We start from the raw sequence: 48,162 nt of genomic DNA, 5'->3' as shown, positions 1-48,162 counted from the left end.
GCTCATCCGCCGTCAACTCCACCTGACCATTTTATCTCACCTACCCGAGTAAATTGAACAGAATCACGCGACACTAGCGGGTAGGTCCGAGAGGGCGCATCGATGCAGGTCGGCCGGTATCTGACACCCACCCAAGCAGGCCAGGAATCATGCCGCAATTGGCATCCTATCTAACCGTGGGAGCTGGCAGAAGCGGTCGACGGAACGCGCCCTGTTGGCGGTAGAGGATAGTCCGGTTAGCTTTTATTTGCCGCATTTCCGCCGCCGGTTCTGTGAGGTGCCGTGGTCGATCCGTCCCGCGTCCGTCCGTCCCGCGTCCGCCGTCCTGCACCCGCCGATTCGTGCGACGATCGACCGCAAACAGAGGACAGGCCACCGCAGGCCGCCGCGGAGGACACGGGTGGGAACGGCGCCACAGTGGTGCCGGACGCCGACGGACCGAAGGCCCGCCCGGCCGGGGCGCAGAACGCCCACAATGCCGAATCAGACGCCGACGCGGTGGCGCGCTGGCTGGCCGAGACGCTTGCCGAGGCCCCGCCCGTCCCGCCAGCGGTCGCCACCCTCATCGCAGGCGTGCCCGGCGCCCGCCCGCCGCCTAACCTCCCAAGCAGGACCACCGTCGTTACGCGCCCAGCACACCGATATGTGCGCCCACCGTTGCTCACGGCAGTTCCGGCACGCGAACACCACTTGCCATGTGCAACCAAGGGATGGTACCGATCGTGCTCACCCATGCCCGGGCCCTGCTGACCGGGACCCGCCAGGGCCGCACCGCCTACCTCGATGTCGACCTGCGCGACACCGACCGCATCCTCGCCGCTCCCGAGCTGCACGAGACGCTCGACCTGTCCCGGCCGGTCGCCCTGTCCGTCATCGCGATCTTCCACTTCATCCCGGACAGCGACCGGCCCCACGACATCCTGGCGCAGCTCGTCGATCTGTTGCCGTCGGGAAGCTACGTGTCACTGACGCATCTGACCGCGGACTTCGACCCCGACATGCGCCACGTCGAGAGCACCTATCTCTCCCGCGGGATGCCGATGCACCTGCGCACCCGGGCCGAGGTCGAGCGCTTCCTCGACGGCCTGGAGATCGTCGAGCCGGGCCTGCAGGTCGTCCACCGCTGGCGTCCCGATCTCGCCGAGCAGTCGACGTCGGCGCCGTCCGCCGTCACGTTCGGTGAGGAGAACTCCGCCGCCCGGACGTCGGCCATCCCCCTGGCCGAGCTGACCGACGCCCAGGTCAGCATCTACGGAGCGGTCGCCCGCAAGCGCTGACCGGGCCGATGTCACCGCAGGGGCACGGACGGGCCGTCCACCAAGTCACAAAACGGGTTAGAACCTCTCTTGACGGTCATAACGGACGGCGTCCGATGAGCCTCAGGGTCGAGGAGATGGTCTGGTGGGCGTGCGCAGGGTGCGCGAGGTCAGGGTGCGCACGGTCGTTGATCGTGGCCGGGGGGTCGTCGCACCGTCGGTCCGGGTGATCCGGCCGGGGCTCGCGGGCTTCCGGAAGTTCCTGATGCGCGGGAACGTCATCGACCTCGCCGTTGCGGTGATCATCGGAACGGCGTTCACCGCGGTGGTCAAGGCGATGGTCGACGACCTGCTCACGCCGCTGATCGCCGCGGTCGGCGGGAAGCCGGACTTCGCCAACCTGTCGTTCACGATCCATCACAGCAGGTTCCGCTACGGACTGTTTCTCAACAGCCTCGTGACGTTCCTGTTCGTGGCGGCGACCGTGTACTTCATCGTCGTCCTCCCGATGACCAAGGCCGCCAAGCTACGCACACGCGGCAAGCCGGAACCCGCGGCGGCCCCGGTGATCAGCGACGAGGCGCGCCTGCTCACCGAGATCCGGGACCTGCTCACCACCGGTCACCCAGCCCGACCGGACGGGCCCGAGCGGGCCGGACGGCCCAGGGAGGCGACGACGATCGACCCCTGACCGGCCACCCGGCCCCGGCCTACGGTCGAACCGGACGTCGTCGAACGGCCTCACCACCCCGCCATTCTGGCGCAGGGCGATGCGGCGCAGTGCGGTTGCCGTGCGGTGCCGTGCGGCGCGATGTAGTGCGGTGCGGCGGTGCGGATGCCCATCCAGCGGACAAGGGGAACACGCGATGACATCGGCGAACGTGGGCGGACGCGGGACCACGACGAGCAACGGCGAGATCATCACGAGCGGCCGGGACGCCACGGCCGTCACCCTGGACCATGCTGGCGGCGGGGTGCTACCCGCGGCAACCTGCCTGTGGCTGCTGTCCGGTGAGCAGGTGGGACGGGTGGCGTTCCGCGCGAACGGCGAGATCCTGGTCCTGCCGGTCAACTACGTGCTGGACGGCGAGGCCATCGCCTTCCGCACCGCGGCCGGGTCGAAGCTCGCTGCGGCCCTGGACGAGGACGCGGTCGGGTTCGAGGTGGACGGACACGATGCGGCGGTCCGCGCCGGCTGGAGTGTGCTGATCAACGGACGCGCGGTGGAGGTCAAGGACACCCAGACGCTGGCCCGGCTCGAAGCCACCGGACTCGCCCCCTGGGCAGACCGGATCGACCATCCGCACTGGGTCCGTATCCAGCCCGAGACGATGACCGGACGCGTCGTCGCCCACTCCCAACCGACCGCATAAACCCAGAAAAACCGACAATAATGGGCAGTTTCCGCCGTTAGCCAGAACACGGTCATAAATCACCCTTACCCGCCAGATCACAGCGAACCAGTCGCCACTGAACGGCCAGATTCGTCCACCGCGGATTCCGTTGCCGAGCCACTCCCCCTCGCCATCGGACGGCCACGCGCACCGGCCCGAGCGAGCCGGACCGGGCCCAACCCGGCCCGGCATCGAGGATGCGTCCCAGCACCTGGCGTCCAGGACCAGGTCCTGCGTACAGAGCCGGCCCGCACCACACGCAACCCACTACGCACCACGCATGACCAACCACGCATGGCCCATCAGGCACCACGCATCCGCACATCGCCCGGCGCAGCCCCACGGATCACCTATGCAGGCCGCTCAGACCTCCATCGGTGGCGTCGGGCCTCCGGGCGCCGGGTGGGAGGACGCGTTCCAGCCCGGTCCGGGCGGGCAGCCCGGCCGGTGCTTCCAGGCAGGCCTACGGCCGAGTGAAAGCTACGCGAACATATCCGCGAAAAGCAGTTCTTCCGACCTGACAGCCCAGCCTTCCCGTATCGACAGATGACTTCAGACCGCCGGTATATCTGCCTTCATCGACCGATCCGAAGGCCCACCGAAAAATCTTGTTCGACGGTCCACGATAATGTCCGAACGATGCCGGCGGAACCTTCCCGCGAGACTCGCCGATACCTTCGGGTCCGTCGCACCAGGTCGGCGCCGACTATTCTGGCGGTCCGCCAACAGGAACTTCCCACCGTCGGCGGCAGGCCGTCCATGAGCAACCGGCTTCGCCGGAACACGGCAACCTGATACGGCAGGCAGAGCACGTGTATCCAGGCGTGCCGGCATCCTCCACCGCGACCGGGTAATACGGCCGGAGCCCTGCGCCGACTGCACCGTGCCAGCCCCACCCCGTGCCAGCCGGGTCGGAACGAGCTGCGTCGAGCCGGACTGCGTCGAGCCGGACCGCGGCCGACCGGGCCGCGTCGAGCCAGCCAGGTGGCCCAGGAGTGCCGCAGCGTGCCCGTTCAGGCCTGACGCGGTGTCCCTCTGGCCATGCCTGGCCGGCATTCTGGCACGTCCGGGATGCACAGTCAGCCCGGGCCCGGGAGCTCGGCCAGGAGCCCGCACCAGAGATGCGGGTGCGACGCCTCGGATCCCGGCCCGGAAGCCGGGGACCCGGACCAGGGGTGCGGCGTCAGGGCCCGGCGGACAGGACGCAGCAGGCGGTGGACGGAAGGCGGGGAGCGGGGGCAAAGGCTCCGACCGGGGCCGGACGCCCGTGCAGATGACCGGGCGTCTGCCGGCACCCAAATGAATGCGCATCTGCCGTCCGCCGATTCTCTCGCGCAGCGGATTACAATCCAGTTCCGCACCGCAGACAATCGCTCGTCCGATGGTGGCACCGTCCGGCCTGCACATCTGGGCGGCCGCTCGGGAGTCGCCGCTGGGGCCAGGATCCCACGGTTCATCGACAGTCGGCGTCTGTTTTCGCACATCGACGTACCGGCCATTGACGAAACGGCCACAGCGCGGGATAACCTTTTCGATGTAGCCGACCGCGGTGGACCGGCGAGCATGCACAACCGGAAGGAGCGGGAGTGGCGGCACGCCCACTTCTCCGGCGGGCCGGACCAGCCGCGGTCACCCACAAAGGTGGTGTACGGCTGATCTTAAGTCCGGTCCTCGGACGAATCTGCCGGCAGGGCTACGACGGTCTGCCGACGGCAGGAGGCCGAAGGGGCCGGGCACTCCGGAGTGGACAGGGAGAGGAGCACGATGGCCCCAGTGGTATCGGATCCGGCAACGATGCACGCCCGCCCACCGCGGGCGATGAGCGCCGCCGGCTTCGACCGAGCGTCGGGTCCCCTTACCGCCGACGACCTGCCAACCGACGCGCGGACCCAGAAGGAGCGGGTCCGGCTGGCCCAGATCGAGCTGCTCGAGCTCAGCGCCCAGCTCACCACCCCGCACCTGCGGCGCCGGATCCTGCGCATCTACTCGCTGCTGCGCAGCGAACCGACCGCACCGACTCCCGCCAAGCCCCCGCCCTTCCGACTCACCCTGCGGGAGATGGAAGTGCTCACGCTGGTGGCGACGGGCTGTTCCAACGGCGAGGCCGCCGAGCAACTCACCATCCAGGCCGAGACCGTGAAGACCTACATGCGCAGCATCATGCGCAAGATGGGCGTGCGGAACCGGACCGCGGCGGTGCACACTGCCCGTCAGATCGGACTGCTCGACTGAGCATCACCTGAAGACGCACGTTCCGGCACTCCCTCCAGGCCGGAACGGCCGTCCTTGCCCGACCACCGGACCCTGCCGGACCTCCGGCCTCACGCCCTGCTAGTCGAGGGGCGTGAGGCCGAGGTGGTCACGCAGCGTCGTGCCGGCGTACTCGGCGCGGAAGACCCCCCACTCCTGCAGCAGCGGCACGACCGTGTCCGCGAACTCGTCCAGGCCGCCGGGGGTGATGTGCGGGACGAGGATGAAGCCGTCACTGGCGTCGGACTGGACGAAGTGGTTGATCGTCTCCGCGATCGTGCGCGCCGACCCGATGAACTGCTGGCGACCGCTGACCTCGATCACCACCTCGCGCAGCGACAGCTTCTTGGCCTCGGCCAGCTCCCGCCACGCCCGCACGGTTGCGATCCGGTCGTCGAACATCCGCACGCTCGCCCGCCCGCGGGAGACGGTGTTCTCCCCGGGCAGCGGGTCGACATCCGGCACGGGGCCGTCCGGATCGAAGCTGGTCAGGTCGCGGTTCCAGAGCTGCTCGGCGAACTGGATCGCGGTGGCGCCGCTGACCTGCTGGCGGCGGATGAGCACGGCCAGCTCCCGGGCCTCGGCGTCGGTGTCGGCCAGGACGAAGGTCGCCGCCGGCAGCACGACCAGCTCGTGCGGCGCACGCCCGTACTTGGCCAACCGGCCCTTGATGTCGGCGTAGAACGCCTGGCCCGCGTCGAAGGCGCTGTGTCGGCTGAAGATCGCATCGGCGCTCGCGGCGGCGAACTCACGCCCGGCCTCGGAGTCGCCCGCCTGGAAGATCACCGGCCGGCCCTGGGGGCTGCGCGGAACGTTGAAGTGCCCCTCGATGTCGAAGAACTGGTCGTGGTGGACGAAGGTGCCCGGACCGGGCTCACGCAGGAACCGGCCCGCGGCGGCGTCGGCGAGCACCTCGTCGCGCCGCCACGAGTCGAACAGCTCGAGCGCGGTGGTCAGGAAGCTGCGGGCCCGTTCGTACCGGTCGGACTCCGCCAGGTAGCCGCCCCGGCGGAAGTTCTCACCGGTGAAGGCGTCCCAGGACGTGACGACGTTCCACGCCGCCCGACCGGCGGACAGATGGTCGAGGCTGGCGAACTGGCGGGCGACCTCGTACGGCTCGTTGAACGTCGAGTTGATGGTGCCGGCGAGCCCGAGCCGCTCGGTGACGGCGGCGAGCGCGGCGAGCACGGTGAACGTGTCCGGCCGGCCGACGACGTCCAGATCGTGGATGCGCCCGTTCTGCTCGCGCAGCCGCAGGCCCTCGGCGAGGAAGAAGAAGTCGAAGCGGGCCCGCTCGGCGGTACGGGCCAGGTGCACGAACGAGTCGAACTCGATGTGACTGCCGGCAGCGGGATCGCTCCACACCGTCGTGTTGTTCACCCCGGGGAAGTGCGCCGCCAGGTGGATCTGCTTGGTCGGTCGGCTCATGAGGTCCTCCGTGACAGCGTCGATGTCCGTGGCAGCGCAAACTCGGCGACAGCGCAAACTCAGCGACAGCGGCTGGTGGAGGTTCGGCAGTAGTCGATGCAACGGCGGCACGTCAGAACGGCGGAGGCGCGCACCCTTCGACTCTGCGAGGCCACCCAGAGCCGGTCAACCCCGCTATATGTGAGCTGCAACACGGGGATATCGGGGGATGCGCGCTGGATACCCCCTCACGACCCGCGGGGAAGTCACCCATGGCGCACCGAGATGTGAGATGTACCACTTCGATCGCCGGTTGGCGGCGTGGGTGCCAACGTGTTTCGGTTCGTGCATGCCGGCTCCGCCGCCGCTCGTCCAGCGACGCCACATCGATCTGCTGCTGATCGCGGGCGCACTGTGTCCCGGCGGGCATCCCGGCCCCATCGGCCACTGAGGCCCGCGACTCCACCCGGCACCTCCCTGCACCCGACCGGCCCTGCACCCCGACCGGCCCTGCACCCTGGTACCCCACATCCCAGAACGCCTCCGGGGCCGGCGTCTCCGCGGGCCACTGTCCGGTTCGCGCAGTCAACGCGCCTGTGCTGGCGGCGGTCGACGTCGTCCGGCACGCCTGCTTCGGGTAACCCCTCTCCGCACAGACCCCGTCCTTCGAACGCTGCCGCCGCGTCGCGTCCTGGCATGCCGGCAGCCCGTCCCGCCTGGAGGCGAGATGACCACCAGCACCGACGCCCTGCTCGACAACGCCACCCGCTATGCGCAGACGTTCGCCGCCGGCGAGCTGCCGCTCCCCCCGAAGCTCGGTGTTGCGGTCGTGGCCTGCATGGACGCGCGGCTCAACGTCTATGGCCTGCTCGGCCTCGCCGAGGGGGACGCACACGTCATCCGCAACGCCGGCGGGGTGGTGACCGACGACGAGATCCGGTCGCTGGCGATCAGCCAGCGGCTGCTCGGCACCCGGGAGATCATCCTGATCCACCACACCGACTGCGGCATGCTGACCTTTACCGACGAGCAGTTCAAGGCGCAGATCACCGCGGACACCGGCATCCGCCCGACCTGGTCCGTCGAGACCTTCACCAACCTTGAGGACGACGTGCGCCAGTCGATCGCCCGGATCACCACCAGCCCCTTCGTCCCACACCGGGACAAGGTCCGCGGCTTCGTCTACTCGGTCGAGAAGGGCACCCTGACCGAGGTCCACTGACCCGCCGTCCGGCCTGCACCGGGCCGGATACCAGGGCCGCGCGGCACCACCGCTCGTCGGAAAACCGGTCGAGTGACGATGCCGCGCGACCTATACTTGTCCAATGAGTGAGACGGAAATCTCATATTCCGAGACGCCGATCTGGGATCCCGCCACCTACGACGCGCAGCGCCGCCACCTCGTCCCGTCCTTCGACCTGCTCTACGGCACGGTCGGCGACCTGGTGGCCCGCATCGACGAGGTCCGCGCCGAGCTTCCGGACGAGGCTCGCGGTGGGGACCAGGAGGCCGTCCGCGGCGGGGTTCGCGGTATGTCCGGTCCGGTGGTGCTGGACCTCGGCTGCGGCACCGGGCTGCTGGCCGCCGCGGTCCTTGAGGCGGTGCCCACCGCCCGACTGCACCTGTTCGACGGCGCGGCACCGATGCTTGCGCAGGCCCGCACCCGGCTGCCGGCCGACCGCGTCGCGGGGCTGACGGTGTCCGACCTCACCGGTGATCTCCCGGCCGGTCCGTTCGACGCGGTCGTGTCGGGTCTGGCCATCCACCACCTCGACGACGCCGGCAAGAAGGCCCTGTTCCGCCGGATCGCCGGCGTGCTACGTCCGGGCGGGCTGTTCGCCAACCTCGAGCAGGTTGACGGGCCCGTGGCCGCGCTCACCCGGCTCTAGGAGGACCGGCACGAGCGCCATGCCCGGGCGTCCGGCTCGGACGACGCCGAATGGCAGGCAGCCCTGGGCCGGATGGCCTTCGACCGGTGCGCACCGCTCGCCGACCAGCTCGACTGGCTCGCGGACGCCGGGTTCACCCCCGTCGACTGCGTGGCACGCGACGGCCGGTTCGCCGTCTACGCCGGCTGGCGCGCCTGATCCGCTGCGACACCGTGGCCGTTTCCGGCCGCCAGCCCGAACAGCCCCGCCGCACCCGGCGGACCCGCTGGCACCGGTGCCGGAGAGACCGGGCGGCCGAGGCCGGCGGCGACATCCCGGCGTAGGCCGGGCAGCAGTGCGTACAGCGCGCCGCCGGGGCACTCCGTTGCCATCCAGTCCCGGTGCCCGCTGATCGTCGGTACCTGTCGGCGGGCACCGCTGAGCGGGTTGACGTAGGTGGCCATGCCGGTCGGGTCGAGCTGATGCCGGCCGGCAAGCACCAGCAGCACCAGCGCCAGGGAACGGCGTGCGGCCGGCGTCGGTGGGCGGGTACGCAGATCGCCCATCAGCGCCACGCCGATGTTGCCGGCGTTGTTCCCACCGACGTGCGCGCCGGTGACCGCCTCACCGTCCTCGCGGTACACCGGGATGGTGTCGGCACCCGAGGCGCGGCCCTCGTACACCGCACCCGCATTGTCGATGAGCAGGTGGTAGCCGATGTCGGCCCAGCCGCGGTCCTTCGTGTGCCCGCGGTAGATGGCCCGCACCGACGCGGCCGGGTCGGCGTCGTCCACCTGCATGGCGGTGTGATGGACGGTGATCACCTGTCCCGGTGAGAACGTCACCGACCACGGCCTGCCGGTGCGCGGATTGATCCGCCATGACTCGTCGGCCCCCCACCCGGCCCGCGGGACATAGCGCACTCCCAGCAGTGGCAGGGATCCCGGTGCTGGCGGCACGGCTGGTGCTGGCGGCACGGCCGATCCTGGTACCACGGCTGGTGCTGGTACCACGGCTGGTGCTGGTACCACGGCTGGTGCTGGCGGCACGGCTGGCGGTGGCAGCGCGGCAGCTCCCGGCACTCCCCCGGGCGTCGCCGTCTCGGCCCGGGCGGGGGACATCAGCCCGAGCATGTCGGCGAGCATCCCGCCAGCTCCGGCGCCGGCCAGGCGCAGAGCGGCCCGACGGTTCAGCACGGAGCGGTTCGGAAAAACGGGCAGATCGACCACGGCACACCCTCCGAGCCACAGGACGGAAAGTAGGCACGTTACGTCAGATGTAGATCACTCTAAGTAGCGACACTCGAGCATCCTCGGTTGCCTCCACGACGGCGTCCACCATCGAAGGTGACACCTTCACGCGCAGGTTGCGGACCTGCCGTTGCCATGCCGGCAGCACTGCGAACCGTGGTCGCCCAGCCCGGCTCCCGCCGTTCCCGGCGAGCAGCCATCGGACCCTGACCGTGCCGGCCGCTGATCCACAAAAGGCCGACTAGTGGTACGAGTCCGCTTCGATGACGAGTCGCGGGTTCGTGCCGAACTGACCGGGGACGTCCGGCCACCCGGAGATGCCTGCGTGACCGGGGTGACCCGGGACGCCGGACTGTTCGAAGATGAAGCCCCGAGCACCCGCGACGGCCGCAGGTGGGACGTCGTCGCCGTCGTCGCCGGGACGCGGATGGAAATGCCAGGTCGGGGAGCCGGGCGAGCCGGCGGAACCGGGGGAACCCGCGGGCGGGAGTGAGCTGCTCGGCGGTGACTGCTGACGCCGCTGATAGCTGATCTCCATGGTCGGGCGAGCACCGCCGTGGACCTGATGGCGGCCTGCCCTGGGATCACCGACAACCACGTAGCGACCGAGCGCGGAATCGCCGCGCGGCCAGCGGCCGACCACGACCGAACCGTCCGGGCGGCCCTTCCCGCGCGTCCCGGCCGCCCTCTCAGCTGTGGCTCCGCCCACCGAACCGGCGGAACCCCGACCGATGCCGGTGGCCGACCCGACGCCGGGTACGCCGGTACCGGGCCCGTCGCCGACAGCGCCCCCAGGCCCGGTACCGGCGGCCTCGCCGATGAACGAGGCCCCCGTGCCACCGGACGTCAGCGGGTTCGCGGTGGAGGTGGGATCAGCGAACCTGGCGGGGGGCATGGCCGTCACGGGAGACACCGCCGGGGACAGATGGCCGCTCGTGGACGGATGACCGGTCACGGGCGGATAGCCGGTCACCGGCACAGGATCGGTCACCGGCGCAGGGCCAGGCGCGGGCGGAAGGGCGATCACGGAGGAGTGTGGGGTGATCTCGTCCGCAGCGCGGTCGTGGCTGCGGACGAGATCGACCGGCAGTCCGTAGGGAGCTCGTCGGCGCGTGCCGCCCCGGGGCCGAACACCGGTGGGGGGCGGGGCGATGCCGCTCCCCACCGGACCGGTGCCCGCGGGAGCTCCGGCCATCCCGTGGGCGGCGGGGTGGCCATAGGGGCCGGCCGTCGGAGCCGGGGTGTCGTAGGGGCGGCCCCGCGGTTCGTCGTCGTCCTCGCTCAGGCCGAAGCGGTCGTGCAGGCGGCGCAGCGGGGCGGGGGCCCACCAGTTGTACGTGCCGGCCAGGGCCATGAACGCCGGTACCAGAATGGCGCGTACGACGGTCACGTCCAGGGTGATCGCGATGGTGAGGCCCACCCCGACCAGTTTGATCATGCTGATGTGCGAGGTGGACAGGGCCACCATCACCACGACCAGGGCCAGCGCGACGCTGGTGATCAACGGACCGGTGGCGCCCAGGCCGACGGCGACCGCCTCGTTGTTGTCGTCGGTGCGTTTGTACTCCTCCCGGATCCGGGCGAGCAGGAAGATCTCGTAGTCCATGCTCAGGCCGAACGCGATGAAGAACATCAGCACCGGGCTGGTCATCTCCAGCGAGCCGGAGACCTGGAAGTCGCCGACGAGACCGCGCAGATGGCCGTCCTGGAAGATGAACGTCAACAGGCCGATGGTCGCCGCCAGGTTCAGCGTGTTGAGCAGCATCGCCTTGAGCGGGAGCAGCAGGCTGCCGGTGAACAGGAACAACAGCACGAAGGTCGTGACCATCACGATGGCGAACGCGACGGGCAGGCTGCGCAGGATCGTGCGTGAGGTGTCCAGGAAGTGCGGCGCGAGGCCACCCATCAGGGTCGCGAAGGGGGCGGGAGTCGCCTGGATGCTGCGCACGAGTTCCCGGGCCCCCTCGGACACCGGTGACGTGTCGGTCTGCCACACCGACAGCCAGGCCCCACCGTGCACACCGACGTAGCCCACCTGGGCGGTGGGCGCCGCGGCCGTGACCATCCGGCCCTGCATGAACGCACCGGTGACCGTGTCGATGCGGGCCACCCCGGGCAACGCGGACAGCCGCCGGGCATAGTCGGAGAGTTTTGCGGCATTGTTCGGGTCGCGGGCGTCCAGGCCCGGTACGACGATCGGTATCTGGCAGGGCAGGCAGGCGACGAAGTCGGAGCGCATCGCGTCGTTGACGACATGGGATTCCGACGCGGCCGGTAGCACGGTGTCGTCGGCGAGGGACAGGTTCAGGCCGCGCAGCGGCAGCGCGCACAGCAGCAGGACGACCACCGCCGCGCCGCCGAACAGCACCGGCCGGGACAGCACCCGGCGAGCCAGCGCCGTCCAGCCACGGCCAGCCCCGGAGATCACCGCCGTCCCGTCGGCATGGCGGCCCAGGGCTCGCGACTGCAGGCGGGCCTGGCGGCGCCGGCCGAGGCGGGAGCGGGCGAACATCGCCCGCAGGTCGCCGCGGTCGAGCCGATCGCCGAGCACCATGAGCGCCGCCGGCAGCACCAGCAGCGCCGCGACCTCGGAGGTGATCACCACGATGCCGCCGGCGAAGGCGAACGACCGCAGGTAGTCCAGTGGGAACGCGAGGGCGGCGGTCAGCGACAACGCCACCGTCATGCCGGAGAAGAACACCGTGCGCCCGGCGGTCTCCAGGGTGCGCCGCAACGCCGCACCGGGGAACAGACCTCTGGCCTGTTCCTCACGAAACCGTCTCAGGATGAACAGGCTGTAGTCGACGGCGAGCCCGAAGCCCAGGGCCGTCGTCAGGTTCACCGAGAACACCGAGATGTCGGTGAAGGTGCCCGCCAGGCGCAGCAGGGCGAGGCTGGACACCACGGCGACCACGCCGACGAGCACCGGCAGCAGCGCGGCCGCGACCGTGCCGAAGGCATAGAGCAGGACCAGGAACACCAGCGGTGCCGCGGACAGTTCGCCACGTTCGAGATCGGCCCGGCTGTGTTCGGTGACGTCCCGCATGACGGCAGGAGCACCGCCGAAACGCACCTGGACGCCGGGGCCGGTGTGGGCGTAGCGCTTGTGCAGCTCGTCGAGCCGGTCCTGGATGTGGTCCTCGGTGCCGGTGAGCCGGAACACGATGAGCGCCGACCGTCCGTTCCTGGAGCGCAGCAGCGGGTTACCGGAGATCCCGTTGCCCGACCAGTAGGAGGCGACCGACGTGACACCCTGCTCGGCGGCGATCTGCCCGGTGAGTTCCCGCCCGAGGTGGACCGGCGTCGGGCCGTCGATGCCCTCCTCGCCCTCCTCCGCGGTGAGCAGGATGCCGATGTTCGGCGGTGCGTCCGGGAACTCCTCGTCGAGCAGCTGCTCGGCGCGGGTGGACGGGTCCGACTTCGCATAGAAGCCGCCGGTGGCCAGCTGATGGTAGACACCCGCGTTCCACGGCAGCAGGACCACGACGAGCAGGCAGGCGGCGGCCAGCAGCCGGCCGCGGTGCAGGACGGCGATGTCCGCGGCCATGGTGAACATGGAGCGCCGCGACACCGGCACACCAGCCATCGTGGCCATGGTGGCCATCACCCGCGGCGCCGCCGCCCGGCCACCCCGCCCCGCCGGCGCTCCCCGGCCAGCTCGGCCGGTCCGTGCGCTGCGTCCGCGGCGTCCGGTCTGGTCCAACCGCTTCACCGGGACGGTCCGCCCCGACGGCTCGGCCTGGGCGGGCAGGTGGGCGTGCTGTCCGCCGCCCGCGCCGGGCCCGCGCGTCGACTCCGCGGACATCTTCCCCTCGGCGGCCTCCCGGTCGGGACGGGGTTCGCGTTGCGGCGCGGAATCGGCGAACAACGGCATGACGCTCCCTTCGAGCTGCCCGCCTCCGTGGATGTCCGCGTGGACGGCGCGTTGGTGACACCGTCGGGATCACAGCGCCAGCATGGCTGCACGGCGCTGCGTGAAACATCCCGGGTCGCCATTTCGACGCTAGACCCACACGACCAGCCCGAACCCGAAATACCCCCGTTCGAGGGAGGTAACAAGTGGGGGGCGCGGGTTCAGGGCATTCCGTGCCCGGAAATCCCCCGGCAACGGGGAGGACGACCGAGGGGGGCCGGGCCGACCGGCGTATCACTGGCGGGAGGTAATACCGGCAAGGCAATCTCGAAGGTGGTACGGCAATGCCCGGCCGCCGCGTACCGCGCGGGCCGGCCGCACTTGGCCGGCGGCCCGGGTACGCGTACCGCTCGAGGATGTGGCCGGCGTTACGGTACCACCGACCATGGGCCGGCAGTTCGCTCGGACGCATGATGACCGGCAGGAAGTACGGCTTTCCTCGGGCCGGTTCCTGCGTGCACCAGATGTCAAAGGTCTCGTTTGTGGTCCGGCGAACGACCCGGTTGAATCCGGCCGGAAATCCCACGGGAACATCCGGAAAGCCGTCGGTGCAGGAACATCGCAGCTTCCGGCCGACGGACTGGACGTCCCCCTGCCGCGGCCCGATGGGCGCCGCGGCGGGGGGAGAACGGCGGGGGTCGGTGCGGCGGAGCGGGCCGCACCGACCCCACGCTCGCCTGTGCCGGGGGCGTAACGGCCACCGTCCGCGGTACCCCGGGCCCTTGTCCGCCCCACCGGCTGCGGCTGGTCGCCGCCCGGTGCGCCGCCACCGCGGACGGCACGTCATGGCTGTCGTTGCGATCAGGTCGAACGAGTCGGACGCCTTGGCGCACCGTGGGCCGACCGGCCCCATGAACGCGGCTGGCATCCCAGCACAGCCACAGACTGGCCCGCAACCCAGCCCCGACCCCGCAAACTCGGGTGCCCTACCCGGCAGGACCAGGTGAGAGCGCAGGCGCAGGTGGCTCGCGGGGCAGCTGCGGTGCGGCGGTGTCAGCGGTGTCAGGCGGTGCGCGAAGGCGAGTACGTACGGAGTCCGGTGTCGGACGAGATCAGGCCTCGGGCGCAGGCGGGTGGCCGGCGTGACTCGAACCCGCGCGTTCGGATGTCGGAACAGCCTTGGTCCGGCATCCGAATGCGCGGGGCGCGCCCCGCCGGCTCCACACCGGTGCGTCCGCTCCCCACCAACCGCCGACCATCCCGTCGATCACGGCTGGTGACGGTCCGTTCCGGCAGATCAGCCCGTCAGGGCTGGCCCGCCCAGCTGCGGCCGGGCCGTACTCAGGGCAGCATGCCGAGCTGACGCGCGGCGTGCACGGCTGCCGTGCGATTGCGTACGCCCAGCTTGCGCATGATGCTGCGGAGATAGGCCTTCACCGTCTCCGGTGAGACCGTCAACCGCCGGGCGGTCTCGACGTTGGACAGGCCAAGCGCGACCTGTGCCAACACCTCGAGCTCACGTGGGGTGAGCGCGAGCCGGCCGCCGACCTTCGTGTCCTGGTCGAGCAGGCCACGCAGCAGTTCCGACACGCCCCCGATCCGACCCCGCAGCAGCGGGTCGGCCACGTGCTCGGTGACCTCCTGGAGCTCCCGGTAGGCCAGACGCAGACTTTCCTGCGGCTGACCGGGCGAGCGCGGCAGCGGTACCGCGCCCACCGGGCGTGCGGCGCTGAGCGGACGGTGCCCTGGTGGCATCGACTGCGCCAGCGAATCTCCGTGTGTGGCAGCTACGCCCAGCTCACGTTCCATCAGACGAGCCGTCGCAATGGCCGCACGTACGGCGGCCTCGGTGAACGGCACCTCTGTCCGCATGGCTCCATAGAGCACGGCCACGACCGCGCCGCCCATGCTGACCGGTACCGCGAGAATTGCTCCGAACTCACTGCCCTCAAACGGAACGGCAGTCGAGCGAAGAACTCTTCTCGTTGCCGCCGGGTCGTTGATGACGACCGGGCGGCTGTGCCGCACCACCTGACCGCCGATTCCCGTCCCCGGTGGAACAGAGGCGCCGAGCAGACCGCTCGGTGCTGGTCCGTCCACGTTGGTGACGGTCAATCGGCCGGAATGCGGTGCAACTATTCCACCGAATGTGAGATGAGCTCCCGATGAAGCGCGCAGCCGGGCGAGTGCCCGCGGCAGGACCGTCTGCACGCGACTTGGGGCCGACACGTCCACTGTCACGAGCGTCCCCTTCCCCGACTTGGTTAGATCGAGGGAATCGTAGCACCCGTTTTACGTTAAGCACAGATAAGTGCACATACGGCATGCCGGCAAAACTCGCCCGAGGGAGCTGGACGACGGGCGCGTAACGGCCCCCGCGATCGGGCGGTCAGATCATCGTCCGAGGGCTGCGGACCGACCCGAGGGCCGCGGCCGGGCCTCGGCTTCCGGTGCGGACCCAGGCTTGCACAACGACCCGGACCCGGGTTCGGGCAGGGGTCCGGAGCCGGGGTCGAGGACAGGTTCGGGGCCAGCCGCGGACAGGGGTTCGGGGTCAGGTGCGGACAGGGGTGGCGGGGATCGGGTCGGTGCCCGCGGCGGGCCGGAGTTCGGGGCCCGACTCGGCCGACGGCGGCGGCGGCGCGCCGGTGATCGACATCGCGCGCAGCCGGGCCAGACCCGCGAGCAGACGAAGCTCGGCGATGCTGCGCGGCGCACTGTCGAGCAGGGCCGGCGACATCACCAGCACCGCCATCACCTGGGCCCGCGACAGCGCCACGTTGAGCCGGTTGCGCGAGAGCAGAAAGTCCAGCCCACGGGGTGCTTCGGCAGCGCTGGACGTGGTCAGGGAGGTGATCACCACCGGCGCCTCCTGGCCCTGGAACCGGTCGACCGTGCCGACCCGCACGCCGGCGATCCCGGCCGTCCGCAGGGCCTGCCCGATCGCCCGCACCTGCCGGTTGTACGGGGCGACGACCAACACATCCGCGGGCGTCAGCGGCCGCTGCCGGAGGCCGTCGACGAAGGTGCGCCCGACCAGGCCGGCCACCAGCGCGCAGACCGCGTCGACCTCGGCGTCGCAGCGGGTGGTGGCTCCCTCGTGGGCCACATCGACCAGGTGCAGGCCCGGGACGACCCCGTGCACCGCCCGGGCGGCGGCCACCGGATGGGCGTGCAGGCGTCCGCCGTAGGCCAACGCCGACACCGGCGCGCACACCGCGGGATGCAGCCGGCGGGTGCGGTCGAGGAAGTAGCCGAACGCCGCAGGAAGGACCTCGTTCTCACCGAGTCCGTCGTCGTCGCGGCCAAGCAGGTGGGACAGCGCCGAGGCGTCGGCGCCGTCGGGATGGATGCCCGCGACCACCTGCGGGAGCTGTTGCGGGTCGCCGAGCAGCACCAGGTTGCGGGCCGCACCGGCGACGGCGAGGGTGTCGGCCAGGGCGAACTGGCCGGCCTCGTCGATGATCAGCACGTCGAACGGGTCGGCTGCCAGCTGCGGGTTGGCGAACGCCCAGGCCGTGTCGCCGACCAGGTGGCCCTCCGGATGCTCACGGCGCCAGGCCACCAGGGCCTTGAGGTCGCGCGGGGTGTCCCACGGCGGTGCGTCCGCTGCGGCGGACGGCCCGTCCGCCCGCGACCTGGAGCGTTTCGCCTTCTTGGCCGCGGCCAGGCGGCGCCCGCCCCGCCCGGGCGGACCATCCGGGCCGATCACGGCGTCCGTGTCGTCGAGGGCCGCGTGCATGGCGTTCTCGATGGCCTTGTGGCTGGTCGAGCAGATTCCCACCGACGCGCCCTGCCCGACCAGATGGCGGATCAGGCGGCCGGCCAGGTAGGTCTTGCCGGCCCCGGGCGGCCCCTGCACGGCCAGGTAGGACGCCTCGAGCTCGCTGACCGCGGCGATGACCGCGGCCACCTGGTCGTCGCCGTGGTCGGCGGCGTCCGGCAGCGGACCGATCCGGTCCCGGCGACGCGGCGGCACCCGGCGCAGCAGGTCCAGGCCGGCCTCGGCGGGCAGGGCGGGCAGGGCGGCAGCGACCCGTTCGGCCAGCAGGTGCACGGCCGCGGGCTTCGGTTTCGGCGACACCGGTTCACCGGGCAGCACCGCCATGGGCAGCGCCCGGGTGGCCCGATCGGGCGGGGCGTTCTCGAGCAGGAGCAGTTCGTCCGGGGCGGCCTGTTCGACGGTGGCATCGCTGGTCACGCCCACCGCGCCGGGTGGGCCCGGGTAGAGCAGGCGCACCGTCTCGCCCCGCTCGAACGGGTGCGGACGGCGCGGGTCGACGCGGGCCCGCAGCTGGCGGCGAGCATTGCGACGCCGCCCGGACGGCTCGTCCCAGTCCGCGCTCACCTGCCAGCGGACCGGCACGGCGCAGTCGTCGGCGGATTCCAGGGTCTCCCGGTCGGCCTGCAACGCGGCGAAGTACGTCCACCAGGCCGGCTTGTTCTCCCGCCGGTGGTAGCCGACCGCGGCGGCGAGCAGCGCCCGGGCCCGTTCGTCGGGCGACCAGGTTGCCTGGTCCGCAGGCAGGCCCGCGAGCAGGGCGTGCACCACGGCGTCGGGCTCGCCGTCCCCGTCGAGGGTGGCCTGCCCCGGCAGTTGCGCGTCGGCGGGATCGACGGCCTCGGGGCCGGTGGCGAGCTGGTCGGTCGGGTCGTCCAGGTGGGCGGGCACGCCCGCCGCCCGGCGCTGCGCCAGCAACCAGCGGTGCAGCCGGTGGGTGGACACGCAGTCGACCCGGTTGTAGTCGGCGATCTCGGCGAGCAGCCGCTCGGCCTGCGCCGTCTCGCCCGCGGCCCGGTGTTCCAGCACGGTCTCGTAGGCGACGATGCTGTCGGCGGCGGTGGTGACCGCCGCGGTGCGCGCCCCCGGATAGAACAGCGGTTCCAGGTACTTGATCGAGTAGGACGGCTGCGACACCCGCAGACTGCGCCGGACCACCGTGTGCAGGTCGACCAGACGGTGGGCCCGCAGCAGGTCGTCCACCTGGCGTTCCCGGGTACCGTGCCGGGCGGCCAGGCGGCGCAGCGCGTTCGGTTCGTAGGGCGCGTAGTGGTAGACGTGGGCCCGCGGGTGATCACGCAGCCGCGCCGTCGTCCAGTCGACGAACTCCTCGAGGGCCCGCCGCTCCCCGGCCCGGTCGTGCGCCCAGAACGTCCGGAACTCCTCCCCCGGCAGGTCCGTCCCGTCCGGGGGGCGGGTGAGGGTGACGGCTCCGAAGAGGTACTCCAGGCCGGATGCCTCCAACGCGTACGGATCACCTTCCATGTCGAAGTAGATGTCGCCCGGATCGGGCTGCGGCAGCATCGCCAGACCGGCCGCGTCGACCATCCGCACGCTCACCGTTCCGACCGGATCCTCCGTGCTGCGCGACGCGTCCTGGGCGGCCTGCAGCTCCGCCTGCAGGCGCAGCCCCGCGAAGGCGGTGGTGGAGATCTCGACCGGGCGCTGCTCGTCCGGGGCGACGGCGAGCTGTTCGACGGTGGTGATGCCCGCGCCGCGCAGTGCCCGCTGCTGCTGCCCGCGCAGGCCCGCGACCAGCGACAGGTCCCGGGCCTGCACCCGACCCGTGGCGCAGTGCTCGGTGAAGGCACAGCTCGCGCACTGCGGACGGGCCTGCGCCCAGGTCGGTTCGGGCAGCTTCGCCGGCCGGGCCAGGTGGGCGGCGAGCCGGGCCCGCGCATGGGTCACCAGCGGCGCGAAGTCGTCCACCCGAAACGATCGCACCAGCCCCACCGACGCCCCCGAACCGGGCTGGACAGCGGGGTGAACAGCGGGGTGAACGAGGTGCATCAGACGCGGGACGGGCACGGCGACCGAGGGCAGCGCGAGTGCGTACGCGGCCAGCTGCAGCACCGCGGCGGGCCTGGCCGCGCGGGCCAGCTTGGCGTCGACCGGCTCGTAGTGCCCGGGCACGGCCGGCCCGCGGGCCGCGCCGGTGGACGGGTCCAGGTGGGCGGCGATCAGGAAGTCGGGCCGGCCCTGGAAGCCACCGTCGAACAGCACCCCCTGGTAGACGACCGGAACGCCCCGGGCGAGTGCCTCCCGGGTATGGGCCCGCGCGCCGGCCAGGCCATCCACCGTCGGCTCCGGACGGGGGATCTCCACCACCCCGTCGGCGCCGAACGTCCGGCGCAGATGGGCGAGCCAGCGCCGTTCGTGTGCCTCACCGTGGCGCACAGCGGTGCGGTCGGGCGGGCTCAGCGGAACCACCCCGCCACCCCCCGGGGCCGCCTGGTCTACCCCGACGTTCACCCGGCCATCCGCCACTGCCTGGGTGAGCGCCGTACGGTGCCCACATTCGACGACGTCGACAAGGTCGCCCGCGGAGATGACCCACCGGCCGTCCAGCCTGTACACCGCACCGTCCCCGTCCCGCCCCGTGCGGGTCGCCGGGCGCGACCCGGCTAGAGACTGTCATCGGCGCCCCGAGGGACGTACCCAGGGTCCGTCCGGACGGTGCCGTGACCACGCAGCCCGGATGACTGGCACCTTTGGGCCAGTCCGAGTAGATCAGCCGTCCAGCGCCGACATCCTCCGATCGGGCCACTTCCATCGGGTGTTCCTAGCCAGACGGACCCCGGAAGCAACGGCAGGAAATGTCTGTGGCTCTCGCCACAATCCACTCTCGAACCACCGCCCAGGCCGTTCCAATTACCACCAGATACACCCGAAAAGGTATGTAACGCGCAGAGACCGAGCGGTATTACGATGGGCGCAAAGGTCGCTACAGGAGGCACGGCGTGCGCGGTATCGATCGCCTGCTGCATCCACGAGTCGTCGCCGTCGTCGGGGCGAGCCGCGAACCGGGCACGGTCGGCCACGAAGTGTTCCGCCGGTTGCTGGCGAGCGGCTTCACCGGCACGGTCCACCCGGTCAACGCCGCGGCGCGCCACGTCGCGTCCGTGTACGCCTACCAGGATCTCGCCGACGTACCCGATCGGGTGGATCTCGCGGTCATCGCCGTGCCGGCGCCGGGCGTCGCGGCGGTGCTGCGCACCTGCGTGGCCCAGGGTGTGCCCACGGCGATCGTCCTGTCCTCCGGTTTCGCCGACGGGGGCCCGGCCGGGCAGGCCCGCCTCGCCGAGGTGATCCAGATCGCCCGGGAGGCCGGCATCCGCCTGCTCGGCCCGAACGCGATGGGTGTCATCAACACCGCGCCCACCTCCCGTCTGCACGCGACCTTCGCCGTGGGTACCCCGCTGCCCGGGCGGGTCGGCGCGCTCACCCAGTCCGGGGCGCTGGCGGGGACCTTCCTCACCGACGCGGCGCGGCGTGCGGTCGGAATATCCACGTTCGTCTCCGCCGGCGACCGCTCCGACGTGTCGACGAACGACCTGCTCGAGTACTGGCAGACCGACCCGCGCACCGAGGTCGTCCTGCTGCACCTGCAGAGCTTCGGTAATCCGCGACGATTCGCCCGGATCACCCGCCGGCTCGGGCGGACCAAGCCGGTGGTGGTGCTCAAAAGCGGCCAGGACTTCTCCAGCGGCGCCGCCGACGCGTTGTTCGCCGGCACCGGGGTGATCCGCGTCGACACCCTCAACCAGCTGTTCGACACCGCGGCGCTGCTGGCCCATCAGCCGCTGCCGGCCGGGCGTCGGGTCGGCGTGGTGGGGACGTCCAGTGCCCTGGCGGCGCTGGCCATCGACGCCTGTCACAGCTACGGGCTCCAGGTGCCGACCCTGTCCGCGCCGACCCGCGAGGTGCTCGCCGAGATCATCGGCCACGGCGACACCGGCGACACCGGCAACCCCGTCGATCTCGGCCCGCTCGCCGACCCCGACCGGTTCGAGGCGGCGCTGCGTCTGATGGCCGGCAGCGGTGCGGTCGACGCGCTGCTCGCCCTGGTCACCCCGCACGCCGAGGTCGACCGGCTCGGCGCCGCCGTACTGGCGGTCTCCCGTGCATACGCCCTGCCGGTGCTCGCCTCCTACCTGGGACATGACGGAGTGCCGGCGCCGTTGGCCGTCCCTGACGCGGCCGGTTCCCCCGGACGCGGCTCGGTACCGTCCTACTCGTCGCCGGAGTCCGCGGCGCTGGCGCTGTCCCGGGCCGCCGACCATGCCGCCTGGCGGGCCCGGGAACAGGGCCGGGTGCCGGCGCTCGACGGTGTCGCCGCCGACCACGCCCGTGCACTGGCTGTGCGCGTCGCGGCCGACCAGGTCGTGCCCGCCGGCACCTGGCTGCCGGAACCGGTGGTGCACGCGCTGCTTGCCGACGTCGGCCTGCAGGTCTGGCCGAGCACCCGGGTGGCCGACGCCGACGCCGCGCTCGCCGCGGCGCGTCGCGGCGGCTGGCCGGTCGCCATCAAGATCGCCGATGAACGGTTCCGTAGCCGGTTGGATGTCGGCGCCGTCCAGCTCGGGGTGGGCGACGCCGCCGAGCTCGCCACCGCCTGGGAGGCGGTGCGCGCCGCCGTCGGGCCCGGCGACATGCTCGTCCAGCCGATGGCGCCGAGTGGGGTCTCCACCGTCGTGCGGATGCACCAGGACCCCCGGGTCGGCCCACTGGTGTCCCTGCGCCTGGGCGGTGCGGTCGCCGACCTGCTCGCCGACCCGGTGGCCCGCACCCTGCCGCTGACCGACACCGACGCCGCCGACCTCATCGCCACCGTCCGCGGCAGCGTGCTGCTGCTCGGTGGTTCCGGCGCACCCGCCGCCGACACCGACGCCCTCGCCGACCTGCTGCACCGCGTTACCCGCCTGGCCGAGGAGGTGCCGCAGATCACCGAGATCCTGCTCGACCCGGTACTCGTCGGTCGCCGTGGCGTGGTGGTGCTACATGCCGGCATCCGGCTGGCGCCGCCACCGGCCGCCGCCGCCGCTGTTGCTGGTACCACCACTGGCGGTGCTGGTGGTGATACCGAGAGCACCACCGGCGTCGAGGCGGCGCGTTAGCCCGGTACGTTCGTCTGCATGACGGCACGCCAGCGGATCGCGTTCCAGGGCGAGCGGGGCGCGAACTCGCACATCGCCTGCCGGGACGTGTACCCCGACTTCGACGCGGTTCCCTACCCGACCTTCGACGAGTGCTTCTCGGCCCTCGAGGAGGGCACGGTGGAGCTCGCGATGATTCCGGTGGAGAACTCCACCGCCGGCCGGGTGGCCGACATCCACCTGCTGCTGCTGCACACCGCCGTGCACATCATCGGCGAGTACTTCCTGCCGATCCGCCACCAGCTGCTCGGCCTCGCCGGCGCCACCCTGGACGACATCAAGACGGTGCACAGCCATCCGCAGGCGCTCGCGCAGTGCCGGGTGGGGCTGCGGGCACTGGGCCTGGTCGCCGTCGCCGCGGCCGACACCGCCGGGGCGGCCCGGGAGATCGCCGAGGCGGGCGACCCGAGCCGGGCCGCGATCGCCTCCCGGCTGGCCGCCGAGGCGTACGGGCTCGAGGTGCTACGCGCGGACCTGGAGGACGAGGAGCACAACACCACCCGGTTCCTCATCCTGTCCACCGAGAACCTGCGCGCCGCGGCCGGTATCGGGCCACTGGTGACCACGTTCGTGTTCAACGTGCACAACCGGCCGTCCGCGCTCTACAAGGCACTCGGCGGCTTCGCCACCGGCGGTGTCAACATGACGAAGCTGGAGAGCTACATGGTGGGTGGGCACTTCGTCGCCACCCAGTTCCTCGCCGACATCGAGGGCAGCCCGGAGGATCCCGCGGTCGCCCGCGCCTTCGAGGAGCTGTCGTTCTACGCCGACCATCGCATCCTCGGGGTGTACCGGGCGAGCCGCTACCGGGAGCGGCAGCAGTTCGCAGCGCTCGAACCCGCCCGCGAAACCCTGGACCACCCCACCACACCGCGGTGACCACCCCCGCCTCGCCGACCTCGCCGACTGCGCCACCTCGGCCCGGGCCGGCGCTGCGCATCCGGCTGCCGCAGGTCGCGCCGTCCATGCGGGAGTTCCTCGCCACCGAGGCCGGCGGGGCGGTGCTGCTGCTGGTCGCGGCCGTCATCGCGCTGGTCTGGGCGAACTCCCCCTGGTCACACGGCTACGAATCACTGTGGACGACGACCGCGCAGGTGCGCCTGGGCGACGCCGACCTGAGCCTGAGCCTGCACCACTGGGTCAACGACGGGGCGATGGCGCTGTTCTTCACCGTCGTCGGCCTGGAGATCAGCCGCGAGTTCACCGCCGGTGAGCTGCGCGACCGACGCATCGCCGCCGTCCCCGCCCTCGGTGCGATCGGCGGGCTGACCCTGCCCGCGGTCATCTACCTGCTGTTCAACTCCTCGGGGCCGGCCGCGCACGGGTGGGGCATCCCGATGTCCACCGACACGGCGTTCGTGATCGGTATCCTGGCGCTGTTCGGACCCGCCTGCCCGGACCGGCTGCGGCTGTTCCTGCTCACCCTCGCCATCGTCGACGACATCGGCGCCATCACCGTCGTCGGGATCTTCTACACCGAGCACGTGCGGTTCGGTGCGCTCGCCCTCGCCGGTGGGCTGGTGCTGGCCATGCTGGTGCTGCGCTGGCTCGGCGTGTGGCGACTGCTGCCGTACGCGCTGGTCGCCGTCGTGCTCTGGGGCGCGATCCACGCTTCCGGGGTGCACGCCACCCTCGCCGGAGTGATCACCGGGCTGCTGATCCCCGCCGTCCCGCCCCGACCCGACCAGGCGGCGCAGGTCCCGGTGTACGTGCGGGCGCTGGCCGAGGAGTCGAACGCCGCCCGGGCGAGCCTCGCCGTGGTCGCGGCGAAGGCCACCGTGTCGGCGAACGAACGGCTGCAACGGATGTTGCATCCGTTCAGCGCGTTCGTCGTGGTTCCGCTGTTCGGCCTGGCCAACGCCGGGGTGCACCTGGACGGCCCGACCCTGCGGGCGGCGGCATCGTCCTCGGTGACCTGGGGGGTGGCCCTCGCGCTGCTGCTCGGCAACGCCTTCGGGATCACCGTGGCGAGCCTGGCGGCGATGCGCACCGGCATGGGCCAGCTGCCCGGGCAGGTCCGCTACGGCCATCTGGTCGGCGCGGCCACCCTGGCCGGAATCGGCTTCACGATCTCGCTGTTCATCACCGAGCTCGCGTTCACCGACGCCGACCTGCGCGACCAGGCGAAGATCGGCATCCTGGCCGGCTCGTTCAGCGCCGCCGTACTCGGCACCATCCTGTTGCGCACGCTCGGCGAACGGATGCCCCTGTGCTCACCGCTGACCGACGAGCCGGTACCGACGCTCCCGCCACGCCCCTGGCGCCCGCCGACACCCTTCCTCCCGCCGCTGCCGCCGCCCCTATCCTCGACGCCACCAACGGCGACCTGACGGCGCGCGGCGCAGCGACAGGGCCATCGCCTTGCGCAGCGGGGCGATCTCCGCCCGCCCCCGGTATGGCGAGCCACCCAGGAAGATGCTCGGCGTCCCCCGCACCCCCTGCTCGATGGCAAGGGTGTAGTCCGCCTCGACGGCATCGCCATAGGGCTGCGCCGCATCCCCGATCACCAGGTCTCCGTCCACCCCGAGCGCCCCCGCGTAGGCCCGCAGGAACTTGTCGGCCAGTCGGTCCTGCCCGGCGAACAACCGGTCGTGCATCTCCCAGAACTGGCCCTGGGCGCCGGCGGCCTCCGCGGCCAGCGCCGCCGTCAGCGCGTACGGATGGACGTCGTACACGGGAAAATGCCGGAACACCAGCCGCACCTGTCCGTCGGAGGTGTCCACCAGCTCCCGCAGCACCGGCGCAGCCTGCGCACAGTACGGACACTGGAAGTCCCCGTACTCCACCACCAGGATCGGCGCGTCCGCCGGCCCGTACGTATGCCGACACGGCTCGGTGTCCACGGCGACGACCACCGCGCCCGGCCCGCTCGCACCGACACTCCCGGCCGAGCCGAGCGCACCGTCGATGCCAGCCACGCCGTTCGCGCCGGCCGTACCCGCTGCACCGGCCGTGCCGGCTGTGCCAGCTGTGCCAGCTGTGCCGGAGGAACGTCCAGGAACCAGCTTCACACCGGCAATTATGCCGCCCGCCGACGGCCCGACCCCCGCCAGCGACCCAGCGTCTGGCGCTACCGGCACTCGCCATCACCTGCACCCCGACCACCAGCACCGGCCATCCGTGGCTGCTCGGTAGCAGTTTTTCGCCACTTTTGTCCGATGGCCGGGCGAGGAAGCACGACACAGGTCGTCGCGGTCGCGTTCATGTCCGTTTTACCGGCCACGTGGCCGGCCGCGACGAGGTGCGCGTAGGCCCGGCGGACGTCGTCGAGAACGGGCTGGACGCCGTCCGGGCCGTCGGGGCCGTCGGGGCCGTCGGGGCCGTCGGGGTGGGAGAGAACTGGACGCCGTCCGGGCCGTCGGGGTGGGAGAGAATCGGAAGTATGAGCTCCGAAGATGACCCTGCGACGGCTACGGACGCGGCGGGCGCTGCGGCGCCGGCGTGGGATCTCAATGCCGATCTTGGCGAGGGGTTCGGGGTGTGGCGGCTCACCGAGGACGATGCGCTGCTCCCGCTGGTCACCAGCGCGAACGTGGCCTGCGGGTTCCACGCCGGGGATCCCTCGACGATGCGGCGGGTGTGCGAGCGGGCCGTCGAACATGGGGTGCGCATCGGCGCGCAGGTCGGTTACCACGATCTGGCCGGCTTCGGACGCCGGGCCATCGACATGGATCCGGACGAGCTGCGCGACGACCTCACCTACCAGCTCGGCGCACTGGACGCGTTCGCCCGCATCGCCGGCGACCGGGTGCGCTACGTCAAACCGCACGGCGCGCTGTACAACCGGGTGGTCACCGACGAGGAACAGGCCGCGGCGGTCGTCGAGGCGGTCCGTCGCTACGACCCGACCCTGCCCGTGCTCGGCCTGCCCGGATCGGTACTGCTGCGTCAGGCCACGGTGGCCGGGCTCACCGGCGTCGGCGAGGCGTTCGCCGACCGCGCCTACACCGATGTCGGCACCCTCGTCTCCCGGCGCGAACCCGGCGCCGTCCTGCACGATCCCGAGGCGGTGATCGGCCGGACGGTGCGACTGGCGACCACCGGCATCCTGACCTCGGCGCACGGCACGCCGGTGCGGGTGGCGGCCAGATCGGTCTGCGTGCACGGCGACACTCCCGGTGCCGTCGACCTGATCCGGCGCCTGCGTGCGGCACTGGACGACGTCGGAGTTCCGGTGATGCCGTTCTGTTGACCGAGCCTGCTGACCGAGCCGCACCGTCGTCGGAAGGTGGTCTGATGCGGGTGCTGGCCTGCGGCGTCGACGCGCTGCTCGTCGAGGTCGCCGACCTGGCCGCGGCCGGTCGGCTGTACTCCCGGCTGCGGCGGGCCACCCCGCCGGGCGTCGTCGCCCTCGTCCCGGCCGCCCGCACCGTCCTGGTCCGCTTCGACCCGGCCCGCACCGACCTCCCCCACCTGCGCCGTCACCTTACGACCCTGACCCCGGCCCGCCCGGACACAGACCCGGACGGCTCGCCCCTTTCCTCCCCGGACCTCCCTGACATCCCGGTTCCGTCCGATACCTCAACGCCGTCGGACGCCGCATCGGACGCGTCGAGAGACCTGCCGACGGTCACGGTGCCCGTCCACTACGACGGGCCGGACCTCGCTGAGGTCGCGCGCCGCACCGGGCTGACCCCCGCGCAGGTCGTCGAGCGGCACACCCGCGGCACGCACCGGGTGGCGTTCTGCGGTTTCGCCCCCGGGTTCGCCTATGTCTCGGGGCTCGACCCCGTCCTGCACCTGCCACGGCGCGACTCGCCGCGCACCCGCGTCCCCACCGGGGCGGTCGCGATCGCCGACCAGTTCACCGGCGTCTACCCGCGGGCCTCCCCCGGTGGCTGGCATCTGATCGGACGGACCGATCTGCCCGTCTTCGACCTGGACCGAGACCCACCCGCACTGCTCCCCCCCGGCACTCCCGTCCGCTTCGTCGCCATCGACGCACCCACACCCATCGACGTGAACAGCGCCGCTGTCGCACGGACAACCCGTGCGCCGGCGTCTGCGCCCGCGCCTGCACCTGCGCCTGCGCCTGCGGACGGGGGTTCCGCGGGACGCCTCGCCACGGCCGGGGTGCGGCAGGCGACGATCACCGTTGTCTCACCCGGGCCGCTGGCCACCATCCAGGACCTCGGACGGACGGGCCTCGCGCATCTCGGCATCACCGGCGCGGGCGCCCTCGACCGGCGCAGCCTGCGCCTGGCCAACCGGCTGGTCGGCAACCAGGAGTCGGCGGCCGGCATCGAGGCCACCTACGGGGGGCTGGACGTCACCTTCGACGCACCCGGTCTGATCGCCGTCACCGGGGCGCCCTGCCCGCTGGAGCTCGCGGGACGGGCGATCGGCATGTACGCCCCCGTCGAGGTGCGGGCCGGCGCCCGGCTGCGCGTCGGTTCGCCCGGGCAGGGGCCGTGGACTGCGGGTTCGACTGGTCCGCACGCGGCGGGAGTGCGCACCTATCTGGCGATCCGCGGTGGTCTGGACGTCCCGTCCGTGCTCGGCTCCTGCTCCCGGGACACCCTCGCCGGTCTTGGACCGGCACCGCTCACCGCCGGTGACGTACTCCCCCTGGGCCGTCCGCAGGCCGCGGCGCCGCTGGTCGATCTGGCACCGCAGGCCCGTTACCTGGCCGAACCGGTTCTGCGCGTGATCCTCGGACCGCGCGACGACTGGTTCACCCCGGATGCCCTGGCCACCCTGTGGACGTCCAGCTACGAGGTCGGGGCCGACAGCGACCGGATCGGCATACGCCTGCGCGGCCCCGCGCTGACCCGGCGGATCGCCGGTGAGCTGCCCTCCGAGGGAATGGTCGCCGGCGGCATCCAGATCCCCCCGGACGGTCAGCCGGTCGTCTTCCTCGCCGACCACCCGGTCACCGGTGGTTACCCCGTGGTGGGTGTGCTCGCCCCCGGCGACCTTTCTGTGGCGGCCCAGTGCCGCCCCGGCCAGCACATCCGACTACGCCCTCACCGCCCCCAGCTCTGAGACCCATGCAGCGGAGGCGGTGTAGGCGGTGCGGCGTCAGTGAGAAGCGCGATGGCGATGACGATGACGGCCGAAGACACCGGTCTGCTCGCCCTCCGCCGGAGCGGCCGGACGGTCACTCGGGTAGACCTGCGGTTCATCAAGGGCAGGCGGAACGCTCCCGGGATAGCTCTGCGCGCCGGACTCCTGCGGGTTGTAGCCCTGGTTGCCGTAGCCCTGGTTGCCGTAGCCCTGGGCAGCGGGCTGGGTGCGCTGCCGTAGGCGGCGTTCGCGGTGCTGGCGGGCGGCGGCGACATCACGGACACCGCGCACGCTGAGGCGTCCCCAGGCGGTCGCGCCGAGAAAGACGATCACTGCACCGAGGCCGTAGAAGAAGCTGAGCCACTCCAGGGTCTGTCGGGCCGAGCCGCCACGTGGCAGGCCGAGCGAACCCAGGTGCCAGAGGCCGGTGAGGCTCGGGCCGAGAACGAACCAGGCGCCAGCCGCGATCGCGAGCCATGCTCCCAGCGCCGCGGTGGCACGGTTGGCGCTCATGACCAGCAGCAGTCCGCCGACGAACGCCGCGATACCCGGCAGCGTCTCCAGCCAGAAGCGGGCCGAGCTCCAGGTCCAGGCGGCGTCCTGGGTGAAGCCGAAGTCGAAGGCTGGACCGATGAACGGGATCAGCGCCCCCCAGATGCCGAGCAGCATCAGTAACAGTCCGGTGAGCGCTCCACGACTGCGCGGGATGCGCCAGGTACCCAGGCCTCGCGTGTTCGCATCGACGACCGGTGCTGCCATTGCCCGCTCCCTCCCTGCAGTGGCCGTAACCTCCGCCACATCAGCAGCGTGCCCCGCCTGACCTGGCCAAACCACCAGGTAGAAGGCGGTCCGGCCGCGGTCGGTGAGCGAGGCTACCGGCGGTGCCGACAGGCTGGCCCCGCGTACGGGGCGGACGAACCGAGCAGGCGAGCACGACGGACGACCGGGCCGACATCGGAAAAAGACGGTATCCATGAGCCGCCGGGGAGTGATATATATCACGCAAAGTGCGCGGTTTCGCGGCCGAATGGCCATCGCCGCACGTCACAGACAGGTTTCGACGCCATAGCCACCCGACCATTCCGGTGCGAAACGCTCCTGTTAGCATAAACAGCCCGCAGGGTCCACCGTTATAGTGATCTTCGTCGGAACGATCGTCGCGCGCCGTTGCAGGAGGACCGCTCATGGTCGATACCCGCCCGCTTGCCGCGCGGCCGTCCGTCGCCACTGCCCGCCAGGGCAGCGCACCGCTGGCCCCGCCGTTGCCGGTGGGCTCCTCGGCAATCGGGCGGCGGGTCCGGGTTCCGAAGACGGCCGAGCTCGTCGCAGGTCAGCTGCGGCGCCGGATCATCCGGGGTGAGCTGACCGAAGGTGACGCGCTCCCTCCCGAGCCGACGCTGATGGCCCAGTTCGGGGTCTCCCGGCCAACGCTGCGCGAGGCCTTCCGGGTCCTTGAGGCGGAGGCGCTGATCTCCGTGCGCCGAGGTGCACATGGTGGGGCGCGCGTGCACACGCCGAGCCCGGCGGTCGCGGCCCGGTACGCCGGGCTCGTCCTCGAGCATCGAGGTGCCACCCTTGGCGACGTCCACCAGGCCAGCAGCGTCCTCGAGCCGCCGTGCGCCGCCCAGCTCGCCAGGCGCCGCAGCCCTGCGGACGTGGCCGAGCTGCGCCTACGGCTGGCCCAGGAGGCCGACGCGGCCGTTGACTGCGACGCCCTTGCCGCCGCCCAGGCCGCCTTCCATCTCGCCGTGGTCCAACTCACCGGCAACCGGTCGCTGGCCCTGGTCACCGACATGCTGCAGCACCTGGTGGAAGCCGCCAACACCCAGCAGGCCGCCCGCCCCGCCGATCCCGCGCCGCCCGCCCACGCCACCCGGGCCATGCACGCCCGGCTCATCGAGCTGATCGAGGCCGGTGACGCCACAGCCGCAGCCGACCACTGGCGTGCCCACCTCGCGGCCCCGCAGCACGCCGTCCCCGGCGGGCCCGCCGACACCTGCGTGCTCGACCTCCTCGGCTGACGCCCAGCCGCCCAGCACCGGGCCAGATCGGGCCGGACCAGGCACCGGACGCTGCGTACGGGTCAGTCGGCGGGGCGGTCGGCGGGGCGGTCGAGGGTGGGCCAGACCGTCCACTGGGTGACGGGCATCGCCGGCCGCCAGCCGGTGAAGCCACCCACCGGCGAGGCCCGGCTGACCGCCAGGCGGACCAGCTCACCCCCGCATCTCGCGTACCACCCGGCGAGCACGGTCTCCGACTCGAGGGTCACCGCGTTGACGACAAGCCGGCGACGCTCACGCCGGTCACCGCCACCACTGTCCGGATGATCGGCCTCGTCGTCGCGCAGGGCCGCCCAACAGGCCTCCAGCACACCGGGGGCGCTCACCCCGCCACCGACGAAGATCGCGTCCGGGGTGGGCAGAGCGGCCAGGTCCCGCGGGGCACGTCCGTCCACCACCTGCAGGTGCGGAACACCGAGCCGGGCCGCGTTGCGCCGGATGCGCTCGGCCCGCTCCGGTCTCGGCTCGATCGCCACCGCCCGCGCGGACTCATGGGTGCGCAGCCACTCGATCGCGACGCTGCCACTGCCAGCGCCCACATCCCACAGCAGCTCGCCCGGTGCCGGCGCGAGCCGGGCCAGGGTCAGGGCACGGATCTCCCGCTTGGTGATCTGTCCGTCGTGCTCGAAGGCGTCATCGGGCAGGCCCGGCACCCGCGGGTAATGCACGCCGCCCGGCTCCAGCCGCGCCTCCACCGCGATGATGTTGAGATCCGCCACGCCCGCGGGATCCGCGCCGGCCCACTGCCGCGCGCCGGCCGTCCGCCGGGACTCCTCCGACGCGCCGAGCCGCGACAGCACCGTCATCACGCTGGCCCCGTACCCGTCCTCGACCAGCAGCGCCGCCACCGCGCCGGGCGTGGACCGGTCAGCGCTGAGCACCAGCACCCGCCGCTGCGGAGCCAGGACGAGACGCACCCGCTCCAGCGATCGACCGACCACACTGACCACCTCGACGTCCTGCACCGCCCAGCCCAGCCGCGCACATGCCAGGCTCACCGAAGACGGCTGCGGCACGATCCGCACCCGCTGCGCACCCAGCAGCCGCACCAGGGTCACCCCGATGCCGTAGAACATCGGATCGCCACTGGCCAGCACGCACACCTCACCGCCGGCCACGGCGTCCCTGTGCTCGGCCAACAGCCCTGGCAGCGCCGGAACCAGCGGCGACGGCCACTCGACCCGTCGAGCCCCAGGCGCCCACCCACCATCCCCCTCGCCGCCGTCACCCCCACCGCCTGCGCCTGCGCCTGCGCCTGCGCCTGCGCCTGCGCCTGCGCCTGCGCCTGCGCCATCATCGCCGCCCGCGCCATGGCCGGACGTGGGCAACTCGGCAAGCTGACGACGGGACCCGAACACGACCGCCGCCGCCCGCACCACCGCTCGCGCCTGCGACGACAGCCCCTCCCACCCGTCCGCTCCGATTCCGACGACAGTCACGAATCCCGGCGCGTCCGACCGCGGTGGTTGTTGTGGTGGTGGCGGCGGTTGTGGTTGTTGTGGCACAGCACGCCACATTAGCCGGGCCACCCAACCTCCACGATCGTCCACGTCGGACAGCAACCGGCCCTTTTCGCAACCCTCCGTAACAAGGGGCCGTGAACGTTGGGGTCTGTCCGTGCTCCGGCGTGCCTTCTGCCGCGTACGTCGACCGTGGCAACCCCACGATCCGCAGATCCGGCGTCGGCCATCGGTGGTCCTGGCTGTCGAGATGTAGGCATGCCATCACATTCCGCGCAGACATGTCGGAGAGTGACCATCCCGGATCGGTGAACGTTCCACCAGAACACCCTCACGCCCATCCTTCTCCGACGCCCGCCAACCGACACTTTCTGTGCCATCCACACCACTTCTCGCGACGAAACCGGCTCGCTCGCGGGCGACCGAAAGCCATGATCTGTTCTTGCCGAGGCTTAGTGAAGGATCGGCGGGCCGGAACCTTCACTCCGCCTCGGCAAGAACCCGTGACTTGGCGGAAGGGTCGCCGGCCAAGGCGGACGCGGAGGCACCGGCGCGGGTGTGCGGGATGCACATGCGTGGTCGTGGTCGTGTTGCCGACCGCGACGATTCCGCTGGCTTGTTCGGGCGACACCGGGCCGTCCATCGACCATGGCCACTTTCCATGATGGTGCGGGGTGCGGGGGGGCGGCAGAGACGGGGTGGTGTTGCTGTCTGCGCGAGTGAGGTGTGCTTCGGATGCGGAGCGTGGCCGTTCAGGCCGATTTCCGTGAACCAGGGGCTGCTGCGGTCGATGGGCGAGGCGCGGTCGCTGGACACGGTGAAAATCGGGCCGAGCAACCACGGTTCGAGGGTTGCTCCCGGCCTGGCGGCAGCAGCGCCACCCAGTACACGTCTGGCGGTTTCGCGGTGACAAGGTGTGGTGGCCGGATGTGACGGCGAAACGGCAGGCCGCGGGGGGCCACTTTCGAGAGGATACCCAGGTGAGCCTGAGTCTCTTTCCACCACTCGACGTCGATCAAGATGCTCCGTCGGTACAGGTGGGCGATGTTGTGCTGTCCCGCACCGACCTGTTCGGCGCCGCCGCAGCGGTGGCCCGCCGGGTCGCCGGTGCGCCAGCGGCGGCGGTGTACGGGGAGGCGTCGGCCGCGACGATCGTGGCCGTCGTCGGCTGTCTGCTGGCCGGGGTGCCGGCGGTCCCGATCCCACCGGATTCGGGGCCGCGGGAACGAGAGCACTTCCTGGGCGACAGCGGCGCCGCGCTGATGCTGGGCAGCCCGCCATGGGACGACCTGTCCCTGCCCGTGATCCCCGTGGACGTGCGCGACCGCGCGGACATCGCCCCACCGGCGCCTGCCCCGACCGGCGGCACCACGCCTACTCCTACCGGCGGCACCACGCCCACTCCCACCGGTGGCACCGGCTCTGCGCCTCCACCGGCGCTGATCCTTTACACCTCGGGGACGACCGGAGCCCCCAAGGGGGTCATGGTGCCCGCGTCGGCGATCGCCGCCGATCTTGATGCGCTCGCCGAGGCCTGGGCGTGGACGCCGCAGGACACGCTCGTCCACGGGTTGCCGATCTTCCACATCCACGGGCTGGTGCTCGGGGTGTTCGGCCCGCTGCGGATCGGGAGCCGGCTCATCCACACGGTGCGTCCGACGCCGTCGGCGTACGCGGCGGCGGGGGGCAGCCTGTACTTCGGGGTGCCAACCGTGTGGTCGAGGATCTGCGAGGATCCGGCGAGCGCGCGGGCGCTGCGGTCGGCCAGGCTGCTCGTCTCGGGCAGCGCGCCGCTGCCGGTACCGGTGATCGAACGGATGCGGGAGCTCACCGGTCAGGCGCCGATCGAGCGGTACGGGATGACCGAGACACTGATCACCACGAGCGGGCGGGTGGGCGTCGAGCGCCGGCCCGGCTGGGTCGGTACGGCACTGCCCGGTGTGCGGACCAGGCTCGTCGACGACGAGACGGGCGAGCCGCTGCCCCACGATGCGCACAGCATCGGTGAACTGCAGATCCAGGGCCCGACCCTGTTCGGCGGCTACCTCGGCCGCCCGGACGCCACCGCCGGGTCCTTCAGTGCGGACGGCTGGTTCCGCACCGGGGACGCCGCCGTGATCGACGCCGACGGCAACCATCGGATCGTCGGACGGCGCTCCACCGACCTGATCAAGTCGGGGGGGTACCGAATCGGCGCCGGCGAGGTCGAGGCGGCGTTGCTGTCGCATCCGGCGGTCCGGGAGGCGGCGGTGGTCGGCCTGCCCGACACCGATCTCGGCCAGCGCATCGCCGCCTTCGTCGTCACGACCGAGGCCGCCCCTGAGCGCGCCGAGCTCGTTGACTTCGTCGCACGCGAGCTGTCCGTGCACAAGCGCCCGCGGGAGATCCACTTCGTTACGGAGCTGCCCCGCAACGCGATCGGCAAGGTTCGCAAGTCGGCTTTGGCCCCACCCCCCACCGCCTGAACCGCCCCTGACGCCGGGCCGGCCGCGACGTCCACCCGGATGACGCGACGCCGCCCCGGCGACATCGACACCGCCATGGACGGCTCGGGCTCAGACGGCACCCGGGAGGTCAGGCGACCCGGCCGGGACCGGGCGGCGCAAGGCCGGGCGCTGCGAGATCAGGCGACGCGAAACCAGGCGATGCGGAGCTGGGTGAGGCGGGGCTGGGTGAGGCGGGGCTGGGGCCGGGGGCGGCGAGGCGGCGGTAGAAGGCGCTGGTCGCCAGGAGTTCGTCGTGGGAGCCCTGGGCCCGTACCCGTCCGGCGTCGAGCACGACGATGTGGTCGGCGGCCCGGACCGTGGAGATACGGTGGGCAATCACCAGCAGGGCCCGTTCGGCGGCGATCCGGCGCATCACCCGTGTCAACGCCCGTTCGTTGACGGCGTCGAGCTGGGAGGTCGGCTCGTCCAGTAGCAGCACCGCGGGACGGGGCAGCAGCGCGCGGGCGATGGCCACCCGCTGCCGCTCACCGCCGGAGAGCAGCACACCGTGATCACCGACGGGGGTGGCCAGGCCGTCGGGCAGCCGGTCCACCAGGTCACGCAGGCCGGCGGCGGTGACGACCTGGTCGATGTCCGCCTCGGTGGCCTCCGGTGCGGCGTAGACGATGTTGTCCCGCAGGGTGCCGTGCAGCACCGGGGTGCTCTGTTCGACCAGGTTCACCCGGGCACGGGCGCGGTGGCGCGCAATCGTACGCACGTCCTGGCCATCCACGAGGAGCTGGCCACCGTCGGGCTCGTAGAACCGTTCGACGAGCTCGAGAATGGTCGACTTGCCCGCCCCGGACGGTCCCACGAGGGCGACCTGTCCGCACCGCGGTACCTGGAAGGTCACACCGCGCAGCACCGGCTGCAGGCCGTAGGCGAACCACACGTCCCGCAGCTCCAGCGCCGGCGCGGATGACGGCCCCAGCGCCGGCGCGGATGACAGTCCCGGCATCGAGGTGGGCGGGGACGGGGTGAGGGGGGTGGACGGGGGGAAGGGGATGGACGGGCGCAGGGTGATCGTATGCAGCGGGCCGATCGCGGTGACCTCGTCGGTCTCCCGGGGCAGGGTGAACACGGCGTTCACCCGGCCGAGCGCACCGAGCCCACGCTGGATGGTCGCGGCGGACTCGACCAGCTGGCCCAGCGGCATCACCAGGTAGGTCGCGTACAGCAGGAAGGCGACCAGACTGCCGAGGGTGGCGCTGCCCCGGGCCACCAGCACCCCGCCGACGAGCAGAACGACGAGCACGCTGCCCTGCACGGCGAGTTGCATGGCCGGCGCGATGATCGAGTCGAGGGTGGCCATCCGCAGGCCGGCCTGATAGGCGGCGTCGGCGTGCGCACCGATGCGCTCGGCCTCACGGGACTCCGCCCGGTTCGCCCGAACGGTGCGCACGGCCGTCAGGGCACGTTCGAGGTCGGCGGTCATCGCGCCGACGCTGGCCTGGCCGCGTTCGGACACCGACCGGATCCGCGACAGGGCGGCGAGCACGACCGTCCCGGCAACCAGCACCACCGCGAGGACCAGCAGGAACAGCCACGGGTTCAGCCAGACCATCAGCGCGATCGCGCCGATGACGCCGATCAGGCTGGTGACGAGCGCGGTAAAACTGAAGGCGACCGCCTCGCGCACCACGGTCGTGTCGGTGTTCGCCCGGGAGATCAGGTCCCCCATCCGGTGGGTGTCGAGCACCCTGATCCGCAGCCGCAGCACCTGGTCGATCAGGCGTCGGCGCAGGCTGAGCAGGATCGACTGGCCGGTGCGTTCCAGCAGGTAGTGCCCGGCGGTGTCGGCGATGGCCTGCCCGACGAACAGGCCGAGCAGGGCGCCGACGACCCACAGCGGAATGCCGCCGGCCTGCGCGTCGTCGATCACCCGCATCACCAGCAGGGGCTGCAGCACCCCGATCCCGGTGCCGACGATCGTGAGCGCCGTGGCCACCCCGACCGGCCGGCGACGCCCACGCAGCAACACCCACAGCTCTCCCAGCCCGCGGAGCATCAGCTCACCCCAGCGCGCATCGGCAGGTCCTCGCGGCCGACTCTGAGCAGGGTCCGCAGGTAGTCCGGGGGGACCGACTCGCCGACCATCACGCCGTCCACCTCGACCCAGGCATGCGCAGCGAACGGGGCAAGCGAACGCACGCCCACGCACCAGGTCGGCACGGCACCGCCAAGGCGACACAGCAGCATCGTGGCGATCGAACGAGGCACGCAGCCGCGGGCTCCGCGGCAGGTCAGGCTCACCGCCATCACCGCCTGGCGGGCGGCGAGGGCATGGTCGTAGTCGGCCGGTCGGGCGCCGTGGGCCAGCCGGTCGAGCACCTGGTGGATCCGGGCCGGCTGCTGGGTGGCCAGCAGCCGGGCCGCGGCGACGGCGATCGTCGCGCAGAGCCACCGGATCGGGCCCAGGGTCACCTCCGGCCGTTCGAGGGTCATCGGCGTGGTCATCGGCGCCGCCGTAGCCGCGAACGCAGCCCGGCGCCCGGGCCCGTTCCGGTGCGCGACCGGTCGGCGTCAGGCCGCGACGTCCGGCCCGGACGATGCCGAGGCGAGCGGCCGGCGGGGTCCGTCGCGGACCGGGTGGAAGGAGGACTGTCCGCCCTCGGGTGGCCGAAGGCACCGCCGGACGCCTGGCCGGACGCCTCGCCGCCCGCCTCGCCGGTGGGGTCGATCAGGCCGACGTCGGTGAGCTGCGCGAGCAGGCCCTCCACGTCCCGACGGGCGGTGTCGGGGTCGACGTCGCTGACGGTGCACAGTTCGCCGGTCGCCGCCGCCACGTCACCGCCGGCGAGCAGCACCCCCAGGACCAGATCACCGGACGGGTTGAGCGTCCAGTACCGCCCGTTGTGGGTGTGCAGCAGCACCGCGCCGTACTCGGTCGGCGCCCGCACCACATCGGATCGCAACGTCACCATCACAACTCCCCCCGGTCGCTGGTGGTCAGCTCGCTGGTGGTCAGCTCGCCGCGGGTCAGAACGGGGCTGGTCAGGACGGTGCCGGTCAGGGCACGCAGCCAGGCGTCGGTGGCGATAGTGGGCTGCAACGCCTCGGCGCGATGGTCGGGGACGGCACCCGTCCGGCAGGCCTGGCGCAGCAGGTCGGGCTCGATCAGCCCGAGCTCGGCCAGCGGCGACGCGTCACACAGCTTCACCAGCATCTCGCGGTTGGCCCGCAGTCCCTGGTCCTCCTCGGTGGACGCGTCGGCCTTGGTCCGCCGACCCAGGCACTCCGCCGGCACCACCGACTGCATCGCCTCCTTGAGCAGCGGTTTGTACTCCCAGGGCGAGGCGCGCAGCTCGGGCCGCACGGCCAGTGCCGCTCGCACGACCCGCTCGTCGTAGAACGGCGCGGACAGCGGCGGACCCAGGGGGTCGGCGATCTGGTCGAATCCGCGGAACGCCGCGGCGCCGGCCCGCAGGGTGAACAGGTCGGTGTGGCCCGCACGGGTCTCGGCGAGCGGCAGCGCCTGCTCCGCCGCGACCGCAAAGGCCTCCGCAACGAGGTCGAGGGCATCGTCGGTGAGCCAGCCGGGCACCACCGGCGGCGGCGTCCAGTCCAGCGCCGTCACATACGGCCGGGTTCGCCGGCCGACCGTCCGAAGCATGCGAGCGGACCGTCCGGGGCGTCCCGGGTATCCCACCCGGACGCCCCGGGTGGCCCGGGTGCCGCCGGTGCGGGCGTCCCGGGCGACGGCCAGGACCCGGGCCATGTCCCGTAGGCAGTCCCGGTAGTCGCGGGAGCGCATCATTCGCAGGCTCGCCGCCCACGGCCAGCCCTCCTGGGCCCGATAGCCGCGCAGGTGCCGCAGGGCCATCACCGGGCGGCGGCGGATCAGGGACGGCAGGTGGTTCGGGGCGCCGCCGACGAGCTCGTCACCGCCGAAGCCGGTCAGGTGCAACCGCGGGGCGTAGAGCGCCAGATGGTCAAGCCCGGCCAGCAGCTTGGCCCGGTCGACGACGCCGACGAACGGGCGGTCCGTCGTCGGGCCCGGCTCGTCGATGCGGTCGTAGACCAGCGGCAGGTCGGCTGCGGCCAGGGTCTCCCGGGTGAGGCTCGGCAGCGACGCGGCGAGCCGACCAGCCCAGTAGGCGTCGTCGTCGCCGGGATCGCGGGCAAGGCCGGTGAGGGCGACGACGTCGGCCGGCCCCCGGGCGGCCAGGCAGCACACGGCGCTCGAGTCGAGGCCGCCGGACAGGTCGGCGCTGACGGTCCGCCCGCCAGCCACCCGCACGGCCACCGCCTCGGCCAGCGCCGCGCGCAGCACCGCCGCTCCCTCGGAGCGCGACCGCACCGCTGCCGGTGCCCGCCACCGGCGAATCGTGCGCGACTGTTCGTCGCGGTCGACGAACAGGTAGTCCTCGGGCGGGACGGCCGTCACGGACGTGAAGGGCACCAGGTCATCGAGCGGATGCGGCGGGGACGGGTCCAGCAGCGCCAGCGCCAGCGCCGTGCGGTCGAGTCGGGCGCCGCACAGGCCGGCGAGAATGTCGGCGCGGTCGGCGGCCAGCAGGTGCCCGCCCACCCGGGCGGTGAAGATCCGCCGGGTACCGGTCGCCGTGCCCTGGATCCGCGCCTGACCGTCGATCTCGGCGATCAGGTGATAGTCGCCGGCCACCTCGCGGCCGAGGTCGAGAGTGTGCACGTCGTGCGCGGCCACCAGCAGTCCCAACAGCCGGCCGGGCCGGACGGCCGCGCAGCCGACCAGCGCGATCTGACGGCGCCCGGCCGTCGCACTGACCATCGCCGCCGCCGGCCAGTCGCCGACGATCCAGGGCCGGCCCGACCGGTGGCGCACCACCTGACGCCCCCCCGCCGGCACCGCCACCTGCTCACGGTCGGGCAGGACGACGAACCAGCAGGCCGGACGGTGCCGCAACGTGGATGTCGTCACCTCGGCCTCCGCCGCGCTCAGAAGAAGAACCCGCCGGCGACGAATCCGCCACCGCCGAATCCCGCGCCGCCGAAACCACCGCCGCCGTCACAGCCACCGTCACAGCCATAGGAGTAGCCGAAACGACGGTAGAAATAGTCGTGCCCCCAGCCCCAACGGCCCCGAGTGACATCGATGAACCGACCGGCGGTCGACAGCTGCGGGCGCTCATAGGATTGCTCGCGCATTGCAGTCATGTCCGTAGCCCCTTCCCGTGCGTGTTTTCCCGTGTCCCACGCAGCGGGATACCCCGGACGGGTTCAGCGCCGGTTCACCGAGGCGACCGACGCCGCGTCGGTGGACGGGACCGCCTCGAGCACCTGCCGATGGACGCGGCGCAGTTCCGCCCCGGGTTCGATGCCGAGCTCGGTAACCAGGCGCTGGTACAGCTCGCGGTACTCGTGCAGGGCTTCGGCCCGTCGCCCGGTACGTTCCAGCGCGGTCAGCAGCTGCGCCCACAGCCGTTCACGGGTCGGAAACTCGACGGTGAGCGCCCGCAGCGCCGGCAGCACCGCATCGGTCTCGCCGAGGGCGAGCCGCGCGTCGATGAGCTCCTCGCGGGCCGCCCAGCGCGCCTCGTCCAGGCGCAGACTTTCAGCACCGCCGACCTCGGCCGGCAGCTCGTCGAAGGCGTTGCCGCGCCACCAGCCGAGGGCCTGTTCGAACAGGTCCGCGGCCGGGCGCCACCGGCCGGCCCGGGCGGCCTCCCGGCCGGCCGCGACGGCGTGGTTGAAGCGCAGCACGTCGAACTCGTCCGGGTCGACGAGCAGCCGGTACTCCCCCGGCCGGCTTTCGATCCGGCCCGGCCCGACCGGGCGACGCAGCACCGAGGCCCGCGGCCCGACCACCGTGACCGCCGTCCGTTCGACCGGCGCACCCGCGGGTGGCGGCAGGGTGTGCCGCAGCTCGGAGAGGTAGGTCTTGATGTTGCCCAACGCCGAGCGGGGTGGCGCGTCCTGCCACAGGGCCAGGCGCAGCTGTTCGACGGACGTCCACCGTCCCGGCCGCACCAGCATGGCCAGCAGCAGGACCCGCTTCTTCTGTTGGTCGATGCGGATCCGCTCGCCGGATGCCCGCCACACCTCCAGGGGCCCGAGCGCGGCGAACAGCACCCCGGCCCGCGCGTCGCCCCGGCCATCGGTCCGCTCGTCGCCCCGGTGATCGGCCCGGCTCTCGGCCCGATCACCGGATCGGACACCGGGGCCGGTGTCCCGCCCGCCACGGGACGCGGGTCCGTTCCGCGGCGCCGGACTGCCTCTGCGCGCCGGGCTGCTCGTGGGCGCCGGGCTGCTGCCCGACCCCCACCTGCCACCGTCGTCCATGATGATGATCCTCGTCGGTCGGAGATCCTCCGCAAACGGACGATCCTCACCAGACGGACCCCGGTATCGCGCCATCGCCCGGGGACCGGCGGCCCCGCTGGGCCGGTCCAGGGAATACCCCGCCTCGGCATGGGGTAGTCCATCACCGGCAGTACTGACCGGGACGCCGGCGGTCGTGCCGGATCAGAGCCCGCGCCGGATCAGAGCCCGAGCCGGGCCCGGGTCTGCGGACCCACCATGCCGTCGGCGACCAGGGCGTGCTTGAGCTGGTAGTCCTTGACCATGTGATTGGTCTGGTAGCCGAACTGGCCGTCCACGGCGATCGGATAGCCGAGGTCTGCCAGCCGCTGCTGGATCTGCCGCACATCCAGGCGGAAGCCCCGCCCACTGGCCAGTGACGGATAGCCGGTGGGCGCCGCGGGCACGGACGCCGCCGCCTTCGGCGTGGCCGTGTACGCGATCGTGCGCACGCTCAGGCCACCGGACACCGCCGCCACGGCCGACGCCCCCCGGGCCTGGAACCGGGCGTACATGCCGTTGGTGTACGTGCTCCACGCCCGTATGCCCTGGTTGACACAGACCGTGCGGGCCGCCCAGGCGTTGGTGGTCGGGTCGTACAGGTTCCGCCCGCCGACCCAGCCACCGTGGGCCCGCATGTTGATCTGCCACAGACCGCGGGAGTCCTCACCGACGGTCGCGTGAGCATAGGGGTTGCCGCCGGACTCCGCGAGCGCCACCGCGACCCAGGTCGACAGCGACGCCCCCCCGCAGCCCGCCAGACCCGCGTTCGCCGCCACCTGGGCGATCTGCACATCCGAGACCGTGCTGGTCGCGGCGCTGGCCGGGCTCGTCGAGGCGAAGATGCCCACGCCCGCGCCAAGCAGACCGAGCGTCGCCACGGTGGCGCCGCGACGCCGACTCGAAGCCTTCCGATGCTTTCCCTTGGCCATTCTCTGACATCTCGTTTCGGTGTCGTGGAGCACGGTGATGGAAATGGGTGTCGACTTCCAGGGGAAGCCAGTCGGACGACTTTTTAATCTAAAATGGGCAGCACTGAATACCGGATTACCAGGTTCCCGATCAGGAACACCTGGGAAGCCGCCCGAGACCGGATTAAGAGGTGGCGGAAAACCACCGAGCAACGCCGGTCAACGCCGGTCAACGCCGAGGAAACGCGGTTCGGACGTACTGGCCGCCGCGGTTACCGACTGGATCCGGCGAGGGCCGGTTCGCGTCGGCCCGCCGGCGCAGGCGTCGCCGACCGGTCCGTCCGGGCAGGTGGGCGCGACCGGCGTACGGCACGGCGACACCGGTCACGCAGCAGGCTGTTGACCCGACAGGTCCCGTCGGCGAACCACGCCCCGGCCACGCGACGACAAGGTGTCCGTACGCAGTGGCGCACGGCCGGTCAGAACGAACGGCTCCCGGCGGGAGCCAGACCCGCGCGGAACGAAGTCCGGTTCCGGCCCGGCCGATGTGACTGGCGCGGACACCGACCCGTCGCGGGTTCACCCGGGGCGCACGGCGGCGTCATGGCCGGTCCCGCACGCGTCGGCCCGGCCGCGGTGACGATGCGACATCCTGACGTTCGGACACGTCTGATCCTTCCCGTACGCCTGCGGAGTTAGCTGTCGGGTGCGGACCGGGAAGCCCGGTCATCCGCGTACGGATGACTTAACCCCGAGGGTGGCCTGCAACAGACCACCCGGAGGAACGTGGTTCCCCCGCTTCTGCCCTGGACATCTGGAGGGGACTTCGAGCCGTGGGCAGAACTCGGCGTCGACTCGAAGCGTCTGTGGTGCTCCGCCACCGTAGCGAACTACTCAGGGTAGTGACAAGTACCAGTTCGGCCCGAATCCGGCCACCTCGCCGTGACGATGCGTGCAGAGAGCTGCGATACAACGACAATCGGGAATAGATCCCGGCGACACATCGCTCAGCGCACCCGAAATAGTCCGTCAGGTGACTGTCCGGCACGGCGAATCGGGCCGGCACGGCGGATCGGCGCCGCGTGGGCGGGCAGGGCCGCACCCATGGGCGTGCGCCACCGCCTGGACCCGATCCCGCCGGCAGAGCGGGCCCGGGATACGCGTGACGCGCGTATCCCGGGCTGCCCTCGCCGGCGACCCGGACCGCCTCGACGAGCCGCCCGGGCAGATCGTTCCCCAGGAGGGACCCCGCCGCCGGGCTGCCCCGACGCCATCCCACGCCACCCCACGGGTCAACAACAAAAAGCGGCCCGCGGGCCGAGAGTTCCTCGGACCGCGGGCCGCCACCGGTATCAGGAACGACCGGCTGGAGTGCTACCGATCAGGCTGCGGCACCAGCCATGGCGGTGCAGCTTTCCAGGCACGACCGGCAGGCCTGCGCAAGCCGCGTGAGCTGGGCGTCACGGGGCATCTTCTCGCACATCTCGGCGGTGGCACCGCAGATGCGCGCGCACATCGCGCACATGTCGGCGCGCAGCGGCGACATGCGGCACATCATGTCGGCGCAGGTCCGGGTGATGGCCGCACAGTCCATCATCAGGCGCAGGTCCGCAGCGTCCATCATCGAGCCGGGCATATCCATACAGTACGAGATCGTCTCTTCGCACAGAATCGAGCAGGACATGCACTCGTCGATTGCCCTGCGCATGGTCTCGCTGATTTTCTCGGCATGCTTCATGGGACACCTCCGATATGTGGGCGGCAACGCTGGAACCGCCTCGGAAACCCGCCGCCGGCGGGTGTTCTGGCATCCCTGACGATAGCTCTGGTCAACGAATCTGCATCCCGGGCTGCCGACATTACCGGCACCGTCGCGACCGACAGAAAAGTGGCGGTATCCGACGATCCGAAACCCGGAACCCGGCTCGTCGGATACCGCGGACCACTGCGCGGATCAGGTGGTCGGACGTGGGTCGGTCCGCCCGGTGAACGGACTGTGGGCCGACCCGATCACCGTCTCGTCGCCGGCCGGGGTGGGGCCGGCGAACGCCCAGGCACCACGGGCCAGCACCGGTGGCAGGCGAGGATGGGCGAGCACCGCTCGTCCCGCGGTGAAGACGCCGCGCACGACGTCCCGGCGTTCGAACAGACTCAGGTCACCCGGATCCGTGTCCAGCACAATGGCGTCGAACACGTAGCCGGGCGCGAGCCGTCCGCGCCGACGTCCCGCCACGCCAGGACCGGTTCCGGTTCCGGAACCAGGCGCGCCGCGATGCGGGGTGGTGTCGTCCGTACGGCCGTGCCCCGGGGCGCACAGCGCGGCGCCGTTCGCGGTCGCGGCGAGCAGGGCCTCCGGCGGGGTGAGGCCGGCCCGGCGCAGGTGGCTGATCTCGGCGAGGTTGCCGCCGTGCCGGCTGCGGTGGCGGGCGTCGCTACCGAGAGCGATGCGCACGCCGGCTGCGCGGGCCACCGCGATGGTCTCGGCGAGCGCGGCGGCGGTCGCCTCGGCACGTTCGACCGCCCAGCCGGGCAGCACACCCGTGCGAACCAGCGCGGCCAGGTCCAGGTAGGACGACAGGGTCGGGACCAGAGTCACCCCGCGGGCCGCCATCGCGGCGGCGGCCCGTTCGCCGAGTCCGATGCCGTGCTCGATGGAACGCGCTCCGGCCGCGACCGCCGCCTCCACGGCCCGCTCGCCCAGCGCGTGCATCATCACCGGCCGACCGAAGCGACCGGCCTCGGCGACGGCCGCGACCAGCTCCGCCGGGGCGAACGGCACTTCGACGTGCCCGGGACGGGTGGACATCACCCCACCACTGGCGTAGATCATCACCCAGTCGGCACCGGCCCGTAGCACCCCGCGTACGGCGGTGGGCAGATCACCGGCAACGCTGGTGCTGTGGGCCGGGCGCTCCGGATAGGCGGGGCCGAGCACGTCCTGGGTGGACTCGAGGCCCGGTCCGAGGACAGCGCCGTCACCGTGACGCCCGGTGCGACTCAGCGCCACCACCGACACCGCGAGCGCCGGGCCGGGGACGGCTCCGGCGGCGAGGGCGTCCCGCACTCCGGCATCGGCACCACCGGCATCGCGCAGCCAGGTGACCCCGGCGAGCAGCGTGGCCCGCAACGCCTCGGCCGTCTGCAGGAACCGGGTGGACAGCGGCGCCGTGACCAGTTCGAACGGGTCATAGGTGGACTGGGTGACATGCGCGTGACAGTCGATCACCCCGGGCATGACGAACAGCCCCCGCGCGTCGACGTCGATCGCCTCGGGATCCAGCGGCAGCGCGGGACCGACCGCCTGCACCACCCCGTTCCGCACGGCGACGTCACAGGGTTCGCCGAACCGTCCGCTCCGGTCCAGCACATGGCACTCGCGCAGCGTGAACGCCTGCCCGGCGCGACCGGCTCGCACGGGTGCCGCGGCCGAACCGGTGTCGACCTCACCGGAGGCGCCCGACTCCGGCAACGGCTGGTCGGTGTCGTCCGACACCACGGACCGGTCGGACCGGCCAGCCGGGGCGAACGGGGAGGAGCCCGCGGCGCTCGTGGACGCGGGGTTCGCCGATGCGGAGCCGGAGGACGCAGGGCCCGTGGACGCAGGGCCCGTGGACGAAGAGCCCGCCGACGAGGGAGTCGAGGACGAGGGAGTCGAGGACGAGGACGCACGGGATTCGGACAAGGCAGCGCCGTTCCTGCTGGTGGATGGACGACCGAGGTCGCCGACCGGACAAGGCCGCGCGACGGTGCTCCGCAGACCGACAGTCCTGCGCGGATCAGCGGTGCTCCGCGGGCCGGCGGTACTCCGTGGGCCCACGATGCTCCGCGGGCCCGCGATGCTCCGCGGGCCCACGATGCTCCGCGGGCGGATGGCCGGAGGGCGGGATGACCAGAAGCCGGGGTGGTCCGCCGACGGCCACATCGGTCCGCAGCTGGCATGGCCTGCAGCCGTGGTGGTCAGCGGGCCGGAAAACCGCGAAGGTCAGCGGGGACAGGCCGCCGTGCACACCCGACAGGTGTCGATATGGCGGCGGTGGGTGAGCGCACGGGCCAGGTCCACCCGGGACCGCGGTCTCACCGCGACCAGCGACCTGACCATGATCCCACGCCTCCCGCCGTCACCACCACGCGGCGGGTTCACGGTAACCAATGCCCGGCACCGACGCAAAGGCACCGGCTTCCAGGCACCGACCCCCGGACGCGGGGACACCCGTCCGATCGGGATCTGGATCACTGGGGGTGACAGCGCTCGAAGCAGCTGGTCACACTGAACTTGATGACCACCTCACCGCCGCCCCGGCGGCCCCCCGTGCGGTCCCGCGACGCACTGGGCCGACCGCTGCCACCCGGCACGGCCGGCGTCGCGCCGCTGGAGCTGCCCGCCGCACTACCACCCCCGGCTGCCCTCGCGGCCGCACAGCACCTGCTGGACACCGGCCTGCCGTTCCAGGCCCACGAGGTGCTCGAGGCCGCCTGGAAATCCGCCGGCGATGACGACCGGGCGCTGTGGCGGGCGCTCACCCAGCTCGCCGTGGGGCTGACCCAGCTGGCCCGGGGCAACGTCCCGGGCGGGCTCACCGTGCTCGCCCGGGCCGCCGAGGGCCTTACTCCCTACGCCGACGGGCACCTGCACGGCGTGGATGCCGCCGGGCTGGTGCGCTGGTGCGAGCACACCGCCCGCGCGGCCCTCGATGGTCGCCTCGCGATCACGGACAGCACCGCCACCGACCTCTCCCGGCCCGGTGGCAACGGCGCACCCGCAGACGACCCATCCTCGGCAACGGTTGCGCTGCGTCCACCTCGACTGGTGAGGTAATTCCACAAAGGCACTGCAGCCACATCAGTCCTGTGAACATACTCACTGGAATTCTCACATACGGGCACTTGTTGACCAGTCGAGAGCACCGGGGGTGGGCGGGCTACCGGTCCCCGGCGGCCCGGGAGATCCGAGGAGATCCGATGGAAGACGCAGTCATCGTCGACGCGGTCCGCACGGCATCAGGGCGCGGCAAGCCGGGTGGGGCGCTCTCGGCGCTGCATCCGGCCCAGCTGTTGGCCACCGTGCTCAGCGCCGTGGTCAGCCGCAACGATCTCGATCCGGCGCTGGTCGACGATGTCATCGCCGGTTGTGTGAGCCAGATCGGCGAGCAGTCGGCGAACATCGCTCGCACGGCCGTCCTGTCCGCCGGGTTCCCCGAGACGGTGCCGGCCACGACCGTCGACCGGCAGTGCGGTTCGAGCCAACAGGCCGCCCACTTCGCCGCGCAGGGGGTGATCGCCGGGGCCTATGACGTGGTGATCGCCTGCGGCGTGGAGTCGATGAGCCGGGTGCCGATGGGCTCGGCCGTCGCCGGGCAGGACGCCGAAGGCCCCGGGCTGCGCACCCGCTACCCCGAGGGGCTGGCTTCGCAGGGCATCGGCGCAGAGCTGATCGCGGCCCGGTGGAAGCTGGACCGCGAGGCACTGGACACCTTCGCCGCCCGTTCGCACGCACTCGCCGCCGCAGCGACGGCCGCCGGCGACTTCGCCGGCGAGATCATCCCGATCCCGCTCCTGCAGCCCGACGGCACCATCGTGGCCCACGCAGCCGACGAGACGGTGCGGGCCGGCACCACGGTGGACCGGCTCGGGTCGTTGCGGCCCTCGTTCCACACCGAGGCGTGGGCGCGGCGGTTCCCCGAGATCGGCTGGCACATCACCCCGGGCAACGCCTCTCCGCTGACCGACGGCGCGTCCGCCGTCCTGATCATGAGTGCGTCGAAGGCCGCGGAGCTCGGCCTGCGCCCCCGCGCCCGCTTCCACGCCTTCGCCCTCGCCGGCGATGACCCGCTGCTGATGCTCACCGCCCCCATCCCGGCCACCCGTAAGATCCTCGCCCGCACCGGGCTGTCCCTCGACGACATCGACGCCTACGAGGTGAACGAGGCCTTCGCGCCGGTCCCGCTGGCCTGGGCGCGCGACACCGGAGCGGATCCGGCCAGGCTCAACCCCCGCGGTGGCGCCATCGCCCTGGGTCATGCCCTCGGCGGCTCGGGCACCCGTCTGCTCACCACCCTGGTGAACCATCTGGAGGCCACCGGCGGGCGCTACGGCCTGCAGACGATGTGCGAGGGCGGGGGCATGGCCAACGCCACCATCATCGAGCGTCTCTGACCGTCAGTGGGTGACGGCGGTGACGGACAGCTGCTGGACGGACGCCGACGTGCAGGCGGACGCGTCCGTCAGCGGCTGTCGCAGCGCCGTGCGCGACCCGGGGGGGTAGACCCGTAGCGCCGTCACCGCGGCGATCTGCCCGGACTCGAGGCACCCCTCCTGGATACCCGGGTGCACGATGCGCAGCGTGGCCGAAACGGACGTGCCCGGCGCCAGGGCGATCGTCGTCGCGGCGGCCCCGGTGTGGGTGGCAGCGGCGCCGACCTGGGCGCCCGCGGCATTGAGGTACGACACCCCGGGGAAGCCGCGCAGCAGACAGGTCACCGCGCCGGTGTTGGTCAGCACGAGCCGCTCGTAGGTGCTACCAGCAGCTCCCTCCGGGTCGGCCACCTGCAGTGACAGTGCCGAGGTCGGGCAGGTCCCGGACGCTCCCGAGCCCTGGACCGGCGGTTCGACAGCCGTCCCCGGTGGTGTCGCGGTGGCCGGTGGTGTCGCCGCGGTGGGTGGGGCGCCCGGTCCGCTGGTTGCGCCGGACACCACCGGACCGCCGCCGGCGCCGGTCACAGCCGGTGGTCCGCCGGCGGCCCCGACC

34 protein-coding genes and 1 riboswitch are annotated in these 48,162 nt (G+C 72.1%); of the genes, 16 read left to right on the top strand and 18 right to left on the bottom strand.

The window, feature by feature from the left end; translation table 11 throughout:
• Positions 1–722: 722 nt before the first annotated feature.
• The 4 genes from ND747_RS08210 to ND747_RS08195 all read left to right on the top strand — a co-directional run bounded on the left by ND747_RS08210 (position 723) and on the right by ND747_RS08195 (position 4,882).
• Positions 723–1,277 (top strand): SAM-dependent methyltransferase, encoded by a 555-nt coding sequence (locus ND747_RS08210; RefSeq protein ID WP_251732882.1) that lies wholly within the window; start codon positions 723–725, stop codon positions 1,275–1,277.
• Positions 1,278–1,401: 124 nt separating this feature from the next.
• Complete coding sequence (gene mscL, locus ND747_RS08205) at positions 1,402–1,947, top strand: large conductance mechanosensitive channel protein MscL (protein WP_251732881.1); 546 nt, start codon at positions 1,402–1,404, stop codon at positions 1,945–1,947.
• A gap of 175 nt (positions 1,948–2,122) precedes the next feature.
• On the top strand, positions 2,123–2,629 hold the full coding sequence (locus tag ND747_RS08200) for a pyridoxamine 5'-phosphate oxidase family protein (RefSeq protein WP_251732880.1): 507 nt from the start codon (positions 2,123–2,125) through the stop codon (positions 2,627–2,629).
• Positions 2,630–4,414: 1,785 nt separating this feature from the next.
• A complete protein-coding gene (locus ND747_RS08195) occupies positions 4,415–4,882 on the top strand; it encodes a LuxR C-terminal-related transcriptional regulator (protein ID WP_251732879.1) in 468 nt (155 codons plus the stop codon).
• 99 nt (positions 4,883–4,981) lie between these two features.
• Here ND747_RS08195 and ND747_RS08190 read toward each other — a convergent pair whose 3' ends face one another.
• The gene (locus ND747_RS08190) at positions 4,982–6,328 is read right to left on the bottom strand and encodes an NtaA/DmoA family FMN-dependent monooxygenase (RefSeq protein ID WP_251732878.1); all 1,347 of its coding nucleotides are present in this window, start codon (positions 6,326–6,328) and stop codon (positions 4,982–4,984) included.
• 706 nt (positions 6,329–7,034) lie between these two features.
• On the opposite strand from ND747_RS08190, the gene ND747_RS08185 reads away from it, so the two are divergent.
• From ND747_RS08185 to ND747_RS29275, 3 genes are all read left to right on the top strand, one after another.
• Positions 7,035–7,529 (top strand): carbonic anhydrase, encoded by a 495-nt coding sequence (locus ND747_RS08185; protein WP_251732877.1) that lies wholly within the window; start codon positions 7,035–7,037, stop codon positions 7,527–7,529.
• Positions 7,530–7,632: 103 nt separating this feature from the next.
• The gene (locus ND747_RS08180) at positions 7,633–8,196 is read left to right on the top strand and encodes a trans-aconitate 2-methyltransferase (RefSeq protein WP_251732876.1); all 564 of its coding nucleotides are present in this window, start codon (positions 7,633–7,635) and stop codon (positions 8,194–8,196) included.
• Positions 8,197–8,268: 72 nt separating this feature from the next.
• Complete coding sequence (locus tag ND747_RS29275) at positions 8,269–8,394, top strand: hypothetical protein (RefSeq protein WP_285900177.1); 126 nt, start codon at positions 8,269–8,271, stop codon at positions 8,392–8,394.
• Here ND747_RS29275 and ND747_RS08175 read toward each other — a convergent pair.
• The 4 genes from ND747_RS08175 to ND747_RS08160 all read right to left on the bottom strand — a co-directional run bounded on the left by ND747_RS08175 (position 8,373) and on the right by ND747_RS08160 (position 19,636).
• Positions 8,373–9,404, bottom strand: coding sequence for an N-acetylmuramoyl-L-alanine amidase (locus tag ND747_RS08175; protein ID WP_251732875.1), 1,032 nt, complete (start codon positions 9,402–9,404; stop codon positions 8,373–8,375). The genes ND747_RS29275 and ND747_RS08175 overlap by 22 nt on opposite strands.
• Before the next feature lie 262 nt (positions 9,405–9,666).
• Entirely contained in the window at positions 9,667–13,299 is a 3,633-nt protein-coding gene (locus ND747_RS08170; RefSeq protein ID WP_251732874.1) for an MMPL family transporter, read from the bottom strand.
• A 1,320-nt stretch (positions 13,300–14,619) separates the two neighbouring features.
• Positions 14,620–15,489 carry a LuxR C-terminal-related transcriptional regulator gene (locus tag ND747_RS08165; RefSeq protein WP_251732884.1) on the bottom strand — a complete coding sequence of 290 codons (870 nt, stop codon included), beginning with the start codon at positions 15,487–15,489 and terminating at the stop codon, positions 14,620–14,622.
• Positions 15,490–15,832: 343 nt separating this feature from the next.
• A complete protein-coding gene (locus tag ND747_RS08160; protein WP_251732873.1) occupies positions 15,833–19,636 on the bottom strand; it encodes a TM0106 family RecB-like putative nuclease in 3,804 nt (1,267 codons plus the stop codon).
• Positions 19,637–20,019: 383 nt separating this feature from the next.
• Here ND747_RS08160 and ND747_RS08155 point away from each other — a divergent pair, with 383 nt between their 5' ends.
• From ND747_RS08155 to nhaA, 3 genes are all read left to right on the top strand, one after another.
• On the top strand, positions 20,020–22,176 hold the full coding sequence (locus tag ND747_RS08155) for an acetate--CoA ligase family protein (RefSeq protein WP_251732872.1): 2,157 nt from the start codon (positions 20,020–20,022) through the stop codon (positions 22,174–22,176).
• Positions 22,177–22,194: 18 nt separating this feature from the next.
• Positions 22,195–23,094, top strand: a complete 900-nt coding sequence (locus ND747_RS08150) for a prephenate dehydratase (RefSeq protein WP_251732871.1) — start codon at positions 22,195–22,197, stop codon at positions 23,092–23,094.
• Positions 23,095–23,180: 86 nt separating this feature from the next.
• Positions 23,181–24,545: a Na+/H+ antiporter NhaA gene (nhaA, locus tag ND747_RS08145; RefSeq protein WP_374216182.1), complete on the top strand. Its 1,365-nt coding sequence runs from the start codon at positions 23,181–23,183 to the stop codon at positions 24,543–24,545.
• On the opposite strand, the gene ND747_RS08140 is transcribed toward nhaA, so the two are convergent.
• Positions 24,516–25,133 (bottom strand): DsbA family protein, encoded by a 618-nt coding sequence (locus ND747_RS08140; RefSeq protein WP_251732869.1) that lies wholly within the window; start codon positions 25,131–25,133, stop codon positions 24,516–24,518. The two genes, nhaA and ND747_RS08140, sit on opposite strands and share 30 nt — an antisense overlap.
• A 464-nt stretch (positions 25,134–25,597) precedes the next feature.
• Here ND747_RS08140 and ND747_RS08135 point away from each other — a divergent pair, with 464 nt between their 5' ends.
• Both ND747_RS08135 and ND747_RS08130 read left to right on the top strand, forming a co-directional pair.
• Positions 25,598–26,407, top strand: coding sequence for a LamB/YcsF family protein (locus ND747_RS08135; RefSeq protein ID WP_251732868.1), 810 nt, complete (start codon positions 25,598–25,600; stop codon positions 26,405–26,407).
• Between the two features lie 44 nt (positions 26,408–26,451).
• Positions 26,452–28,200, top strand: coding sequence for an urea amidolyase family protein (locus ND747_RS08130; protein ID WP_251732867.1), 1,749 nt, complete (start codon positions 26,452–26,454; stop codon positions 28,198–28,200).
• A gap of 36 nt (positions 28,201–28,236) precedes the next feature.
• On the opposite strand, the gene ND747_RS08125 is transcribed toward ND747_RS08130, so the two are convergent.
• Positions 28,237–28,980 (bottom strand): hypothetical protein, encoded by a 744-nt coding sequence (locus ND747_RS08125; protein ID WP_251732866.1) that lies wholly within the window; start codon positions 28,978–28,980, stop codon positions 28,237–28,239.
• A 425-nt stretch (positions 28,981–29,405) separates the two neighbouring features.
• Here ND747_RS08125 and ND747_RS08120 point away from each other — a divergent pair, with 425 nt between their 5' ends.
• Positions 29,406–30,242, top strand: a complete 837-nt coding sequence (locus ND747_RS08120; RefSeq protein WP_251732865.1) for a FadR/GntR family transcriptional regulator — start codon at positions 29,406–29,408, stop codon at positions 30,240–30,242.
• A 62-nt stretch (positions 30,243–30,304) separates the two neighbouring features.
• On the opposite strand, the gene cbiE is transcribed toward ND747_RS08120, so the two are convergent.
• Complete coding sequence (gene cbiE, locus ND747_RS08115; protein WP_374216181.1) at positions 30,305–31,798, bottom strand: precorrin-6y C5,15-methyltransferase (decarboxylating) subunit CbiE; 1,494 nt, start codon at positions 31,796–31,798, stop codon at positions 30,305–30,307.
• Positions 31,799–32,721: 923 nt separating this feature from the next.
• On the opposite strand from cbiE, the gene ND747_RS08110 reads away from it, so the two are divergent.
• Entirely contained in the window at positions 32,722–34,206 is a 1,485-nt protein-coding gene (locus ND747_RS08110; RefSeq protein WP_251732864.1) for an acyl-CoA synthetase, read from the top strand.
• Positions 34,207–34,315: 109 nt separating this feature from the next.
• Here the strand turns inward: ND747_RS08110 and ND747_RS08105 are convergent, their stop codons facing one another.
• From ND747_RS08105 to ND747_RS08065, 9 genes are all read right to left on the bottom strand, one after another.
• Positions 34,316–36,235 (bottom strand): ABC transporter ATP-binding protein, encoded by a 1,920-nt coding sequence (locus ND747_RS08105; RefSeq protein ID WP_251732863.1) that lies wholly within the window; start codon positions 36,233–36,235, stop codon positions 34,316–34,318.
• Entirely contained in the window at positions 36,235–36,684 is a 450-nt protein-coding gene (locus ND747_RS08100) for a lasso peptide biosynthesis B2 protein (RefSeq protein WP_251732862.1), read from the bottom strand. The genes ND747_RS08105 and ND747_RS08100 overlap by 1 nt, the downstream gene beginning before the upstream one ends.
• The gene (locus tag ND747_RS08095) at positions 36,681–37,151 is read right to left on the bottom strand and encodes a lasso peptide biosynthesis PqqD family chaperone (protein WP_251732861.1); all 471 of its coding nucleotides are present in this window, start codon (positions 37,149–37,151) and stop codon (positions 36,681–36,683) included. Before ND747_RS08095 ends, ND747_RS08100 begins: the two co-directional genes overlap by 4 nt.
• Positions 37,151–39,127, bottom strand: coding sequence for an asparagine synthase-related protein (locus ND747_RS08090; RefSeq protein WP_251732860.1), 1,977 nt, complete (start codon positions 39,125–39,127; stop codon positions 37,151–37,153). The genes ND747_RS08095 and ND747_RS08090 overlap by 1 nt, the downstream gene beginning before the upstream one ends.
• Positions 39,128–39,144: 17 nt before the next feature.
• Complete coding sequence (locus tag ND747_RS08085) at positions 39,145–39,354, bottom strand: putative RiPP precursor (RefSeq protein WP_251732859.1); 210 nt, start codon at positions 39,352–39,354, stop codon at positions 39,145–39,147.
• 72 nt (positions 39,355–39,426) lie between these two features.
• Entirely contained in the window at positions 39,427–40,488 is a 1,062-nt protein-coding gene (locus tag ND747_RS08080) for an AfsR/SARP family transcriptional regulator (protein WP_251732858.1), read from the bottom strand.
• A gap of 200 nt (positions 40,489–40,688) precedes the next feature.
• Positions 40,689–41,438, bottom strand: a complete 750-nt coding sequence (locus ND747_RS08075; protein WP_251732857.1) for a peptidoglycan-binding protein — start codon at positions 41,436–41,438, stop codon at positions 40,689–40,691.
• A gap of 649 nt (positions 41,439–42,087) precedes the next feature.
• A riboswitch (cyclic di-AMP (ydaO/yuaA leader) is annotated at positions 42,088–42,277 on the bottom strand.
• 521 nt (positions 42,278–42,798) lie between these two features.
• Positions 42,799–43,155: a four-helix bundle copper-binding protein gene (locus ND747_RS08070; protein ID WP_251732856.1), complete on the bottom strand. Its 357-nt coding sequence runs from the start codon at positions 43,153–43,155 to the stop codon at positions 42,799–42,801.
• Positions 43,156–43,371: 216 nt separating this feature from the next.
• Positions 43,372–44,913: an amidohydrolase family protein gene (locus ND747_RS08065; protein WP_251732855.1), complete on the bottom strand. Its 1,542-nt coding sequence runs from the start codon at positions 44,911–44,913 to the stop codon at positions 43,372–43,374.
• Positions 44,914–45,693: 780 nt separating this feature from the next.
• Between ND747_RS08065 and ND747_RS08060 the strand changes: the two genes are divergently transcribed.
• Complete coding sequence (locus ND747_RS08060; RefSeq protein WP_251732854.1) at positions 45,694–46,233, top strand: DUF309 domain-containing protein; 540 nt, start codon at positions 45,694–45,696, stop codon at positions 46,231–46,233.
• A 143-nt stretch (positions 46,234–46,376) separates the two neighbouring features.
• The gene (locus ND747_RS08055; RefSeq protein WP_251732853.1) at positions 46,377–47,570 is read left to right on the top strand and encodes an acetyl-CoA C-acyltransferase; all 1,194 of its coding nucleotides are present in this window, start codon (positions 46,377–46,379) and stop codon (positions 47,568–47,570) included.
• Between the two features lie 3 nt (positions 47,571–47,573).
• Here ND747_RS08055 and ND747_RS08050 read toward each other — a convergent pair.
• Positions 47,574–48,162: DUF4232 domain-containing protein (locus ND747_RS08050; protein WP_251732852.1), on the bottom strand; the 589-nt coding region annotated here is incomplete at its 5' end.

The sequence above is a fragment of the Frankia sp. R82 genome, from assembly GCF_023716925.1.
In the GTDB taxonomy this organism is placed as follows: domain Bacteria; phylum Actinomycetota; class Actinomycetes; order Frankiales; family Frankiaceae; genus Frankia.
The sequence above is the reverse complement of the archived record's forward strand: the minus strand, read 5'-3'. Positions and strand labels throughout refer to the sequence as shown.

Bases quoted from the DNA above. Each gene is read 5' to 3' on its own strand.
- ND747_RS08135 (WP_251732868.1), top strand. From the start codon at position 25,598: ATGAGCTCCGAAGATGACCCTGCGACGGCTACGGACGCGGCGGGCGCT.
- ND747_RS08105 (WP_251732863.1), bottom strand. From the start codon at position 36,235: ATGCTCCGCGGGCTGGGAGAGCTGTGGGTGTTGCTGCGTGGGCGTCGC.
- ND747_RS08055 (WP_251732853.1), top strand. From the start codon at position 46,377: ATGGAAGACGCAGTCATCGTCGACGCGGTCCGCACGGCATCAGGGCGC.
- ND747_RS08125 (WP_251732866.1), bottom strand. From the start codon at position 28,980: ATGGCAGCACCGGTCGTCGATGCGAACACGCGAGGCCTGGGTACCTGG.
- ND747_RS08100 (WP_251732862.1), bottom strand. From the start codon at position 36,684: ATGACCACGCCGATGACCCTCGAACGGCCGGAGGTGACCCTGGGCCCG.
- ND747_RS08130 (WP_251732867.1), top strand. From the start codon at position 26,452: ATGCGGGTGCTGGCCTGCGGCGTCGACGCGCTGCTCGTCGAGGTCGCC.
- cbiE (WP_374216181.1), bottom strand. From the start codon at position 31,798: ATGTGGCGTGCTGTGCCACAACAACCACAACCGCCGCCACCACCACAA.
- ND747_RS29275 (WP_285900177.1), top strand. From the start codon at position 8,269: ATGGCCTTCGACCGGTGCGCACCGCTCGCCGACCAGCTCGACTGGCTC.
- ND747_RS08075 (WP_251732857.1), bottom strand. From the start codon at position 41,438: ATGGCCAAGGGAAAGCATCGGAAGGCTTCGAGTCGGCGTCGCGGCGCC.
- ND747_RS08180 (WP_251732876.1), top strand. From the start codon at position 7,633: ATGAGTGAGACGGAAATCTCATATTCCGAGACGCCGATCTGGGATCCC.
- ND747_RS08170 (WP_251732874.1), bottom strand. From the start codon at position 13,299: ATGCCGTTGTTCGCCGATTCCGCGCCGCAACGCGAACCCCGTCCCGAC.
- ND747_RS08190 (WP_251732878.1), bottom strand. From the start codon at position 6,328: ATGAGCCGACCGACCAAGCAGATCCACCTGGCGGCGCACTTCCCCGGG.
- ND747_RS08185 (WP_251732877.1), top strand. From the start codon at position 7,035: ATGACCACCAGCACCGACGCCCTGCTCGACAACGCCACCCGCTATGCG.
- ND747_RS08200 (WP_251732880.1), top strand. From the start codon at position 2,123: ATGACATCGGCGAACGTGGGCGGACGCGGGACCACGACGAGCAACGGC.
- ND747_RS08150 (WP_251732871.1), top strand. From the start codon at position 22,195: ATGACGGCACGCCAGCGGATCGCGTTCCAGGGCGAGCGGGGCGCGAAC.
- ND747_RS08085 (WP_251732859.1), bottom strand. From the start codon at position 39,354: ATGCGCGAGCAATCCTATGAGCGCCCGCAGCTGTCGACCGCCGGTCGG.
- ND747_RS08060 (WP_251732854.1), top strand. From the start codon at position 45,694: ATGACCACCTCACCGCCGCCCCGGCGGCCCCCCGTGCGGTCCCGCGAC.
- ND747_RS08095 (WP_251732861.1), bottom strand. From the start codon at position 37,151: ATGGTGACGTTGCGATCCGATGTGGTGCGGGCGCCGACCGAGTACGGC.
- nhaA (WP_374216182.1), top strand. From the start codon at position 23,181: ATGCGGGAGTTCCTCGCCACCGAGGCCGGCGGGGCGGTGCTGCTGCTG.
- ND747_RS08195 (WP_251732879.1), top strand. From the start codon at position 4,415: ATGGCCCCAGTGGTATCGGATCCGGCAACGATGCACGCCCGCCCACCG.
- ND747_RS08120 (WP_251732865.1), top strand. From the start codon at position 29,406: ATGGTCGATACCCGCCCGCTTGCCGCGCGGCCGTCCGTCGCCACTGCC.
- ND747_RS08070 (WP_251732856.1), bottom strand. From the start codon at position 43,155: ATGAAGCATGCCGAGAAAATCAGCGAGACCATGCGCAGGGCAATCGAC.
- ND747_RS08080 (WP_251732858.1), bottom strand. From the start codon at position 40,488: ATGGACGACGGTGGCAGGTGGGGGTCGGGCAGCAGCCCGGCGCCCACG.